At 54.3% G+C, this 57,671-nt stretch carries 48 protein-coding genes and 1 pseudogene (1 of these 49 running past the window's edge); 37 read left to right on the forward strand and 12 right to left on the reverse strand.

Going from position 1 to position 57,671, the window contains the following annotated elements:
* Both AC27KL_RS10550 and AC27KL_RS10555 read left to right on the forward strand, forming a co-directional pair.
* Window positions 1–629: the 3' portion of a HAMP domain-containing sensor histidine kinase gene (locus AC27KL_RS10550; protein ID WP_487169612.1), read on the forward strand. 481 nt of this gene lie to the left of the window's left edge; 629 of the gene's 1,110 nt are visible here — the last part of the coding sequence; its start codon lies off the left edge, out of view; its stop codon occupies window positions 627–629.
* 47 nt (window positions 630–676) lie between these two features.
* Window positions 677–2,155 (forward strand): serine hydrolase domain-containing protein, encoded by a 1,479-nt coding sequence (locus tag AC27KL_RS10555; protein ID WP_487169613.1) that lies wholly within the window; start codon window positions 677–679, stop codon window positions 2,153–2,155.
* Window positions 2,156–2,277: 122 nt separating this feature from the next.
* Here the strand turns inward: AC27KL_RS10555 and AC27KL_RS10560 are convergent, their stop codons facing one another.
* Window positions 2,278–3,612, reverse strand: coding sequence for a catalase (locus AC27KL_RS10560; protein WP_487169614.1), 1,335 nt, complete (start codon window positions 3,610–3,612; stop codon window positions 2,278–2,280).
* A 219-nt stretch (window positions 3,613–3,831) separates the two neighbouring features.
* Between AC27KL_RS10560 and AC27KL_RS10565 the strand changes: the two genes are divergently transcribed.
* Together AC27KL_RS10565 and AC27KL_RS10570 are read left to right on the forward strand one after the other, a co-directional pair.
* The gene (locus AC27KL_RS10565; protein WP_487169615.1) at window positions 3,832–4,338 is read left to right on the forward strand and encodes an SRPBCC domain-containing protein; all 507 of its coding nucleotides are present in this window, start codon (window positions 3,832–3,834) and stop codon (window positions 4,336–4,338) included.
* 171 nt (window positions 4,339–4,509) lie between these two features.
* Window positions 4,510–5,870: pseudogene (locus AC27KL_RS10570) on the forward strand (IS1182 family transposase).
* A gap of 147 nt (window positions 5,871–6,017) precedes the next feature.
* Here the strand turns inward: AC27KL_RS10570 and AC27KL_RS10575 are convergent.
* The 3 genes from AC27KL_RS10575 to AC27KL_RS10585 all read right to left on the reverse strand — a co-directional run bounded on the left by AC27KL_RS10575 (window position 6,018) and on the right by AC27KL_RS10585 (window position 9,032).
* Window positions 6,018–7,352 (reverse strand): MFS transporter, encoded by a 1,335-nt coding sequence (locus AC27KL_RS10575; protein ID WP_487169616.1) that lies wholly within the window; start codon window positions 7,350–7,352, stop codon window positions 6,018–6,020.
* 27 nt (window positions 7,353–7,379) lie between these two features.
* Complete coding sequence (gene deoD / locus AC27KL_RS10580) at window positions 7,380–8,099, reverse strand: purine-nucleoside phosphorylase (RefSeq protein WP_487169617.1); 720 nt, start codon at window positions 8,097–8,099, stop codon at window positions 7,380–7,382.
* Between the two features lie 192 nt (window positions 8,100–8,291).
* On the reverse strand, window positions 8,292–9,032 hold the full coding sequence (locus AC27KL_RS10585; RefSeq protein WP_036707922.1) for a GntR family transcriptional regulator: 741 nt from the start codon (window positions 9,030–9,032) through the stop codon (window positions 8,292–8,294).
* Window positions 9,033–9,297: 265 nt separating this feature from the next.
* Between AC27KL_RS10585 and AC27KL_RS10590 the strand changes: the two genes are divergently transcribed.
* A complete protein-coding gene (locus AC27KL_RS10590; protein ID WP_487169618.1) occupies window positions 9,298–10,719 on the forward strand; it encodes a PAS domain S-box protein in 1,422 nt (473 codons plus the stop codon).
* Window positions 10,720–10,997: 278 nt separating this feature from the next.
* Complete coding sequence (locus AC27KL_RS10595) at window positions 10,998–12,737, forward strand: glycoside hydrolase family 2 protein (protein ID WP_487169684.1); 1,740 nt, start codon at window positions 10,998–11,000, stop codon at window positions 12,735–12,737.
* A 33-nt stretch (window positions 12,738–12,770) separates the two neighbouring features.
* Here AC27KL_RS10595 and AC27KL_RS10600 read toward each other — a convergent pair whose 3' ends face one another.
* Window positions 12,771–13,340: a GNAT family N-acetyltransferase gene (locus AC27KL_RS10600; RefSeq protein ID WP_340997750.1), complete on the reverse strand. Its 570-nt coding sequence runs from the start codon at window positions 13,338–13,340 to the stop codon at window positions 12,771–12,773.
* 21 nt (window positions 13,341–13,361) lie between these two features.
* Window positions 13,362–14,966, reverse strand: a complete 1,605-nt coding sequence (locus AC27KL_RS10605) for an ATP-binding protein (RefSeq protein WP_487169619.1) — start codon at window positions 14,964–14,966, stop codon at window positions 13,362–13,364.
* Between the two features lie 166 nt (window positions 14,967–15,132).
* Here AC27KL_RS10605 and AC27KL_RS10610 point away from each other — a divergent pair, with 166 nt between their 5' ends.
* From AC27KL_RS10610 to AC27KL_RS10630, 5 genes are all read left to right on the forward strand, one after another.
* A complete protein-coding gene (locus AC27KL_RS10610) occupies window positions 15,133–16,830 on the forward strand; it encodes a PrpR N-terminal domain-containing protein (RefSeq protein ID WP_487169620.1) in 1,698 nt (565 codons plus the stop codon).
* Between the two features lie 172 nt (window positions 16,831–17,002).
* The gene (locus AC27KL_RS10615; protein ID WP_339321739.1) at window positions 17,003–17,965 is read left to right on the forward strand and encodes a 2-keto-3-deoxygluconate permease; all 963 of its coding nucleotides are present in this window, start codon (window positions 17,003–17,005) and stop codon (window positions 17,963–17,965) included.
* A gap of 15 nt (window positions 17,966–17,980) precedes the next feature.
* A complete protein-coding gene (locus AC27KL_RS10620) occupies window positions 17,981–19,285 on the forward strand; it encodes a four-carbon acid sugar kinase family protein (RefSeq protein ID WP_487169621.1) in 1,305 nt (434 codons plus the stop codon).
* A 1-nt stretch (window position 19,286) separates the two neighbouring features.
* Window positions 19,287–20,294: a 4-hydroxythreonine-4-phosphate dehydrogenase PdxA gene (pdxA, locus tag AC27KL_RS10625; RefSeq protein WP_339321737.1), complete on the forward strand. Its 1,008-nt coding sequence runs from the start codon at window positions 19,287–19,289 to the stop codon at window positions 20,292–20,294.
* Between the two features lie 295 nt (window positions 20,295–20,589).
* On the forward strand, window positions 20,590–21,099 hold the full coding sequence (locus AC27KL_RS10630) for a DinB family protein (RefSeq protein WP_487169622.1): 510 nt from the start codon (window positions 20,590–20,592) through the stop codon (window positions 21,097–21,099).
* 252 nt (window positions 21,100–21,351) lie between these two features.
* Here the strand turns inward: AC27KL_RS10630 and AC27KL_RS10635 are convergent, their stop codons facing one another.
* Window positions 21,352–21,759 (reverse strand): VOC family protein, encoded by a 408-nt coding sequence (locus AC27KL_RS10635; protein WP_487169623.1) that lies wholly within the window; start codon window positions 21,757–21,759, stop codon window positions 21,352–21,354.
* Between the two features lie 185 nt (window positions 21,760–21,944).
* On the opposite strand from AC27KL_RS10635, the gene AC27KL_RS10640 reads away from it, so the two are divergent.
* The 6 genes from AC27KL_RS10640 (at window position 21,945) to AC27KL_RS10665 (ending at window position 27,045) form a co-directional block, all read left to right on the forward strand.
* Window positions 21,945–22,754 carry an AraC family transcriptional regulator gene (locus AC27KL_RS10640; RefSeq protein ID WP_487169624.1) on the forward strand — a complete coding sequence of 270 codons (810 nt, stop codon included), beginning with the start codon at window positions 21,945–21,947 and terminating at the stop codon, window positions 22,752–22,754.
* Window positions 22,755–22,840: 86 nt separating this feature from the next.
* On the forward strand, window positions 22,841–23,263 hold the full coding sequence (locus tag AC27KL_RS10645) for a VOC family protein (RefSeq protein WP_487169625.1): 423 nt from the start codon (window positions 22,841–22,843) through the stop codon (window positions 23,261–23,263).
* 177 nt (window positions 23,264–23,440) lie between these two features.
* On the forward strand, window positions 23,441–24,025 hold the full coding sequence (locus tag AC27KL_RS10650; RefSeq protein WP_339321732.1) for an RNA polymerase sigma factor: 585 nt from the start codon (window positions 23,441–23,443) through the stop codon (window positions 24,023–24,025).
* On the forward strand, window positions 24,000–25,196 hold the full coding sequence (locus AC27KL_RS10655) for a DUF4179 domain-containing protein (protein ID WP_487169626.1): 1,197 nt from the start codon (window positions 24,000–24,002) through the stop codon (window positions 25,194–25,196). Before AC27KL_RS10650 ends, AC27KL_RS10655 begins: the two co-directional genes overlap by 26 nt.
* Before the next feature lie 245 nt (window positions 25,197–25,441).
* Window positions 25,442–25,963, forward strand: coding sequence for a TetR/AcrR family transcriptional regulator (locus tag AC27KL_RS10660; RefSeq protein WP_487169627.1), 522 nt, complete (start codon window positions 25,442–25,444; stop codon window positions 25,961–25,963).
* A gap of 125 nt (window positions 25,964–26,088) precedes the next feature.
* Window positions 26,089–27,045 (forward strand): NAD-dependent epimerase/dehydratase family protein, encoded by a 957-nt coding sequence (locus tag AC27KL_RS10665; protein ID WP_487169628.1) that lies wholly within the window; start codon window positions 26,089–26,091, stop codon window positions 27,043–27,045.
* Window positions 27,046–27,127: 82 nt separating this feature from the next.
* On the opposite strand, the gene AC27KL_RS10670 is transcribed toward AC27KL_RS10665, so the two are convergent.
* Together AC27KL_RS10670 and AC27KL_RS10675 are read right to left on the reverse strand one after the other, a co-directional pair.
* On the reverse strand, window positions 27,128–27,505 hold the full coding sequence (locus AC27KL_RS10670) for a hypothetical protein (RefSeq protein WP_487169629.1): 378 nt from the start codon (window positions 27,503–27,505) through the stop codon (window positions 27,128–27,130).
* A 356-nt stretch (window positions 27,506–27,861) separates the two neighbouring features.
* A complete protein-coding gene (locus AC27KL_RS10675; protein WP_487169630.1) occupies window positions 27,862–30,141 on the reverse strand; it encodes a glycoside hydrolase family 127 protein in 2,280 nt (759 codons plus the stop codon).
* A gap of 224 nt (window positions 30,142–30,365) precedes the next feature.
* Here AC27KL_RS10675 and AC27KL_RS10680 point away from each other — a divergent pair, with 224 nt between their 5' ends.
* Complete coding sequence (locus AC27KL_RS10680; RefSeq protein ID WP_339321720.1) at window positions 30,366–31,217, forward strand: AraC family transcriptional regulator; 852 nt, start codon at window positions 30,366–30,368, stop codon at window positions 31,215–31,217.
* A gap of 7 nt (window positions 31,218–31,224) precedes the next feature.
* Here the strand turns inward: AC27KL_RS10680 and AC27KL_RS10685 are convergent, their stop codons facing one another.
* Window positions 31,225–32,004 carry a helix-turn-helix domain-containing protein gene (locus AC27KL_RS10685; RefSeq protein WP_487169631.1) on the reverse strand — a complete coding sequence of 260 codons (780 nt, stop codon included), beginning with the start codon at window positions 32,002–32,004 and terminating at the stop codon, window positions 31,225–31,227.
* Window positions 32,005–32,131: 127 nt separating this feature from the next.
* Here AC27KL_RS10685 and AC27KL_RS10690 point away from each other — a divergent pair, with 127 nt between their 5' ends.
* Window positions 32,132–33,616, forward strand: coding sequence for an alpha-N-arabinofuranosidase (locus tag AC27KL_RS10690; protein WP_487169632.1), 1,485 nt, complete (start codon window positions 32,132–32,134; stop codon window positions 33,614–33,616).
* Between the two features lie 13 nt (window positions 33,617–33,629).
* A complete protein-coding gene (locus AC27KL_RS10695) occupies window positions 33,630–33,914 on the forward strand; it encodes a DUF6171 family protein (RefSeq protein ID WP_339321717.1) in 285 nt (94 codons plus the stop codon).
* A 36-nt stretch (window positions 33,915–33,950) separates the two neighbouring features.
* Here the strand turns inward: AC27KL_RS10695 and AC27KL_RS10700 are convergent, their stop codons facing one another.
* Window positions 33,951–34,073, reverse strand: a complete 123-nt coding sequence (locus AC27KL_RS10700) for a hypothetical protein (protein ID WP_487169633.1) — start codon at window positions 34,071–34,073, stop codon at window positions 33,951–33,953.
* 55 nt (window positions 34,074–34,128) lie between these two features.
* Here AC27KL_RS10700 and AC27KL_RS10705 point away from each other — a divergent pair, with 55 nt between their 5' ends.
* The 16 genes from AC27KL_RS10705 (at window position 34,129) to AC27KL_RS10780 (ending at window position 54,585) form a co-directional block, all read left to right on the forward strand.
* Window positions 34,129–35,214 carry a phytoene desaturase family protein gene (locus AC27KL_RS10705; RefSeq protein ID WP_487169634.1) on the forward strand — a complete coding sequence of 362 codons (1,086 nt, stop codon included), beginning with the start codon at window positions 34,129–34,131 and terminating at the stop codon, window positions 35,212–35,214.
* The gene (locus AC27KL_RS10710) at window positions 35,184–35,438 is read left to right on the forward strand and encodes a hypothetical protein (protein WP_487169635.1); all 255 of its coding nucleotides are present in this window, start codon (window positions 35,184–35,186) and stop codon (window positions 35,436–35,438) included. Before AC27KL_RS10705 ends, AC27KL_RS10710 begins: the two co-directional genes overlap by 31 nt.
* Window positions 35,407–36,270, forward strand: a complete 864-nt coding sequence (gene sigJ / locus AC27KL_RS10715; RefSeq protein WP_487169636.1) for an RNA polymerase sigma factor SigJ — start codon at window positions 35,407–35,409, stop codon at window positions 36,268–36,270. Before AC27KL_RS10710 ends, sigJ begins: the two co-directional genes overlap by 32 nt.
* Window positions 36,271–36,573: 303 nt before the next feature.
* Window positions 36,574–38,304: an ABC transporter ATP-binding protein gene (locus AC27KL_RS10720; RefSeq protein WP_487169637.1), complete on the forward strand. Its 1,731-nt coding sequence runs from the start codon at window positions 36,574–36,576 to the stop codon at window positions 38,302–38,304.
* Window positions 38,305–38,643: 339 nt separating this feature from the next.
* Window positions 38,644–40,191: a response regulator transcription factor gene (locus AC27KL_RS10725; RefSeq protein ID WP_487169638.1), complete on the forward strand. Its 1,548-nt coding sequence runs from the start codon at window positions 38,644–38,646 to the stop codon at window positions 40,189–40,191.
* A 15-nt stretch (window positions 40,192–40,206) separates the two neighbouring features.
* Window positions 40,207–42,054: a sensor histidine kinase gene (locus AC27KL_RS10730; protein ID WP_036707967.1), complete on the forward strand. Its 1,848-nt coding sequence runs from the start codon at window positions 40,207–40,209 to the stop codon at window positions 42,052–42,054.
* The gene (locus AC27KL_RS10735) at window positions 42,026–43,567 is read left to right on the forward strand and encodes a response regulator transcription factor (RefSeq protein WP_487169639.1); all 1,542 of its coding nucleotides are present in this window, start codon (window positions 42,026–42,028) and stop codon (window positions 43,565–43,567) included. Before AC27KL_RS10730 ends, AC27KL_RS10735 begins: the two co-directional genes overlap by 29 nt.
* A gap of 125 nt (window positions 43,568–43,692) precedes the next feature.
* On the forward strand, window positions 43,693–45,387 hold the full coding sequence (locus AC27KL_RS10740; RefSeq protein ID WP_487169640.1) for an ABC transporter substrate-binding protein: 1,695 nt from the start codon (window positions 43,693–43,695) through the stop codon (window positions 45,385–45,387).
* An 84-nt stretch (window positions 45,388–45,471) separates the two neighbouring features.
* Window positions 45,472–46,437, forward strand: coding sequence for an ABC transporter permease (locus tag AC27KL_RS10745; RefSeq protein WP_487169641.1), 966 nt, complete (start codon window positions 45,472–45,474; stop codon window positions 46,435–46,437).
* Between the two features lie 2 nt (window positions 46,438–46,439).
* The gene (locus tag AC27KL_RS10750; RefSeq protein WP_081992175.1) at window positions 46,440–47,399 is read left to right on the forward strand and encodes a carbohydrate ABC transporter permease; all 960 of its coding nucleotides are present in this window, start codon (window positions 46,440–46,442) and stop codon (window positions 47,397–47,399) included.
* Between the two features lie 94 nt (window positions 47,400–47,493).
* Complete coding sequence (locus tag AC27KL_RS10755) at window positions 47,494–48,507, forward strand: endo-1,4-beta-xylanase (RefSeq protein ID WP_487169642.1); 1,014 nt, start codon at window positions 47,494–47,496, stop codon at window positions 48,505–48,507.
* A gap of 281 nt (window positions 48,508–48,788) precedes the next feature.
* Window positions 48,789–50,486, forward strand: a complete 1,698-nt coding sequence (locus AC27KL_RS10760; protein WP_487169685.1) for a sensor histidine kinase — start codon at window positions 48,789–48,791, stop codon at window positions 50,484–50,486.
* Entirely contained in the window at window positions 50,483–51,271 is a 789-nt protein-coding gene (locus AC27KL_RS10765; protein WP_487169643.1) for a response regulator, read from the forward strand. The genes AC27KL_RS10760 and AC27KL_RS10765 overlap by 4 nt, the downstream gene beginning before the upstream one ends.
* A gap of 112 nt (window positions 51,272–51,383) precedes the next feature.
* Window positions 51,384–52,709, forward strand: a complete 1,326-nt coding sequence (locus AC27KL_RS10770; protein ID WP_036707970.1) for an extracellular solute-binding protein — start codon at window positions 51,384–51,386, stop codon at window positions 52,707–52,709.
* Window positions 52,710–52,808: 99 nt separating this feature from the next.
* Window positions 52,809–53,690, forward strand: coding sequence for a carbohydrate ABC transporter permease (locus AC27KL_RS10775; protein WP_036707971.1), 882 nt, complete (start codon window positions 52,809–52,811; stop codon window positions 53,688–53,690).
* Between the two features lie 49 nt (window positions 53,691–53,739).
* Window positions 53,740–54,585, forward strand: coding sequence for a carbohydrate ABC transporter permease (locus AC27KL_RS10780; protein WP_373316233.1), 846 nt, complete (start codon window positions 53,740–53,742; stop codon window positions 54,583–54,585).
* Between the two features lie 215 nt (window positions 54,586–54,800).
* Here the strand turns inward: AC27KL_RS10780 and AC27KL_RS10785 are convergent, their stop codons facing one another.
* A complete protein-coding gene (locus AC27KL_RS10785; RefSeq protein WP_487169644.1) occupies window positions 54,801–56,408 on the reverse strand; it encodes a glycoside hydrolase family 43 protein in 1,608 nt (535 codons plus the stop codon).
* Window positions 56,409–56,597: 189 nt separating this feature from the next.
* Here AC27KL_RS10785 and AC27KL_RS10790 point away from each other — a divergent pair, with 189 nt between their 5' ends.
* Complete coding sequence (locus tag AC27KL_RS10790) at window positions 56,598–57,479, forward strand: helix-turn-helix domain-containing protein (RefSeq protein ID WP_487169645.1); 882 nt, start codon at window positions 56,598–56,600, stop codon at window positions 57,477–57,479.
* Window positions 57,480–57,671 lie beyond the last annotated feature (192 nt).

Raw genomic sequence — 57,671 nt, forward strand, 5'->3', positions numbered from 1 at the left:
CCGTCATGAAAGGATATGTTGAATTCACTGCCGCCTATTTGCCGCAAAAAAAGATCTCCGAAGAAAAACTTCTGGAAACGATGCAAACGATGCAAACTCATATTTTGCGGATGGAGCGTTACGTAGAGGCCATGAACTCGATTCAGAAGCTGGAGGACATACCGGTTAACCGGCGGGAGACGGCGTTCGCGCTCCTGATCGGCCAGCTGGATGACACCGCCCGGCGGATCGCCGGCCATCACGGGAAAACGTTCGGCTCGCGCCAAGCCGCGGATTCGGCGAAGGTGTTGGTCGATACGGATCTTGCGATGCAGGTGTTCGAAAATATGATGGCCAATGCGGCGCGTTATGCCGCCGGCCGGATCGAAGCCGAGTACGTTGTCGCAAACGGCATGTTGACGATCACCGTCGCGGATGACGGCCCGGGGTTCTCCGGTGAAGCGCTGCAAAAGGCTTTGCTCCCTTTTTACCGGAGCGAGGGACCGGAAGCAAGCGGGCATCAAGGATTGGGATTATATATTTGCTCAGTGCTTTGCCGGAAACATCAGGGCGGCTTGCGGGCCGCAAACGGTCCCCTTGGCGGCGGCATGGTAACCGCAAGTTTTTATGCCGAGTTGATAAATCGTTGAAAATTGTAAGATAGCATAGCCTTATCCCAAGATAAGGAGTGCTTGATATGAATCGCCTCAACAAAACAATTTTTGCGTGCTTCATCTGCATGATGACCGTTTTAACCGCCGCATGGCCATCCGCCGCCGGCGCTGCCGGAACCCGGAGCCAAGCGGAGATGGTGTCCGAGATCGACGAATACGTTCAAAAAAATATGAAGCTGAACCATATTCCCGGCGCGTCCTTGGCGATCGCGAAGGGGGATGGCACGTTTTATGCGAAAGGTTACGGCACGGCTTCGGACGGCAAAGGCATCACCGCGACGACGCCATTGCCGATCGCCTCTTTAAGCAAATCGATGACGGCGCTGGCCGTGCTGCAGCTGGCCGACTTGGGGCGGATCGACCTGGATGCGCCGTTTGTCTCCTATGTTCCGGATATAAAGCCTGCGGATGAGCGCGTGAACCGCATCACGATCCGCCATCTGCTGAATCAGACCAGCGGCTTGAACGACAAAACGAACCCGGACATGACGAGGTCTACCCCCTTCCGCACGCTGGAGGAGGTCGCCTCCTCGCTGAACGGGGTAAAGCTGGCGGCCGATCCCGGAAAAACATACAGCTATCACAATCCGAACTATCAGCTGCTGGCGCTGCTGGTCGAGCGGGTCAGCGGACAGCGTTTTTCCGACTATCTTCATGATCACGTTTTTGGGCCGCTGGGGATGAAGGACACGTTCAACGTCAGCGCCACCGAACAAATCAACGCCAATCCGGCCATTCCGGAAGGGCATTACGTGCTGCTGGGCAAGCCGGTCGCCAAAGAAGAGCCCTCATGGTTTATCGACGGCCCTGCCGGCGTCATTTCCACGGCCGAGGATATGGCCAAATGGATGCGTGCGCAATACGATGCCAAGCTGCTCTCCCCCGGTCTCTTGAAGCAGTACCATGCCGCGGGGGAGCAGGGGCCATACGGCATGGGATGGCTCGCGTCCGATGAGCCGGACGTTGGCCGGACGATCTCCCATTCGGGCATCCTTTGGACGTATAAGTCGGAAGAAACGATTAATCTGGATCAGCGGTTGGGGATCGCGATGATGTTTGATGCCGGCCTCAACGCATTTATCGATTATTCCGCGTTTGTCAGAGGCGTCGCCGACATCATGGCCGGAGGGAAAGCGGAAGTTTCCGCGGTGAACGCCCGGAATGCGGAAACGGTGCTGATGGCGCTGATGGCAGCTACCGTTCTGTGGGGAGGGCTTTCGCTCTATAGGCAAATCAAGCATCGAAACCGGGCCGCGATGTCCCGCCGGAAGCTGATTTTTGCGGCGATTCGGGCTTTGCTGCCGATGTTGATACTGGCCTTATTATCGCCGATTGTGACTTTCATCGGCGGCGGAAGGGTGCTGCCTTGGCATGGCATATGGATGACGCTGCCGTCCGTCTTGTTATGGCTGGGGCTCCTGTCCCTGGCCGGCATCGCAAGCTTCGTCTGCCGCTGCGTGATGTATCGAAAAACGCGCCGCGGATCCGGAATATCCGCATAACCCAAAAAACACCGGGGATACCGGTGTTTTTTTGCGTTTCTCAAGCGACCGACCCAATGATGTTCACGAACGCGAATCTTAGAATCAGGGCATGTCGCTGTTCCGGAAGTTACGTCCCGAAGTTACGTTCCGATCTGCCGTGAAATCCGTTCTCCCAGCTCCGGATCAGCGCTGCTCAGATACCCCAATACGATGCGCCGCGTTTCCGGGGAGATGCCTGCCAGATCGGCCGCAAGATTATCCACCAGATGGTCCTGCTGCACCTGGGAAAGCGTGCGGTAAAACTCGCCGGCTTGCGCAAAATCATCCGGTTTGGTCAGGCCGGCACGCACCAGCTTTCCTTGCACGAATCTGCCGCCGCCGCTGGTGACGAGCGCTTCCGGGGACCAGTTTTCCTGATGATTGACCGGCAGCCTGCGGAAATCCGGACCGAGGCGCCGCCGCTGCGAATCCCAATAAATGTTGGCGCGGCCCTGCAGCATTTTGTCGTCGGACAGCTCGACGCCTTCCAGCAGGTTTGACGGCGAAAAGGCGATTTTTTCCACCTGCTCCTTATAGTCATCGGGATTTCGGTTGAGGATCAGCCGTCCGACGGGTTTCAAAGGATACTGCTTCTCGTCCCAAATCTTGGTATCGTCCAGCGGGTTGTAGGGAAGCCGGGCGGCGTCTTCGGGGTTCATCAGCTGCACGTAAAGCCCGTAATCGACCGTTTTTCCCGCCGCGATCGTATCGTGCAGATCTTTGCCCGCAATATCGGGATTTTCGCCGGCCAGCCGGACGGCCTCATGCCGATCGATGTACTGCTCTCCGCGGAAAGGGATCCAGTGGTACTTCACGTATGTGCGGACGCCCTGCGCATTCCGCCAAACGAAGGTATTGACGCTGTGCCCCTTCATGAAGCGGAAGCTTCTGACCGTGCCTACGTCGGAATAAAGCCAGACGAGAAAGTTCGTGGACTCCGGGGCCCTGGCGACGAAACTCCAGAAGCGTTCGGGGTCGATCAGATTGTTTTTCGGGGAAGGGAGGAAGGCGTTGATCGTTTCCGGAAAACGCATGGCGTCCCGGACGGAAAATACCGGGATGTGGTTGCAGAGCAGATCGAAAACGCCTTGCTCCGTATAAAATTTGGTGGAGAAGCCGCGCACGTTGCGGGAAGTGTCCGGGGTGCCCTTCGTGCTGACGGCAAGCGAGAACCTGACGGTGACCGGAACCTGCTGGCCGGGCTGCTGCAAAAAGCAGAGCTTGGTATATTCCGCCATGGGATGTATAGTATGAAAATATCCGAAAGCGCCGTAGCCTTTGACGTGCACGGGCCGTTCCGGAATTTTGCTATGTATGAAGGTTTCCAGCGTCTCATGCATGATATTGTCCTGTTCCAAGACGGGACCGTCTTCGCCAACCGTCTGCGAATGGAAAGCTGCCGGAATGTCTCCCGACCATTCATTTTTATCCTTCATATTTCGACCTCCCCAGTGGTTCTCTCGAAAAACCGAATGACGATAAGCTTCGGTGCCATGCTGGCTATATAGACAGTATATTGCGCGCGGAAGAAATAAATTTCTAAAATATATTCAAAATATTCCTTGACTGGAATATTCCTAAAGGGTTATATTATAACCATAGCAAGGCTAACGAGAAACATTCGGAGGAAACAATCCATTTGGGGAGGAAATAGAATGTTGAAACAATCGTTGAAAGCGGAAGGCAAAGAGTTATTCATTGAGCGTATTTTCAATGCGCCGCGCGAGCTGGTGTTCCAGGCATTTTCGGATGCCGAGCATTTGAAGCAGTGGTGGGGACCGCGCGGATGGACCGTCCCGGTTTGCCATGTCGACTTCCGCCCGGGCGGCATCTGGCATTATTGCATGAAATGCGTCGATCCGAACCAAGGCGATTTTTACGGTTTTGAATCCTGGGGCAAAGGGGTCTATCAGGATATCGTGAAAAACGAAAAAATCGTGTACGTCGATTATTTCTCCGATGCCGAAGGCAACGTTGCGGAAGGCATGCCGGCCCCTCTGATCACGTTGACGTTCGAAGAGCACGACGGCAAAACGAAATTCGTGAACCACGCGGTATACGAATCCGCCGAAGCGCTTCAGAAGGTGCTTGATATGGGAATGGAACAAGGATTTACGGAAACGATGGATCGGCTTGAGGAGCATTTGCAGGCGAATAAATAAGCGGCTTTTTACGCTGGTTTTTTATACAAAAAGAAAGGGTGAGGTTTCCAACCTCGCCCTCAGGCTGTCGAGAAAGTCTCGACAGCCTTCTTTATGTTCATTTGATTTATAACGACACCGCGTTAATGTTGTATAATATAAATAACTACTTATGAACGGACGGTGTTTTGGATGCTTAGATCTAACCGGGAAAAACAACAAAGCTATGAATTCGTTTCGATTGAAGAGTTGGTTCCGCAGGATCATTTGCTGCGGAAAGTGGACAAGTATATCGACTTCTCCTTTATTGACGATAAGGTTCGTCCTCTTTACTGCGCAGATAACGGGCGGCCAGCTATTGATCCGGTCGTTCTGTTTAAGATGATTTTTCTCGGTTATTTTTATGGCATTCGCTCCGAACGTCAGTTGGAGCGCGAGATTCAAACGAATTTGGCTTACCGCTGGTTTTTGGGTCTTGGTCTTACTGACAAAGTTCCAGATCACTCCACCATTAGCTGGAACCGGCGAACTCGGTTTAAAGGTACTGACATTTTTCAGGAGATCTTTGACGAAATCGTCCTCCAAGCGATCTCGCACAAAATGGTGGGCGGGCGTGTGCTCATTACGGATTCGACTCACGTAAAAGCCAATGCCAACAAACACCACTATACAAAGCAGGAAGTTCTACAAAACACCAAGGACTATATTGACGAACTCAATGACGCTGTGACAGAGGACCGCAAAGCGCACGGAAAAAAGCTCTGAAAGTACGAGAGGAAGTGAACGAAACCAAAGAAATTAAAGTAAGCACCACCGATCCGGAAAGCGGCTATATGATTCGCGACGGCAAACCGGAGGGATTCTTTTATCTCGACCACCGGACGGTGGATCTTAAATACAATCTCATTACCGATGTCCATGTTACGCCAGGAAATGTCCACGATTCGGTTCCGTATTTGTCCCGATTAGACCGCCAAAGAGAACGTTTTGGATTCAAGGTTGAAGCCGTAGCCCTGGATTCCGGTTATTTAACAACGCCCATTTGCCGAGGTTTACAGAAGCGAAAGATTTTTGCCGTTATTGCACACCGGAGATTTCATCCTAAGCAAGGTTTGTTTGCCAAATGAAAGTTTACTTACGACGCTGAAAGTAACACCTATATCTGCCCGCAAAAACACCAACTGACATACCGGACTACTGACCGGAAGGGTTACAGGCAGTATGCGTCAGACCCGGAACATTGCAAGACCTGCCCGATGCTTGCGCAATGCACTCATTCCCAGAACCACCGGAAGGTACTGACCCGACATGTCTGGGAAGACAGCAAAGATTGGGCGCGAAACAACCGGCTAAGCCGAGACGGCAAGCAGTTGTACCGTAAACGAAAAGAAACGATTGAGCGAAGCTTCGCGGATGCCAAAGAGCTCCATGGGTTTCGCTATTGCCGTTTGCGCGGACTCTCAAACGTCACGGAACAAGCGTTGATGACGGCCGCCGTGCAGAACATGAAGAAGATGGCGATCCACCTGGATCGCCTGGAAAAGAGGGGGTAACCCTTCTTTTTTAGGCTTTTTAGCAACTGCAAATGAAAAAAAGAGAAACCCAGCGTCTCAAAGACGTGGGTTTCTCGACAATCTGAGGGTGAGGTTTCCAACCTCGCCCTTTTTTTCGTAATCTATCTAGTGGAAGGCGGCAGAACGTTATGCGTGTTCTTTCGTTTTTCCGATGAGAAGCCCATACACGCACAAAGCCAAAAGCGTAATCAAGGAAAGAGCGGACAAGATCGTTTTAAACGATACCGATTCAATCATGGCTGCCGTGTAGGTGATGCCGATCGATGTCGCGACGTTTAGCGTCAAATTGTAAAATCCGATCACGGTTCCCGATTGGCTGGAAGGTAGAGCGCTTACGCACGAATCGAGCAAAGGCGCGTACATAAAAGCAAAGGAGCCTGAAAAAAGCATCATGGAAATCACGTACACGATGACAGGTCCTCCGTAAAGCAGCACCGGCAAAATCAGACTTGCCGCAATCATGATCATCGCGATCGAAACCGCTTGTTTATTGGACAGGTACTTGGAGATCGTGCCGGACGACGCCCCGACGACCACCGCCGTTATGTATCCCGGAATGAGCAGCAGCGAGATCGTATCCAGGTGGAGGCCGTAAACCTTTTCCAATAAGAACGGAAACAGGAAGATATAACCTAATTGCACCGAATAAATAATGAAAGCAACGGCCAATACGGATACGAACCTTTTGTTTTTGAAAAAGGCAATGTCGATAAAAGAGTGTTTGCTTTTGCTGATATACAAAAGGAACAACACGACCGAAGCGGCCAAAACCAGAATGTAAATCCAGTTGAAGTCCGTAATGTACAGCATGACCGACGTCGCGATCGCAGCGATCAGAAGCAGCCCGACGATATCGACGCGGCTTTTTTTCGATTCTTCCTTCGGCATATATTTCAGGATTAGCGGCAGCAAGGCGATCGACAACAACGGAATTAAAAACAGCGCCGCCCAATTCAAATAGGTCGAGACGAAACCGCCCGTAAGCGATCCGATGACCAGCGAGAGCGAATAGCTGCTGGTGCTGTAACCGAGAAATCTTTTTTGTTCGTTTTTGGGCAAATGTTTGGCGACATAAATGACATAAAGCGTCTCCGCGGAGGCCAGGCCCGCCGTTTGTATGATTCTGGAGAGGAGCACCAGCGGAAACGAATGCTGGAAGACGAAACCCAGGACGGATCCGGCGGTGATAAAGCCGATGCCTGCGACAAGCAGCGAGCGGATGCTGATCGAATCGGCCAACGACGCGTAGACGACCGCCCCGATGCCGATCACGAGGCCGGCTAACGTTGCCTGCCAGCTGACCGTCGTCGTCGAGATCCCCAAATCTTTGGCAATGGCGACGGAAACCAACTTAAACGAGTTATCGATGATCAACGAAAAAACAAAAAATATCAACAAAACGGGAACCGCTTTTTTCGCAAGAGAAGCCTGAGCGTCAGGTACGTGATGAGTCGGGTTCATGCCATAAAATCTCCTTTGCCGATCTGTTTATGCGAGTTCGAGGGCAATTTCCATCATGTTCGTAAAAGATGTCTGTCTTTCTTCGGCGGACAGGAACTCATGTCTGAAGATATGGTCGCTTACGGTCAATATGCAAAGCGCGTTGACGCCGGCGTAGGCGGCATTCAGGTACAGGCCTGCCGATTCCATCTCGGCGCACAAGATGCCCATTTTGCTCCATCTTTCGAGCGCAGTCGGATCGACGTTGTAGAAAATATCGCTTGAAAGGACATTGCCGACATGGACCTTCTGGCCTTTTTCGTCGGCGATCTTTTTGGCTTTTTCAAGCAAATCGAACGACGCCGTAATGGAATAATGCCCAGGAACGTTAAATTGATGCATGTAATTGGAATCGGTCGAGGAACCCATCGCCAAGACGATGTCGTTCAGATGCAAATGATCCTGGATGGCCCCGGCGGACCCGATGCGGATCAGGTTTTTGACGCCGAACACGTGAATCAGTTCCCAGGAATACAGGCTCATGCTCGGCGTGCCCATGCCCGTTCCCATCACGGATAAGCGCTTTCCTTTGTAGGTACCCGTGTAGCCAAGCATGCCGCGAACCTCGTTGAACTGGACGACATCCTCCAGGTAACTCTCGGCGATGAATTTTGCTCTCAGCGGGTCGCCGGGGAGCAGGATCGTTTCGGCGATTTCCGCCCCGTTGGGTTTAATGTGAGGGGTTTCCTTCGGTGCTTGCGTTTTCATGTTCTCAGTCTCCTTATTACAACTATGTTTGTTGTATGGTAAGTTGTCTAATTTGTACTACGTAAAAATACCACATAAAGCGCTTGTTGTTCAACTCAAAATTTGACGGCGTTCAGCATTGATTTTGACGGAAACAAACGCAAAAACAGTATCCCCCTCTTTCAAAGGAAGATACTGTTTTTTTATCCTTGGCTATTTGACGGCGTTGATTTTCATCACGCTGGATTCCTCGGGGATATAAAATTTGTTGTAGACGATCGGATGCTCCTCGTTGGCGTACAGGCTCTCCAGAATTAAGTCGCATTGATCGGCTCCCCCGGCGATGATGTATTTTTGCGACGGGGAATTGATCGCGCTCGAACGTTTGATTTCAATGGATGCGGAATGAGCCATTTCGTATACCCGGTTTTCGAGCAGGTCCATCAGCTGGCTCGTATCCTGCAGATCCAGGTTCAATTCCGACACGGTTTCGATCGCCATAAACGTAAACGCAAACGCGACGGCAACCCCCTTGCTTTTATACCACCGTTCGATCGCCACGACCGCGGCGGCCCTTCTGTTCAAAATCTCCTGGGTATATTCGCTTTCCAAATCCAGTCTGAAGTCGAGTTCGATCTGGTCGATGGGTTCGGTGAGGCATTTGTAAATCGGGTTCCCGATTTTCTCCAAACCTGCGGTTTTGTTTGCCTGCCGATGTCTGGTGACGAAACTGCCTTTGCCGTGCACGCTTCTGACCAGCCCGTCATCCTGCAGAAGCGCCAGCGCCTGCCTGAGCGTCATCCGGCTGACCTTGAACGTTTTGGCAAGTTCCGTTTCCGTAGGCAATTGGCTGTCGCAAGGATAGGTACCGTTCATGATTTGTTTGTACAGTTCGTCGTACACCTTGATGTACAGCGGTTTTTTTTCTTTGAATCCTGCCTGATTGACTTCCATGTTTTCACACCCATAATGATGAATTCGGCTGCTCTGAATCTGGCGGTATCATGCCTTGCCGATTGCAGCACCGTTTTTCAAGCTCCATGTAACCTGCGATTATTATAACATGGCCGGGCGGAATTAAAATCGGTTCGATCCCAGCCGCGGCCGGAATGCAGCTTTCGAAACCGGATTTTTTAAATGTCTCCCGGGAAGGAGGCGGGTGTCCGTTCGTCGAATGAAATGTTAAAAATTTAATTATCGACCGAGGGAGTGGATGCCGATGGGGAAACCGCCGCGTGAGTTTTTGGAGTATTCTTCTTCTGAATTGATCGAAATGTTGTCCGAGCAGCAGGGAATGACGTTTAAGGTCAAAAAGATCGACGGGCAGTTCATACATACGTTTTGCAGCGGGCGGCTGCTATCCAAAATAGGTCTGACTCCTCAGGAGGTCACGGGAAAACGGCTGGGAGACTTCTATCCCGCCGAATTGGCGGCTTATAAGGAATCGTTTTACAGGGATGCATGGCAGGGGAAGGAAGGGATCATTTACGAAAGCGAGTTTCATGGGGTGTTTTATCTGGTTTCCCTGCAGCCGATGAGAAGACTCGGGGAGGTCGTGGAATTGATCGCCTCCTGCGTCGACATTTCGGAACTGAAAACCCGCGAACAAGAGCTGAGGGAAACGAAGGAATTGCTGGAATCGTTGTACGAAAGCTCCGTCGACGGCATTTGCATCATGGACGTTGGCGGCAAAGTCATCCGCATCAACCATGCCTTCGAGAAAATTTACGGCTGGCCGGAGAGCGAGCTGATCGGGAGGCAGGCGCCGATGATCCCGGCCCATCTGGAAAACCGTTTTGATGAAATTTGCAAACATCTGCATACCCAAAAAGCGATCCATTTCGAAACGGTGAGGCCGCGGAAGGACGGCAAAACCATTCACGTTTTTCTGACGCTGTCCCCGATCAAAGACGAAAATGACGCCATCATCGCCTTGACCGGCATTACCCGGGACATATCCGAACGGAAAAAATCGGAGGATTTTTACCGCAAAGCCGATAAATTGAACGCCGTTGGCCAACTGGCCGCCGGATTGGCGCATGAGATCCGGAACCCGCTCACCTCGCTGCGCGGATTTTTGCAAATCATGCAGTCCGGGCGGGTCAACAAAAAAGAATACTTTGACATCATGTTGTCCGAAATCGATCGGATCAACAGCATCGTCAACGAATTTTTGGTGATCGCCAAACCGGTTCGCACGAAATTCCAAAAGCAAGACCTCGTCCAAATTTTGCACAGCGTCATCACCCTGCTGGAGGCCCAGGCCGCCCTGAACAATATAGAAATCCGCACCAAAGTGGAAGACGGGTTTCCTTTGGTCGAATGCTCGGAAATGGAAATCAAGCAGGTATTCGTAAACATTTTGAAAAATGCCATCGAAGCGATGCCGTGCGGCGGGGTGATCCGCATCCATGCCCGCGTGCAGGAAGGCAGCGTCATGATTCGCATTGCCGACGAAGGCGTCGGCATCAGCGAAAGCGAGTTTCCCCGGTTGGGCGAGCCTTTTTTTACGACGAAGGAAAAGGGGACGGGGCTTGGCCTCATGATGTGCTACAAAATCATCGGCGACCATAAAGGGGGCATCAACATCAACAGCGTCGTCAATGAAGGAACCACGATCGACGTCATATTGCCCGCCTGAAACGTTCATGCCGGACCGCGGGGGTTTTTCTCCATTTGAAAACGAATGCGCTTCATGAACCGCCATCGTTCCGTTTAAAGGAACGGTGGCTTTTTGCGTGAGCAGGTTGAAAATGGCATTCATTAGTTAATGTATAAATTAATCAAAAAGAAAAATGTTGACTAAAATGCCCGATTATTTTATGATCTATTCGAGAATTGATAGATTAATGATTAACTTATATATTAACCAAATGAATCATCCGATTTTATTGCAAAGGAGTTTTGCAAGTGGAACAGATGCCTTCGATTCCCCGTCCCGAATACCCCCGCCCCCAATGGGTGCGCAGCAGCTGGCTCAATTTAAACGGGCCCTGGCAATTTGAGATCGATCACGGCAAAAGCGGAAAAGAACGCGGATATGCGGAGCCCGCGCATCGGCTGTCGGGAACGATTACCGTCCCGTTTTGCCCCGAGAGCAAGCTGTCCGGCGTGGAATACAAAGATTTCATGGCGGCGGTATGGTATAAACGGGAATTTTCGGTGCCCGAAACGTGGAAGGACGGCAGGACTTTGCTGCACTTTGGCGCCGTCGATTACGAAACCGAGGTATGGGTCAACGGAGCTTCCGTGGGCAAACATCGCGGAGGATACGCCTCTTTCGCTTTTGACGTCACCTCGCACGTCCTGCCGGGGACGAACGTCGTGACCGTGTATGCCGAAGACGATGTCCGTTCGGGGCGCCAGCCGCGCGGGAAGCAAAGCGGAAGGTACCATTCGCACGGCTGCGACTATACGCGCACGACGGGGATTTGGCAAACCGTGTGGCTGGAGCACGTGCCTGAATCCTATCTGGCGGACATGAAGCTGGTGGCCGATCCGGGCAACGCCTGCGTCCATCTGGAAGTGAAGATCGCCGGCAATGCGGCCGGAGACAACCTCGAAGCCGCCGCGTTTTACGGCGGTAAACCCGTCGGCCGTGCCAGCGCGCTGATCCAAGGGCCTGCGGTCAAACTTACGATTCCGTTATCGGAAATCCACTTGTGGGAGCCGGGCAACGGCAGGCTGTACGATCTGCGGCTGTCCCTTAACAAGCAGGATCGGATCGGCGATACGGTCGAATCGTATTTCGGCTTGCGGACGGTAAGGCTCGACGGCATGGCGTTCCGGATCAACGACAAATCCGTATTCCAGCGGCTTGTGCTGGATCAAGGCTTTTATCCGGACGGCATCTACACCGCTCCAAGCGACGAAGATCTCCGCAAGGATATCGAAATATCGATGGGACTGGGTTTCAACGGCGCCAGGCTGCACGAAAAAATGTTCGAGCCGCGTTTCCTGTATTGGGCGGACCGGCTGGGTTACCTGGTATGGGGCGAACATGCCAACTGGGGATTGGATATTACCGGCGCCGAAGGCCTTGCGCGGTTTTTGCCCGAGTGGGTCGAAGGCGTGGAGCGCGATTTCAATCATCCTGCCCTGATCGGCTGGTGCCCGTTTAACGAGACTTGGGATCAGGACGGCGTCAAGCAAAACGACGACGTGCTGCGCATCGTGTACGAGATGACGAAACGGATCGACCCGACGCGCCCGGTGATCGATACCAGCGGCAACTTCCATGTCGTCACCGATATTTTCGACATCCATGACTATGACCAAAATCCGGAGACGTTCCGGGCCAAGCTGGAACCGATGAAAAGCGGCGGGGAGGCGTACAACACCTTCCCGGACCGGCAGACGTACGAGGGGCAGCCTTATTTCGTCAGCGAGTACGGCGGCATTTGGTGGAATCCCGATCAAAAGGACGACAGGGCATGGGGATACGGGGACAGACCCGATTCCGAAGAAGCGTTTATGAAGCGTTACGAGGGTTTGACAAGCGCTTTATTGGAACATCCGATGATCTTCGGATTTTGTTATACCCAGCTGTACGACGTGGAGCAGGAAGTGAACGGGCTGTATACCTACGACAGGCGCGCCAAGTTTGACCCTGAAACCATCCGGCGCATCAATTCCCGCAAGGCTGCGATCGAAGATTGACGGACGTTACGGTGAACAAAAACAACCCGACTCTTATGAGCCGGGTTGTTTTTGTTCCTCCCAATCCTCCCGCGTCATGGCGAACAGCTCGTGATCCTCCCACACGCCATGGATCTGCAGATATCGTTTGGCAAGTCCTTCGCGCCGGAATCCGACCTTTTCCAGCACGCGCAGCGAAGGCCGATTTCTCGGCATCACGCCGGCCTGAACGCGATGAAGGCCCATTTCCTCAAAGGCATACTCTACGCAAAGCCGCACCGCTTCGGTCATGAGTCCTTTTCCGCGATGCTCTTGCCCGATAAAATACCCCAGGTTTGCGTTTTGAAACGGGCCGCGCGCGATTCCGGTGAGCGCTACCCTGCCCGCCAGCTCGTCCGTTTCCTTCAGGAAAATGCCGAATAACACCGACGTCGCCTGATCCTTATCGCCCATTCCGGTCAAAATATCCTTTTCCTGGCCTTCCGCCGTAAAATAAGACGCGTCGCGGATCGGCTCGAACGGCTGCAAATATTGGCGGTTGCGGATCCGAAGTTCGAGCAGCTCCTGCGCATGTTCCGGCAGGAGGCGCTTTAACATGATGTTTCCCGGGCTGTCCATCAACATCGTTTTTCACTCCCCGTATTCCTACAGATTCAGCGCGGCTCCCGAAGAAGGAGGGAGCAATTCCCGGTCTTGCCGGCCGCCCAGCTTCGAATGGGTCAGATAGTCTGCCAGCGCTTGCTGCAAGGTTCCTTTCGTCACGGCCTTGGACTCGAAGGACAACCCGTTTCGGATCATCATTTTGACGATTTCCGGCCGGAGTCCCGTAATGATCGTCTTGCAGCCCATCATTTTGATCCCGTCGATCAGGTTGATCAGCCGGTGCACCGCTTCGGCTTCGATGCCGACGACTCCCGACAAATCGATGACGAGCGTTTGGATGTTCTCTTTGCCGATTTGATCCAGAATCTTCTCTTCCATGATATCGTAGCGGACGTTATCGATCGAGCCGATCAGGGGCAGGATCGAAATCGACTGGCTGAGCGGGATGAACGGGACGGACAACTCCATGACCATTTCCTTCTGAGTCCGGATCAGATCATCTTTGAATTGGGAATAATTCATGAAAAAATGGCTTAAAAAAAGATCCATCAGTTCGTTGATCTGCTTCTCCAGCCCGTAAAACTGTTCTTTGTTCGTCGTATGGCCGTTTATCCTGTCGTAGTTGTAGAGAAACTCCCACATGACGCGCCGTACCGCCTGGATCCATTCCAATTTGAAGGCCAGGGTCAGCGAATGTTTCGCCCACGTGATGCCCTCCGCCTTGGCGAAGGAGACGACCTCGTATTCTTTTCCTTGAACGATGTACAGCACGAGCTTATGGGCATTATCCAGCAGGTTGATGTTTCCGATGTCCAAAATCTCGTTGATTTTATCCCTCACGGTAACCGCCTCGGACAAAAGCCTTTGTTCGAACATGTCGCGGTTGTAAATGAAAAACTCGGATAAATTGCCCCCTTTGAACGTCTCCAGGTCCAAACGATTCACCTCTTTTATTCTGTTGCTGCCGGCGCCTTTCGGAAAAACGATCGTAAACCTCGTTCCTTCGCCTTCTTCGCTTTTGACCGAGATTTCCCCTTTATGCTGGTAGGCGACGGAAAAAACAAGCGTAAGTCCCATGCCGGTGCCGTTTTCTTTCGTCGAAAAAAAAGGAGTGCCTAACTGGCTGAGCTTATCTTTCGGAATTCCGCTGCCGGTGTCTTCTATGTAAACGGTGATATGATTGTCGGAGGCCTGGTGGCCGATCGTGACGGTGCCCTTGTCCGGAATCGCTTCGAACGCGTTTTTGATCAAGTTGAAAAACATTTTTTTCAATTGATTGCGCCTGCCGTAAATAAAATTGCCCGAGTCCCGGAGCTCCCGTTGCAAATGCACCCGATAAAATTGATCTTGAAATAGCTGAATGATCGACTCCAGTTCGACGGTCAAATCAATCGGTTCGGTGGGCTCGTTATCCAGATCGGGTTTGGAAACTTGCAGCAAATTTTGCAGGATGTCAATGGCATTCTCCAGTTCGGACTGGGCAATGTCGATATAGTTCGCATCATTTTTTTCTTTCAAGAGCTGGAGAAATCCTTTGACGGCCGTTAGAGGATTTTTGACCTCATGGGCAATGCCTGCTGCGATTTGCCCGACTGAAGCCAACTGGGTCAAGTGCATATCGTTTTGCATATGGTTGCGTCGTTCCACCGTTTATCAGCCCTTTCTCGCTGAGTGCTCGTTTCTTGATATCATCTTAATATATATTTTCCGACAAAGGTATAGCGCAATTGGACTGCGTCAGGCGTTCGTTGCATCGGTCCGGCCGATATGTTATGACTGAAATACAAAAGTAAAGGATATAGGTGTGGTTAACATGAAGATCAAAGCTCTGTTCGTAGCCCCGTATGCGGCGATGGAGAACTTAATAGAAGAGTGCAGGAAGCAGGAGAGCGAGCTCGATCTGACGATCCGGACAGGCAATCTGCAGGAAGGGGTTGCGCTGGCCAAGCAGGCGGAAGCCGAAGGCTTCGATTGCATCATCAGCCGGGGCGGAACGGCCAAGCTGATCAGCGAAGCGGTCGACATCCCGGTGATCGACGTGCGCGTGTCCGGTTACGACATGCTGCGGGTGCTTACGCTGGCGAACGATTTTCCGAGGAAAAAGGCGATCGTCGGGTTTCCGGCCATTACGGCCGGCGCGAAAGCGATTATCGACCTGCTCGACATTCCGATCGATATGTTCACAATCCGGGACGAGAGCGAAACGGAAGCGTTATTGCGGCAGTTAAAAGAGGATGGATACCAGCTGATCATGGGCGACGTGGTGACGTTCGAAACGGCGTCGCGGCTCGGCTTGCTCGGGATCTTGATCCAGTCCGGCCGGGAATCCATTTTCGATGCGTTCAAGGAAGCGGCGACCGTTTCGCGCTGGCTTGCGAAAAGCAGGCAGGAAATCGAGCGGCTGAAGGGGATTTTACGTGCCGCGGCGTCCGACTTGATGGTGTTAGCGGATAACGGGAGCATGGTATATGAGCAGTGGAAAACGTTCGGCGCACGGCCTGAACTGGACATTCCGGTCGCCGAGGGCGCATCCGAACCCGGCGGGCCAAGCCGGGAGATGCTTCATGCAACGGATCCTGATGGACAATCGGTCAAAGTGGTCAAAACCCGAATCGCAATCGGCGAATCGGCGTATTGGCTTTGCGAATTTTTTAAGGAGCCGGCCCGCAGGGAGTCCGAAGACAAACTCCGGATTCATATGGAGCCCGCCCCGCTGATCATCCATCAGAGCCAAGCCATGAACACATGCCTGACGATGATCGGCCGCAGCGTGACATATGACCAGTTTATCTTCATTGGCGGAAAGGGAACGGGAAAAAGATTGCTGGCCAGACATTTGCATGACCTCAAAACGAAAGGGCACGGATATTTCGCTTCGGTGAAGGCGGCGGATTTGCGGGAGCTGAGCCCGGAGGAGATCCCCGAGGAGGTCCGGACGGTGTATGTCCATGCCTTTGACCGTTTGCCGGGCGGCCGGGAGGAAATCCAGTGGCAAAAAATCGAGGCGTTAAAAAGGCGCGGGCTCACGCTTATTTTTGCCATGACTGAGGAGGAGGCTTCCGGGGAACATAGGATATATGAAGACGGAACCATTCACGTGCATGTTCCGGCGCTGGCCGAACGGAAAGAGGACCTGAAGGAACTGGTCACGACGTTTCTGCTACATTTCAGCCAGACGCTCGGCACCTCGGCGATCCGGATGACGGAGAAAGGCATGAAGCTGCTGGCGGACTATGATTGGCCCGGCAACGTTTCCGAATTAAAGGTGTTGCTGCAAGAGGCGGTCGTTTTGGAAAAAGGCTACGTCATCGAACATTCGCTGATCGGGCAGCTGCTGCGCCGCAAAGGAAACGAATCCGGCGCGTCCTCTGAACTGCTGAAGGGAACGCTGGATCAGATCGAGAGAAAAATCATCGAAAAGGTGCTGGAAGAAGAGGGGTTCAACCAGACGAAGGCCGCAAAACGGCTGCAAATTAACCGTTCCACGCTTTGGCGCAAGTTAAAAGACTGATTTTTCCAAACGACTCCTACGGACCTGCTTAAAAATGCAACGTTTTTGGCATGTAATATAATAACATGTCGAAAACTGTTGCATTTTATTTTGTAAGCGATTAATATAATAAACGAAAACGCAATCATTTCACATTACTGTTGCAAAATAAAACACAGGAGATGAGACAGTCATGAAAATCAAGGCAGCCATTGACAAGATTCCCGGCGGGATGATGCTGATTCCGCTCTTGATCGGGGCCATTATCCGTACGTTTTTTCCCGGAATCTTCGACTTGCCTGAATTTAAAAGCTCTTTCACGGGCGGGCTCCTGACCGGAACTTCCGCACTGCTGGCAGCTTTTTATATCTGTTTGGGTTCGACGATTCGCTTTCAAGCAACCGGTTACATTTTGAAAAAAGGGGTCAGCTTGTGGATCGGCAAAATCGGCACCACCTTCATTATCGCGCTGCTGATTAAAGCCATCTTCCCGGATCAGAACAACCTGTTCCTCGGACTGTCCGCTTTGGCCATCATCGCCGCTTTTTCCGATACGAACGGCGGATTGTACATGGCGCTGATGGGGCAGCTCGGTAAAAAAGCCGAAGACGTCGCCGCTTATTCCATCATGTCGCTGGAGTCCGGCCCGTTTTTCACGATGCTGATTCTGGGCGTTGCAGGTCTGGCAAGCTTCCCGATCATGGCGTTTGTCTTTGCGATTTTGCCGCTGTTGATCGGCATGATTCTGGGTAATCTGGACGAAAAAATGCGCGAATTTTTGAGCAAAGGCCAGGATGTCATGATCCCGTTGTTCTCGCTGGCGATCGGCGCGAGCATCAACCTTGCCAACGTGGTGAAAGCCGGCGCTTCCGGCATCATTTTGGGTCTTGGCGTCGTCGTCATTACCGGCGGCATGTTGTTTTTGATCGACCGTTTGACGGGCGGAGACGGCGTTGCCGGGATTGCCGCATCGTCGACGGCAGGCAACGCGGCAGCCGTGCCGATGGCGGTAGCGGCCGTGTATACCGGATACAGCGGCATTGCGGCAACGGCAACGCTGCAGGTAACGGCAGCCGTCATCGTCACCGCCATTTTGACGCCGCTCCTGACGACCTGGTTCGCCAAACGGGCGCAGCGCCGGAAAGCACAAGCTTAAGGGAGTCGTTTGGATATGCAGCATTTTTACATCATTGCAGATGATTTGACGGGGGCTAACGATGCCGGCGTGCAGCTGTCGAAAATCGGGATCGCCTCTACCGTCTACCTGGATTTGAAAGAAGGAACGTGGACGGGAGACGGCGGCGACGTGGCGATACTCGACACGGACAGCCGCGCTGCCGACGAACAAGAAGCCTATGACCGGATTCGAAAAGCAAGTGCAATTTTCCGGGCCCGGGGATACGGGCATGCTTATAAAAAAATGGACTCCACCCTCCGGGGGAACGTGGCCGCCGAGCTGGCGGCCGTCGTTTCGGTCCACCAGCCGGAAATCGTCGTCGTGGCCCCGGCCTATCCGAAAATGAACCGGCAGACGATCGGGGGACATCAATTCGTGAACGGCCGGCCGGTTTCTGAAACCGAGTTTGGCAGGGACCCGAAGACGCCGGTAACGGACAGCTACATTCCGAATTTGCTCGGGAAGTACGCGGATGCGGAACGCATCCGTCTTGTCGGAGAAGAACTGATAAACGGACCGGAGGATGTTTTCCTGGAATTTATTTTGCGGCATGCGGCGCAAGGCACGACCTGGTTTGTTTGCGACGCGGCCACCGATCAGGATTTGAAGGTTATTGCGGATATGTTCGCCAAGGCGAAAAAAACGATCGTTTGGGCCGGGTCGGCCGGACTGATCGAATATTTGCCCGAGGCGCTGGAGCTGCAAAAGAATGCCGTAACGTCGCAAGAGCGGCCCCAGGTGCCGCGGACGCTGACGGTATCGGCAAGCTTGTCCCGCGTGACCAAAGAGCAGCTTGAGCAGGTGCGGACGATGGCGGATGCCTCCTTCGTGGAGGTTGATCCGGTCGAACTCGTCCGGCAAACCTACGCGCTGCGCGAGGTGCTGGAGGCGCTCGGCGGCGCCCGGGAAAAAAAGCATTTTGTATTATTCGTCGATTCGTCGGAGAAAAATAGAGAGGCGACGAAACGGCTGGGAGAAGAACTCTCCTTAAACAAGACGGAAATCAGCGAGGCGATTTCGCGGGAGCTCGCAAACATCGCTTCCGAAATCGTAACCTCGTTCCCCGAAATTCAGGGGTTGGTCCTGACGGGAGGCGACACGGCCAAGGCGGTTTGCAGCCGGTTGAACATGAACCGGATGCAGCTGCATACCGAGGTCGAAACCGGGCTTCCGCTGGGAATATTGAGGGATGCGGCAGATACGGGTAAAAAGTATTGGACCGTGACGAAAGCCGGGGGATTCGGCGGCCGGCATTCTTTGGCGAACGTGCTGAAATATATGAGTGGAGAGGATGAGTAACATGAATCAAAAGAAACCAGTGATTGGCATTACGATGGGCGACGGAGCCGGGGTCGGACCGGAAATTATTTTGAAAAGCCTGAAAAACCGCGAAATTTATGATCTTTGCGACCCGCTGGTCATCGGCGACAGCAAAATTTTGGACCGCGCCAAATCCTACGTGAACAGCGACCTGAAGGTTCAGACCGTAACGGAGGACCAGCTAGGCCAGATCGCGTACGAATTCGGGACCGTCTACTGCCTGGATCTCGATCTGCTCAGCGCCGACCTGCCGCTTGGACAAGTATCCGCCGAAGCCGGACATGCGGCGTTCGAATATTTGGCCAAGGCGATCGATCTGGCCAAAAAACAGCAAATCGACGCGATCTGCACCGCTCCGCTGAATAAAGAAGCGCTGCATAAGGGCGGCCACCAGTATCCGGGGCATACCGAAATTTTGGCCGACCTGACGGATACGAGCGAATTTTCGATGATGCTGTCCGCGCCTAACCTGAAAGTCATCCACGTCACCACGCATGTCGGCTTGATCGACGCCGTAAAAATGATCAATCCGGAGCGGGTGTACCGCGTCATTCAGCTGGCGCATGAAACGTTGACCAAATCGGGCATCGAAAATCCGCGCATCGCCGTCTGCGGCATCAATCCGCATGCGGGCGAAAACGGCCTGTTCGGATACGGCGAAGAAGAGGAGAAGGTCGTTCCCGGCGTGAAAAAGGCGCAGGAGGAAGGCATCAACGCCGTCGGGCCGCTGCCTGCCGATACGTTGTTTTTCCGCACCGTGCGCGGCGATTTCGATATCGTCGTGGCGATGTATCATGATCAGGGGCACGGGCCGGTGAAGGTGCTTGGCCTCGATGCGGGCGTCAACATTACCGTGGGCCTTCCGATCATCCGTACGAGCGTCGATCACGGCACCGCGTTCGACATCGCCGGCAAAGGCATCGTCGAAGAGAAAAGCATGATGGAAGCGATCCGTCAGGCCGTGGAGCTGGCTCCTAAGAGAAAATAAAGCGAACGGACAAACATATATGGCACAGGTTTCCCGTCCCTGGAGGCGGCGACCGGTGCTCAAATGACCAGATGCAGCAAAAAAAGCGCCGAAGCATGTTTTCGGCGCTTTTTCCATGCGTACCGGCAAGAGGATGGCCTCGGCCCCCCCGGTAAAATCGCAAGTTTCCGGAAACGGCGCTTTCGCAAATTTCAAGAACTCATGGGATAGGCGGTGTGATAAGATTAAATGGATCAGGCATAACATCATTTGGCAGATAGCCGGCAGGAAGCAGATTGGAAAAGGAGTGTTTATTATGAACGGTGCCATGCTGATTGAAACGTACAAAAGCGGTTTGCAGCGCTATTCGATGGCTGAACTGAGGCATAAATCCGCGCCGGAGGTTTGGTCTCTTGGGCAAATGCTCGACCACTTGATCCTGGCCTCCTTGGATTATTTTGAAAAAGTGGAGATTTGCGCGGGCGACGGCGAGGAACAAACGCTTGGAAAAACGGAAGCGGGCGAGCGGCTGTTCGAGCTTGGCGGATTCCCGCACGTGAAAATCAAATTGCCGGACGGCCCGAAAAACAATCCCAGCAATACGCAAAGCAAAGAAGAATTATTGCGCGGGCTGGATCAAGTGCTGCAAAAAATGAAGGAGTGGGAAGGCCGAATCGACTCGGTCCATCCCTGCCGCAAAGTAAAACACGACGGCTTTGGCTGGTTGAACGCGCGGGAATGGTTTGAGCTGAATGATATGCATTTGCGCCATCACCTGCGTCAAAAGGAAGAATTGGAGCAAAAAGCGGGGGTGCTCTCGCGGTAACCGAAACAAGGCGGCGGATTCGGTCCGAACCCCGTTTGCAATCGCTCCTATCCGGGGCACGCGAAAGTTCGCCCGGAAGCGCCGAAAGAAACGGAGCCGGCGCTGCATGATGCGTTTTATGCAAGATTCCCCTAAAGGATCGAGACCTCCTTTAATCCCCAAAACGCGGGAAAGGAGGTCTTTTAAGATTGGTGTCATGGCTTGTTCAAGTCGCGGAAGCGGCCGCTTAAACGGCTACCTTCGCTTAAACGGTTACCCTTCCGAAGGATCGTCCGAGGTGATCATCCAGGTCACGCCGTATCGATCCACGAGTTTCCCGTAATGCAGGCCGTAAGGCTGGCGGGCGAAAGGATGCTTCACTGTGCCGCCGGACGATAGTCTGGCGAATGCTTCCGCGGCTTCGGATGGCGTCGGGAACGATACATCCAGCATCATGCCTGCGCCTTGCGTGAAAGGTTCGAGCGCGTCCGCCATAAAAATCGCGTTTTCCCCCGCCACCATCACGCACAGATGCATCACTTTGTCCCGATGCTCGCCTTCGGCGCCCGCGGCTTGTCCATGCGTAAACACGGACTTGATCTCCCCGCCGAGCGATTCCGCGTAGAACCGGGCCTGGCTTCTGGCATCTTCCGATAAAATAAATGGTCTAAGCGTTCCCAATATGCATACATCCTTTCGGGTCATTTTGGTGTTCCGTTACGGGTTTTATTATAACCCCCGCCGGCTTGCCGCGTTTCTTATGGATTGCTGGCTTGTGGATTGCTGGCTTGCAGCCCCGGGATTTATTTTGGCGGGACGGCGGAAGTGTAGTAGAATGGGCTTAATTCGGATGGGAGGGACCGAACATGAGAACCTATCTGCCGTTGCAGCCGCCGATGCTGGAGCCCGTGCAGGATTCGTCTTACCGATACCGGGAATTTCCGCCGGGCCAGGCGCTGGAGCCTTACGTGGCTTGTTATTGGACCGTCGAATTCGACGCTTCTTGCGACCGCAAGCTGCACCGCATCATACCGGATGGGTGCGCGGACATCATTTTCGACCTCCATGCCCCGTCGTTTGCCCAAAGCGCCATGCTCGCGGGTTTAATGTCATCCTTCGAGACGATGGATTTAACCGGTCGCTGTTATTTCTTCGGCATTCGCTTTTTTGCGGATCAGGCCAGCCGGTTTGTCGGCTATTCCGTTTCGGAGCTTTCCGGGGGTGACGTTTTTCTGGAAGACGTCTGGGGAACGGAAGCAAGTTTGGTCGCAGAACGGGTTCAAGAAGCCGCGGGCAGCGTGCAGGCGATGATCGGGTTGGTGGAATCGCTGCTCTTGGCGAAGCTCCAGCGTTCGGCATGCCCTGACCCTCAGCCGATCCGAACCGCGATGCAGCATCTGTATGCCGGCCGGGGAATGGTTTCCGTGCGTGCTTTGGCCGAGGAGTTATGCTACAGTGAACGGACCGTGAGGAGGATGTTCCGGAAGGAATTCGGAATGGCTCCCAAGGAGCTCGCAAGCATCATTCGATTCCAGTGCCTGTTGCAGGAGCTGCATAAGGGGCCTTCGTTCCGCTTTTCGGATACGGCCGTTCAACACGGTTATTACGATCAGCCCCATCTCATCCATATGTTCAAACGATTTTACGGATTGACGCCCCATCAGGTGTTCAGGTAATATGTCCGTTTTTTACAATCCAAAACTGAGAACATTTTGCGATCCTATAAACAGGCTTGAAACCGTACAAAGGAGGATCAATTTCGATGAAACCGCGCATTTCCGTACTTACGCTTGGCGTTGAAGACTTGGAAAGGTCGCTTGCATTTTACCGGGACGGGCTTGGCCTGCCGACGGAAGGGATCGTGGGCTTAGAATTCGAGCACGGAGCGGTGGCGTTTTTCGATTTACAGGCAGGGGTCAAGCTTGCTCTTTGGAGCCGGAAGGACCTCTCCCACGAAGCGAAAGTCCCGCTCGCCCCGCCAAGTTCGACCGAAATGACGATCGGGCACAACGTGGCCAGCAAGGAAGAAGTGGATCAAGTGATGGAACAAGCCCGGAAGGCGGGCGCCACAATTACGGACCCGGCGCATGAGACCTTCTGGGGAGGTTATTCCGGCCATTTCATGGATCCGGACGGGCATCTCTGGGAGGTCGTCTGGAACCCGGCATGGGAGCTTGAGGCGTAAGCGGCGTTTTATGCAGCGGTCTTGAACAAGCTTCGCGCCACCCATGAGAGCGACAGAAAATCCCTTCAGGCAAACCTGGTTTGCCGAAGGGATTTTTCGTTTTTATCCGGGCTTATGTCACATTCGGCTGTTCGGCAGACGTTATACAGGTGAAGACGGACAAGAGGAGGTGATTCCATGGAACGGTTCAGCCCCGGGGCCGGTGAGCCGGACGAAATCGAAGCCGTCGTGGAAAAAGTCAAAAACGGAGACAGGCAAGCTTACGCCGTTATCATACGCGCCTTCGAGCATCAAATCTACACGTATTGCTATTACATCCTGAAAAACCGCGAGGAAGCGGAGGATGCGCTGCAGGACATTTTTATTAAAGTGTATCAATCGATCGACAAATATAACCCGCAGGTGTCCTTTTCCTCCTGGCTGTACAAAGTGGCGTATCATCATTGCCTGGATCAGCTTCGCAAGAAAAGCCGCCGCAAAAAGCTGATCGATGGCCAAAAGGAGCTGCAGCAGCTTGACGATTACCGTCATGCGGGCAGCGAACGCGCGGTGGAGGAGCTGTTGATGAACCTGAAGCCGGAGGAGCGGAATTTGGTGCTGCTGAAGGTCGTGGAACAGTACAGCTTCGAGGAAATCGGAGAGATCATGGACTGCAAACCTGCAACCCTGCGCAAGAAATACGAACGCGTAAGGAAAAAACTCATTCAGCAAAAAAGAAAAGAAGGAGGGCTAACCCATGAGCGCATGGTTAGATCAAACTGAGGAAGAGCAAATGATGCAGATCCGGCGGGCGGTCAAACAAACGAAAATGCCCGAGGTTAGCTATACAAATCATATTATGGAGAGGGTGGAAAACATGGACAGACGAAGCAGAAAGTCAATCCATCGCAAAGGAGGCTGGGTCAAAAAAACGGCGATCAGCGTATCGGCGGCGGCCGTTCTCGGAGGCGTCGTGTTAGGCAGCGGGTTCGTATCCCCGGCCATGGCGGACGCGCTGAAAAACGTACCTTTGATCGGCAGCGTGTTCCAATACAATTTTGACCCTACCCTGAAGCAAGCCAGCATTTCGGGGCTGACGACGGAGCCGAACCTGAGCGTGACCCGGGACGGGCTGACGCTGAACATCAAGGAAGTCATGTATGACGGAACGCGGCTCGCGTTTATGATCGAACGCCAGGGCATGGACGACGATACCGTTCTGTCTCCATACCTCCCGGAAGGCGCAACCAACGTATCCGGGGAGACGCATAAGAAAGTGCCCGTGGAACAGCAGAAAAAAGGGTACCTGTTCATGCCGGAGGTGACGATCCAAGGGAAATCGGGATTTTTCGGTTCCTTCACGGACGCGGTCGGCCAAACCGAAGACGGCAAATTCATCCGCAATATGGCCATGTATGAAATCACGAGCGGATTGTCGGATAAACAACTTCCAAACGAGTTCAACATGACGGTTAAAATGAATGTCAGCGGTTTTAAAGAGCCGTTCGTGTTCCAAGTGCCGGTCAAAAACCTGGCCAAAGGAAACGTGGTGCTTCATCCGAACCAAACCCAGAGCAGCGGCGCGTTCAGCTACACCGTAAAAACGATCGAGATCACGCCGGTGACAACCCGCCTCGTTTTGGACAGCCAAGGCAGCGTGCCGTCCACGCCGGAGCAATCGGGCGAGTTCAGCGCCACCAAAATGTACTACGATATCGTGGATCAGGACGGAAAGCCGCTGGATCAAAAAATGATCGGATACTTCCATCAAAATCCGAAGACTGAATACCACGAGGACGAAACTTACAGCCCGTTTGCGAAGAAACCGACCTCTATTACGATCAAGCCGTATACGATGACGGTTAAAAAGGACTGGTCCGTCGTGGAAGATGCAAACGGCAAGCCGGTCAAAACATACCACAAGGATCTCGAAATGACGATTCCGGTGCAATAAACGCGCTGAAAACCGTACCCGAAAAGCCTTTGCGGCTGGTGCGCGGAATAACGGCCCAAAAACGTCTCTCTTCAGGCGTCGGGCCGTTATTTTTGACTCCGGTACATTTGTTGTCAATTATAACGGAGGCTGAAACCGCCAGGTTCAAAAGGAAGGGTTGCATTGCGATGCCTGGAGGGTTTCAGTATAATGGACGTTAATTGATTCATCACTCATTTTTTGACAAGCGGAAAGGCGGAAACAGGATGTCTAAGAAAGAAGCTCCTTCGGTCAACCGGAAGGACGAGATCATTTCGGCGGCGATCGAAACGTTCGCGGAGATCGGATATTATCGCGCCACGACGGCGCAGGTAGCGGAAAGAGCCAACATTTCGCAGCCGTATATTTTCAAGTTTTTCCCGACCAAGGAGGCTTTGCTGGCGGCGGCCCTGGAAGCGTCCTGGGAGCGGATCATCGCATCGTTCCGGCGGGTCGTGGAGACCGCTCAGCCCGAGCAGTTGGAGTCTGAGCTCATTGAAGCTTACGAACGCATTTTGGCGGACCGTTCCAATGAAATGCTTCTTCAAATGCAGGCCCAGACCATTCCGTCGGAGGTCATCCGCGAGGAAATGCGGAAAGGCTTCCGGAACGTTCGGAACATCGTTTTGGACGCTTTCCGGCATGCTTCGATCCCGCATCCGGAAGAGCGGACGCTTTTGTTTTTGGCAAGAGGGATGTTGTGCAACATTTCCATGGCGCTGGATATGCCGGAACTGATGGAAAAATAGCCGTCGGCGCGGATCAGGCGCCCCGTTGAAAATTAGTTATTGACTAATCACTAATTCGATAATATGATGTTCACAAATAGTGATTGATCAATCACTAATCAAAATGGAAATGGAGATAACTTATCATGAAGAAAGCAATCGTATTAGGAGCTACCGGCGGCACGGGCGCGGCCATTACGGCAGAATTGGTCCAGAGGGGGGTGGAAACGATCGCATTCGGGCGATCCCGGGCCAAATTGGAGCGGCTCGCCGCACAGCTCGGGAAGCCGGCGGGCTTGACGCTGCATACCGGCGATGCGTTTCGGCCCGGAGACATTGCGGCGGCAGCTGCTGGAGCGGATGTTCTGTACCATTGCGCGAACGTGCCCTACCATGAAATGGTTCATAAACTGATTCCGCTCGGGGAGGCGGTCATGGAGGCGGCAAGGGAGCAAAACTTAAAAGTCGTCGCGGTCGACGGCATCTATCCTTACGGAAGGAGGCAAGCCGAGAAAGTCACCGAAGAACATCCGAAGCGCCCGCATACCCGAAAAGGAAAAACACGGCTGGCATTCGAGCAAATGATGTTTGACGAACGATGGGGCGGCGTGCAGAGAATGATTGTCCGGCTGCCGGATTATTACGGGCCAACGGCCAATGACGCTTCGTATTTGGGTTCGACGCTGGCGGCGATCGCGGCGGGAAAAACCGCCTTTTTTATCGGCAACATGAAGGTTCCGCGGGAGTATGTGTATTTGCCTGACGCGGCCAAGATGATCGTTGAACTTGCGGGCCGGGACGACGCTTACGGGGAAAATTGGAACATCCCGGGCGCAGGGATCATATCGGGCCGGGACATCGTTCGTTTTGCGCAAAAAGCAAGCGGTGTCGCGAAGCCCGTCATTCCGCTTGGCCGGGCAGGGTTATCCCTTCTGGGGCTGTTTCAACCGGTGATGAAGGAAATCGTCGAAATGCTGTATTTGACGGAGGAGCCTTTGACGCTGAGCGGCGAGAAATACAGAAGGCGGATCGGCCCCATTCCGGCTACCGGTTTCGAGCAGGGAATTACCGAGACGATCCGCGCTTTGATGAAGCTTAAGTAAAAAGAATTTGGACTTTTCATTAGTTATTGATTAATCACTAAAAATTTGCGGAGAGCGAAGCGCCGATAGCCGCAAACCTGCCTTACGGCCAGGCTTCATCGACCCCCTCAAGTTCGGGAAGCCCGGCCTTGCGCCGCTGCTCAATGATATATTGGACGTACCACTCGGGGTTCTCGGTATTTTTTCGGATCGATCGGATCGTACCCAGCCAGCGGTCGTTCCAGCTCACGCTGTCGGAGTTCACGTGTCCCCGCTTCTCCATCTCGATCGTCTGGTCGTACGCGGAGGCGGCACCAATGCGCATGCTGGGCGTATCGAGCAGGATCGGGTTGCCGTTCTCGTCCCGCCTGGTGTTCAATTCGTTGGCTTTTCCCTTCAGCACCGCGTAAGTTCCCGCCGCCGCCACGAAAATGATTGCGACCGCGGCGATCGAACTGAGTATCCACAGAATGAAGTTCATCTTCCGACCTCCCGAACGTTAATTGTTTTCGACGTTTGCTGCTTCCCTCGAGGCCGATATAGAATTCAACGAAGGAGGTGTTATAATCTATCTGCGAATGGTGTAACTAGGAAGCACTTTGAGAGGAAAGTATCACCAACTATATAAATGATAACAAAGGAACCGGCTTTCGGGCAGATACAAATAACGTCGATTTCCTGATTAATGGCCATATATCGATCCTAACGACGGCGATGGCATCGGGCAATGAGACGAATAGCAAACGTGAAAAAGCGGCTCACTCCTTAGGAGCAAGCCGCTTTTATGTGTTTGCCAATCCCCGCTTCGATGGAATTAAACTTCCAGCCCCGTGAAAATCAAGCCTTAATCGTCCGGAGCACGCCGTAAATGCCGTTCATCGCGCCTTGAGGGACAAACTTGACGTTCACGGTGTCCCGGTCCGACGTCAGCTCGGCCGGCAGATCGAAGGTTTTTTCATAAAAAGCCCGCTGCGGCCGCCCCTCAAACGGCTCGGTAAACAGCAGCCGACCATCCGCCCAGATTTCCATGCTTCCGCCGCGGTGAAGCTTGCAGAACGTCACATGCAGCGCGTTTGGTTGGCCCCGCAGCACGCCCATGTCATAGCTGAACCAGCCGCCGGCCTCAGCCCTTCTTCCGTTTAACCCTTCCCAGGTTCCGGCATGCGTCCGTTCACCCCGGATGCCGTGCTGGAGCTCATACTGGTCGTTTCCAACCTGCACGCCGTCGACGGTGGCCTCTTTGATCAGCTGCTCCCGCCGGCTGCGCTCCAGATGGTCCCGCAGTTCCTCCGAATCGGCTTCGAGGATGCTCCAGTAGATCCCGTACCGCTCCCGGTGCTGCTTGTAGTGGGGGGTGAAAAGCAAGCGTCCGTCTTCGTCCGTGTTATGGAGCGCAAAAGCGAGCTCATCCCCTTGGCGGATCAAATGTTCGTCCAGCCGTTCAAGCCACTCCTTGGCGCTCATGCCCTGCGGAATCAAATAATCCTTGACCGGCATCCGTTTGGTCGGGATGCTGACGATGACGCCGGTCCGGGACTCGGTCATGTCCTCGGTGCCGAGAGCGGCGCTGAGCACGACGGGGCCATATTGGAAGGCGACGACATGCGGCGCGTCGGGCAGGCCGGCATAAGCGACCTGCATCGGAATCCGCACCCGGATCGTATCGTGGTCGTTCCACTCCCGGGCAATGATCGCATAACGTCCTTTGACTTCGGCCGCCGCGGTTTCCCCGTTAACGGAAATGTCCAAGCCGCCGGCGGCCCAATAAGGCACGCGGAAAGCAATGGCCGCATGGGTGTGCTTGCCTCCGGTGTTTACCCGCAGCTCGACCCGGTCGGTCTTCGGCAGCCCGGACGTTTGGGTGATCCGGATTCCCTGCTCTGCCCATTCCAGCTCGGAGCTGACATATTGATTGACGAATAGGTGATTGCCGCGGTGAAAATAGATGCTGTCGTTCAATTTCGTGAAATTTTCCATGCCGGTCCCCGTGCAGCACCAAAAATGCTCGAACGGGGAGCCGTACACCTTGAAATAACCGGTCGCCATCGGCTGGAAATACATCGTCATGCCCGTCTCAGGGTGTTGGGACGAAAGGATGGAGTTAAGATGGTTTCTCTCGTAAAAATCGGCATATTTGACGTCCCCGGTCAGTTTGAACAGTTCGCGGGTCAATTTGAGCATATTGTAGCTGTTGCATGTTTCGCACGTAATGTCGGAGCGTTTGCCGTTCAGCACGTCCGGCTGCCCGAAATGCTCGGATTCGCTGTTGCCGCCCGTCACATAGCTGTGGTGATGCACCACGACGTCCCAAAATTTGACGGCGGCTTCGAGATAAGCGGCTTCGCTTTCGCCCAGCGTCAGATACCGTTTCAGCGCCCCAATGAATTTCGGGATCGTCGTATTGGCATGTTTGCCCTGAAGAACGTCTTTGCCCTCGCGGATGGCCTCGAACAGCCCGATTTCGTCAAAGCTGTGGGCCGCCTCCAGATGCCTCGGGTTTCCGGTCAAGCGGTACAGGTCATACAGGCAGTCGTTCATGCCGCCGTATTCGACCTGGAGCACGGTGGCTTGCATTTCGGGCGTCCATTTTGAAGTCCGGTCCGCAACCCAGCCGCCCAGTTTGTTCACAACGTCATAAGCCTTTTGCAGGCGGGTGGCTTCATATACCGCAATCAGCCCGGCGATGATTTTGTGCATCGTATACCAGGGAACCCAGGCGGGTTTCCTGTTCTCCACGTTGTCGAACAACACGTCGGGAAAAGCCGAGACATACCCGTCCTGACGCTGGCATTCCGCCATCTCCGACACGATATATTCAAGCCGGTCGCGCAGCTCCCGGTCTTTGTTGCAAGCATAGGCTTGGGCGCATGCGGTCAAATAGTGGCCCATCGTATGGCCGCGGATCTCCGTGTCCTCCCAACCGGGATATTTGGCCGCTTTCGGCGCAAGCCCGGCGGTTTCGCGGAAGCCTGCAAGCAGGCGGTCCGCTTCGAATCTTTTCAAATAACCGATTTCTTTTTCGAACGCGTTTACGTAATCGTCGTTTGTCAAGACCACTTGGTCGAGGGAAAAATCCAGCAAAGCCTCGTTTCGGGGCAGCGTATTCGTAGTCGCCATGTTTTGCGCAGCCATCCTTTCATATTAGACTACGACAAGCTTAGTCCAAGCGCGAATTCGCCGTAAATGGCGGAAGGTTCGAATTGGTGTCAAAAGGTTCGTTCTTGGATGCGATGTTAGAGGAGCGAGGAGATTTTTTCGCGGCAATCCATAGTTTATAAGGGATGAATCTGCTATCCTGTTTTTAATGAAGTGTTAAAAAGTTTGAAAGGTTCGGGATGGATATGGACTATTATCGGTTTAAGGTGGATATGCCGCTGACGCTGAACATGGCGGGCAAATTCGTCGCGCCGTCATCGGAATGGATGCATATGGACCGGACGTTGATGGATTTCGAGCTGTTTGTCCAAACCCGGGGAAGCTTGTACATCGCCGCCGATGGGGAGCGTTACGAGCTGAAGGAAGGGGATTTCCTGCTGATGCCTCCGGGGACGCGCCAATACGGGTACCAAAAGTCGGACTGCAGCTTTTATTGGCTTCACTTTACGGCGGCGGGCGGCCATGAGCGATTGAAGGATCTTGAGGAGTACGGCTACGAGCAGGGCATGATCGTCGTGCCGGCTACGGGCGCGCTGCGCAGTCCCGACAAGCTGATCGTGCTGATGAAGCAGCTGCAGGACTCGATGCGGACATACAGGGAACAAACGCTTGGCAGCTACATGGCTACGACGATCCTCTGCGAGTTGTTCAACCAGCTGTTTTACGTCCGGAACCAGGCCGGGCATCGGCTGAAGCAGCGGCAGCTTTACAATGACATCGTCGATTACATCAAATGGCATCGGCACGGAAACCTGAAAGTCGCCCGGCTTGCGGAGGACTTCGGATACAATGCGAAATACTTGTCCACGCTGTTCTCCGGCATCGCCGGGATATCGCTGAAGCAATATATGCTACAGGAAAAAATGGAGGCGGCCAAATCGCTGTTGACCGACACGAACCGAAACATTAGCGAAATTGCGGCCCAGCTCGGATATCCGGACAGCCAGCAGTTTATGAAAAGCTTCAAGAAAATCACGGGGCTGACGCCGACCGATTACCGCAACGCGTATGCCAACCGCCTGCTTTTTTACGAATAAGGAAGCGTCATGAGCGTTTTTTATAGCCGCTGGGCGTTTCTCCTACGAACTTTTTGAACTGCCGCATAAAATGGGTGTCGTTTTCGTAGCCGCACATTTTGGCAATGGCCGCGATCGAAAGGGAGCTGTTATCGAGCAAATATTTGGCATGCTCCAGCCGTCCGTTGATCATGTCGGCGGAAACCGAGCATCCGAACAGCTCTTTATAGACATGCTGGAAATAGGATTTGCTGAGGTTGACTCTGGCGGCCAGCTGGCCGACCGAATACGCCGTTTGCGGGGAGCTGTACAGTTCGTTGCGGATTTCCAGGAGCTGACGATAATGCCTTTCGGTTTTTTCGGGCAAGGGCGGCAGCTGCTGCCAATTGCTCAGCTTCAGGAGCAGGCTGCGGAGATCCAGGTCCACGATGCCGTCCCGGAGCGGGCCGCCAAGCCGGTTCACGTGCTGCAGCTCCATGATGCTCCTGGTGAGGGAAGCCGGAAATGCCGCTTTCACCGGTTCGTCGCAGGCGAATCCGAGCTCTTCTAAAAGCGCTTCCATTTCTGCGCCCTCGCAATGGAACCAATCGTTGACGAACGGCTTTTCGACGTGGCGGTACGCATGAGGGGTGGACGGCCGGAACAGCACATAAGAGTTTTTGGCCGCGGACAGGCGCCTGCCCCCGACGATGACCTCCGCATGGCTCCGGAAAAAAACGAAAGCGTAATTGCCCGCCCCGGCAGGACGGTCGATCCTAACCCCATCCCGATGGATGTAATTGTAACCGCAATTGATGACGCGAATCATGTCCTTTCCTCCTCACGATCAAGCACGATAGGTCAGTTAATGGGCAGTTTAATTCATTGTCCGGGGGAAATCAAGCTCCTATACTTTGAATACATCCAATTTATTGAAAAAACGGAGGAGAACTAGAATGGCCCAAAACGGCGTACTGAACGCGGACATTGCCAAAGGACAGATCAACAAAAATATTTACGGTCATTTTTCCGAGCATCTGGGCAGATGCATCTATGAAGGAATCTGGGTAGGCGAAGATTCGCCGATTCCGAACACGAACGGCATTCGAAACGACGTGGTCGAAGCGTTGAAACGGATCCGAATCCCCGTGCTTCGCTGGCCGGGCGGATGTTTTGCGGACGAATACCATTGGAAGGACGGCATCGGGAAGCGGGAAAACCGCAAGCGGATGATCAATACCCATTGGGGCGGCGTCGTGGAAAACAACCATTTCGGCACCCATGAGTTTATGGAATTATGCGCCCAGTTGGGCTGCGAGCCTTATATCAACGGAAACGTTGGAAGCGGTACCGTCCAGGAAATGGCGGAATGGGTGGAATACCTGACCTTCGGCGGGGAATCCCCGATGTCGGCGCTGCGGGCCGAAAACGGGCGCCAAGAGCCTTGGTCGGTCGCTTATTTCGGCGTCGGCAACGAAAATTGGGGCTGCGGCGGCAATATGCGTCCGGAATATTATGCGGATTTGTACCGCCGTTACCAGACGTACGTCCGGAACTACGGGGACAACCGGATTCACCGGATCGCCTGCGGCCCGAATGCTGGCGACTACAATTGGATGGACGTCTTGATGCGCGAGGCGTCCCGCTTCATGGACTCGATCACGCTGCATTATTACACGGTTCCCGGGGATTGGGCGCAAAAAGGGGCGGCTACCGGCTTTAACGAGCAGGAATGGTTCGTCACGATGGAAAAGGCGCTGCACATGGAAGAGCTGGTCACGAGACACAGCGCCATCATGGACAAATACGATCCCGAAAAACGCGTCGGGTTGATCGTGGACGAATGGGGCACCTGGTTCGACGTGGAGCCCGGCACGAATCCCGGGTTTTTGTACCAGCAAAACTCGCTGCGGGATGCGCTAGTCGCCGGGCTGACGCTGAACATTTTCAACAGGCATAGCGACCGGGTCCGCATGGCCAACATCGCCCAGACCGTCAACGTGCTGCAAGCCGTCATTTTGACGGAAGGCGAAAAAATGGTGCTGACGCCTACCTACCATGTCTTCGATATGTACAAGGTGCATCAGGATGCGGAGCTGCTGGACTTGAATCTGTCGTCCGGTACATATAGCGCCTTCGGCCGGGAAATTCCGGAGGTGTCGGCGTCGGCCTCCCGGGATGCGAACGGGCGCATCCATATCAGCTTGTGCAACCTGAACCATGCGTCGTCGTCGTCCGTCAGCATAGACCTGCGCGGCTTGCAGACGTCTACGCCCGCGATTTCGGGCTCTACGCTCACCTCGGACGTTCTCGATGCGCATAACACGTTCGATCAGCCGGAGCGGATCGCGCCTCAGCCGTTCCATGCCTTTAAGCTCGAAGGTTCTCGTCTTGAGCTGGAGCTGCCGTCGAAATCCGTGACGGTCATCGAGCTCGCGTAGGGGCAAACGGGCGATGCAAACCGCCAATCGCGGCGCATGCAAAGGATGCGGCCCCGAATATCAGGTGAATGACGAGTATATCCAACGCGTGTTGTCCCATCCGATGTTTTCGTCCGAGCATTGCGTGCCGGAGGAGGTTTATCAACAGAGACTCGCCATCTGCCGCTCCTGCCCGAAACTTCAGGACGGCATCAGCTGCTCCGTCTGCGGCTGCATCATTCCCGTGGCGGCCAAGCTGAAGGCCCGCAGCTGCCCTTTGCCGGGCGGGGGATTGTGGGGGACGGCGGACGCGGAGTAAAGGCCTGCATGATACATGGAGCGGGGAAAACGGGATTCAATCTTGAATCCCGTTTTTTGCGGCATGCGGCCGGCCGGTCGGAGCCCCGATTCCCGGAAGGCTGCGGCGATCCGCAGCGATTTCAAATCCTGCCGGCGAAAAAATATTTATTTTTGTCACGTTTCGCTCCCCTTCCCCGTCATACGGGTAACCAAACGGAAGGAGAGGATTTGGAATGAAAAAAGCGGACGTGGCGATTGTAGGCGGTGGGGTCGCGGGTTTGACGGCGGCCGTCTATGCGGCAAAAGCAGGCAAACAAACGGTGCTCATCGAAAAGCAGGAGCGGTTGGGCGGCCGGGCGATCACCAACAAGAAAAACGGAGCGTACTTCAATTTGGGAGGGCATGCTTTGTACCATGGGGACGCTTGGGAGACGTTTCGGGAGCTGGGATTACGACTGCAAGGAAATCAGCCGTCGGTTGACGCCTACGGGATTTGGAAAGGGACGCTGAAGATGCTTCCGACGAACGCCCCATCGTTGTTGGCCACCCCGCTGGTTTCCTGGAAAGGGAAAATGGAGCTCGCCGCGTGGCTCGCGAAATTCGGCAAGCTGGATGTCCGCCTTTATGACGGGATCAGCCTCCGCGAATGGATCGAAGGCCAGATCAAAGACCCGATGGTCCGGCACATTTTTTATTCCCTGCTGCGCACGGCAAGTTATGTGGCCGCACCCGATCTGCAAGCCGCGGGTCCGGCGCTCAGGCAGCTCAAAAACGCTTTGAAAGGCGTGCTCTATCTGGATCGGGGTTGGGGAGAAACCGTGGAGGAATTAAGACAATTGGCCTCCCGCTTGGGCGTTGCTTGCCTGACGGGCAGCAAAGCGGTTGCGATCGGCCATGATCAAGGCGCCGTCCAGCATGTCCTGTGCGACAACGGGACGAAAATCGTCGCCGGCAGCATCATCATCGCGGCTCCGCCCGAAGAGGCGTATCGCCTGGTCCCGCAGGCCGAACGAACCGCGCTCCGTACGTGGAAGGAACAAGCGATTCCGGTTACGGCCGCCTGTCTGGACGTGGCTTTGCGGCGCCTGCCCAAACCGAAGCAGCAATTCGTGTACGGCATCGATCAAACCGTCTTTTTAAGCAACCAATCGCGCGCGGCCTGCTTAAGCGATGACGGAGCCCAAGTGATTTCGCTGATGAAATACCAAGGAACGGACACGGATGCCAAGCGGGATTTGCTTGAGCTTGAACAGACGCTCGACTGGTGCAGCCGGGCTGGCGGAACGAGTTGGCGGCCAAACAATATCTTCCGAAAATGACGGTGTGCCATGATTTTATGCATATCAAGCGCAAGGAGAACCCGGGTCCGGTCGTGCCCGAAATCGCGGGGTTGTACGTGGCAGGAGATTGGGCGTCGCATGGCGAACAGTTGGTCGATGCCGCGACGGCAAGCGCCAAACGGGCCGTGCGGCATATTTTGGCCCGGACGGGAACGGAGGGAATGCCTGAAGATGAGTACCGAAACGCTGTATCGATTGTATAAAAACGAGCTGTTTTCGTTGGCTTACCGGATGCTGGGCAGCGTCATGGATGCGGAGGACATCGTGCAGGAAGCGTTTCTGGCGTACGACCAGCTGCCGGATCCCGGCGCCATCCGCAATGAGAGGGCCTTTTTGTACAAAATCGCAACCAATCGCTGCCTGGACCTGCTGCGTTCGTCGGCCAGAAAGCGGGAGCTTTACGTGGGGCCTTGGCTACCGGAACCGTTGGTCGGCCGTGCGGCCGCCGAAGAAGAGCCCTCTGCCGTCTACATGCAAAAGGAGACGATTTCCATGGCGTATCTTTTGCTTTTGCAGCAGTTGAACGCGGTTGAACGGGCCGTCTTCCTGCTGCGGGAAATTTTCCATTATTCGTATGAGGAAATCGCGGATATGGTCGGAAAAAGCGGCGCGAACTGCCGCCAGATTTACCGCCGGGCCAAAGCCGGAATCCATTTCGATCCCGATTCGGTTCCTGCGGTGCACGTAGCGGAGGAGCGGATCAAATCGTTCATAAGCTCCCTGATGCAGGGGAATACCGGCAAACTGCTGGAGCTTCTCAGCGAAAACGTCGTTTTTTATTCCGACGGCGGCGGCAAAGCAAGGGCGGCGCGCATTCCGGTCGTTGGAATGGAGCGGGTTATCTTGTTTATCCAAAATCTGCTTGCGATGTACGAAGGGAAATCCGAGTTTTCCTTTCTTTTCGTCAATGGCATGCCGGGGATCCGGGTCCGGGTAACGGACGTGGGGCAATACGTTTTTTCGTTCGCGTATCGCGAAAATCGGATCGAAACGATCTACAGCATCGGCAATCCGGATAAATTAAGGCATGTGTAGCAGATCAACCGGCCGTTAAGACCGAAGGCGCCGCCGGCATCTTTCCGAAGATGTCCGCAGCGCCTTTTGCATTTTCGCCCGTGCGCATCGCTAGGCGGTAAAAAACGAATTTAACCATCTGCTACCGGATGCCTGAGCCTTGATTTCGAATATAATGAAACCAACCACAACGTAGGGAGGAGATCGGCATGAAAAAAACGACGGTTGCAACGCTCCAGGCATATAAGGGTGGAACTGTCGCTTAACTGGTAAACGGCAACCCCCTTGCATGCGCGTCCAAAAAACCGTATAAAGGGGTACCCTATGCGTTTTCCGATCAAAAAGTTTTTTTCTTATTACAAGCCTTATCGAAGGCTGTTCCTGTCCGTGCTGGCCTGCGCCTTGTTCGTCTCCGCCGTCACGCTGGCGTTTCCGCTGCTCGTGCGTTATATCACGAAACATGTGCTGGAGGAGGATTTGTCCCAAGCGCTGGAAAAAGTCTACTGGATCGGCGGGCTGATGCTTGTTTTGGCGGCGGTTCAGAACCTTGGAAGCTACTTCGTGGATTACAAGGGGCACGAGGTAGGGGCGCGCATGGAAAGCGACATGCGCAGCGAGCTGTTTGCCCACATGCAGAAGCTTTCTTTCGATTTTTACGACAAAGAAAAAACGGGAAGGCTGATGTCGCGCCTCACGAACGACCTGCTGTTGCTTTCCGAGCTTTATCATCACGGGCCCGAGGATTACGTCCGCTCGCTCTCCCGCTTTTTCGGAGCGCTTGCCATTTTGTTTTTTATTGACGCGCCTTTAACGCTGGCGGTGTTGTGCTTTTTCCCGATCCTCGTTTTTTTCGCCCTTTATTTCAACAAAAAGCTGAACAAGGCGTTGGCCGGAAACAAGGAGCGGATCGCGGACGTCAACGCCCAAGCGGAAGATAGTTTATCGGGCATCCGCGTCGTCCAGTCGTTTGCAGGCGAGCGGATGGAAATCGAAAAATTCGAGCGCGAGAATTCCCGGTTTCTCGAGAGCCGGAAACAAACGTACCGGGCCGAAGCGCTTTTTTACAACAGCTTCGAGATGCTGCTGCAGCTGATCACGATAACGGTCGTCATTTTCGGAAGCGCCCAAATCGTTCGCCATAAGCTGGATTTGGCGGATTTGATCACGTTTTTGCTCTATATCGGCTACATGATCGAACCCATTCAACGGATGACGCATATGAGCACGCAGCTTCAGGAAGGAGTCACCGGATTTCAGCGTTTCATGGAAATCATGAAGTTGAAGCCAAGCATCGCCAGCAAGCCGGATGCGGCCGTGCTTGCACGCGTGAACGGGGACATCGAATTCAGGCGGGTGTCGTTCCATTACGAAGACCGCAAGACGCATGTGCTCAACGACTTGTCGCTGCGGATCCGTCCGGGGGAGTACGTTGCGCTGGTCGGTCCTTCCGGGGCGGGAAAAACGACGTTATGCTCGCTGATCCCGCGTTTTTACGACGCCACCGCAGGCGAAGTGCGGCTGGATGGAACCGACGTCCGCGATCTCGAACTGGAATCGCTCAGGAAAAACATCGGCATCGTGCAGCAGGACGTCTATTTGTTTGCCGGTACGGTCATGGAGAACCTCCGGTACGGAAATCCGGCGGCCACGGACGAGGAGATCATCGCGGCAGCCGTAAAGGCCAATGCGCATGAGTTTATCATGGGCCTGCCGCAGGGATACCGCTCGGAGATCGGGCAGCGCGGCGTCAAGCTGTCGGGCGGACAAAAACAGCGGCTAAGCATCGCCCGCGTGTTTGTGAAAAATCCGCCGATCGTCATCATGGACGAGGCGACGAGCGCGCTCGACAACGAAAGCGAAGACATCGTCAAACGGTCGCTGGAATCGCTGGCCGAAGGCCGGACGACGATCGTGATCGCCCACCGTCTTTCCACCATCCGGGGAGCCCAGCGGTTTTTGGTCCTGACGGAGGATGGCCTCGCGGAAGAGGGGACCCATGACGAACTGATCGCCCGGGGCGGCGTGTATGCCCAGTTGTACGCCAAACAATTTTGAATGATGCTGTCCTGCACCCGCCTGGTCACCAAGGCATGCAGGACAGCTTTTTTTGCATGAAAACCTAAAATATTTAAGGTAACACCTTTAGTTTTGATCGGCGTTTCGATGAAAGGTTTTTTATAATTGGAAATGGAAGCGTTTTTTATTCGAAATCGGCACCTGCGGCAGCTCCGGAAGATCGGGGCTGCCTGCGCTGCTTCGATTGGTATTTTCAGGACCCAAGCAAGTTTGGTAGCATAAGGACTAAGCGCTTTAAAGTCATGAAGGATTTGGCGAGGCCGCATCCGGATATGGAGGCTGCCCGTAAATCCGCAAAACACGGGGGAGGGAATGCGAATGATGAACGTGCTGTTGGTCGACGACGAGCCGTTGGTTCTGGAAGGGCTGCGCACGATGGTCCATTGGGGGAAGTTCGGATTTCAGGTATGCGGAGAGGCGCTGAGCGGAGCCGAAGCGTTGAACCTGATCCATCGGCTTCGCCCCGAACTCGTCGTGACGGATATTCATATGCCGGCGTTAAACGGGCTGGAGCTTGTGGAGCAATCCAAGAAGACCATGGAGCGGCCTCCGAAATTCGTCATCTTGAGCGGTTACGACGATTTTGGCTATGCCCTTTCCGCCATGAAACAAAAGGTGGCCGAATATGTGCTGAAGCCGATCGACGAGGAGGAGTTCGAAGCGATTTTGCAGCGGGTCGGGGCATCGATCCAAGCCGAGTCCGCCGCGCAGCGCACGGAAAACCGCATGCATTCATTGTTTCTGAACAATCTTCTGAACAGGCTGATCCAGGGCGAAGCGGATGAAGGTCTGGAGCAGCAGGCCGCGCGGGCGTTGCATGTGAAATCCGATGCGGAACTGCGGTGTTTGCTGGTGGAGACGGACATCGGATCGGCGGATTTGCGGGAGCGGCTGCAGCTCCTTTTTCCCGGCGCGGTTGACCGGTCTTTTCAGGACAATGCGGGGAGGGTCGGCGTTATCGTGCCGACGGAAGAATGTTCTGCGGATCGTCTTGAGGAGATCGGGCTTGCGTTATATCGGGATTTGACCGGGAGCTTGATCCGGCCGGTCATTATCTCGTTCAGCGATCCGCTGTCCGGCGTACGCTCCATCCGCTCCCTGTATTTGCAGGCGCTGGAGGTCAGCAAATCCAAACGCTGCCAGGGCAAGGAAGGGCTGTTTTTTTACGGCTGCTGCAGAAAAACGCCGGAACAGCGCGCAGATCATGATGAAAAAATCAAGCGGCTGGCCGAATCCGTCTGCGCGGGCCTTTCGGAAGCGGTGGAGGGCCAGGTCCACGATCTGGTAGCGTCGTTTGCATCGGGATTTTCGGACATCGAATGGGCCAAAACCCGCATCGCCGATCTGGAGCTGACGCTCTGCAGGCGGATTTCGGAGATGAACGGAACCCCCGGCCCGCTGATGGCCCGGATCCGCGAGCAGCATGGCAGCCTTGGCGACATCAAGGATTACCCGGCCCTGAAAGCGTATGTAGGATGCCTTTGCGCGGAAGCCGGCGCCCTTCTTTTGCTTCTTGCCAAACAAAACGAAAACAATACGATTTTCCATGTCATCCAATACGTGGACCGGGAATTTCACGCCAAGCTGCAGCTGCAGGATTTATCCCGGCAGTTCCACATGAACGCGACGTATTTGGGGCAATTGTTCAAAAAAACGACGGGCAAAACCTTTAACGAATACGTGAACGAAAAAAGGATCGAAGAGGCGAAAAAACTGCTGAAACGGACGCAGGCCAAAATTTCCGACGTGGCGTTGAAGGTCGGGTATCCGAACACGGATTATTTTATCAGCAAGTTTAAAAGCTACACGGGAATGCTGCCTTCGGTTTACAAGGGACAATGGAAAAACCGCCAGGCGGATCAATAGCGGGATGGTGCAGGCATGTTAGGGAAAAAAATCAGGTTCCGAAAAATCGTGAACGATATTCCGATCAACCTCAAGTTTATTTTGATCTATTTGCTCGGCGTTTTGCTGCCGATCGCCGTCATTCATCTCGTTTTTATGGACCGGATGTCCGAGCTGATCAAGCAGCGGGAGGAGCAGAACCTCGAGGTGTCGCTCGAGCGGGCCCGGAAGGACATCCACGATTTCGTGGACGGGGGCGTGGCCGTCAGCCATGCCTTGAACACGGACAAAGCGCTTTACGAGATACTGGACCGGACATACGCCAATCCGCTCGATTTTTACGAAACGTTCGACGAGCAGCTTCGCAACCGGGTCAGCAGCTACATTCCGGTCAACAACCAAATCCTGCGGATCGGCATATACACGGATAATCCGACGATCGTGCAGGGAGGAAATTATCAAATCATCGATCAGCAGGTCAAAAACAGCGAATGGTACAAGCTGTGGGAGCGTTCGAAGGATTCGGTCCTGGTTGCGGCCTACCGGGAAGCCGAGGCGAGCAACTCCTCCGTGATCGCCCCTTATCTGAGCGTGATCGAGCGGATGGACTATTACGACTATTACGACCGGTTCGAAAAGCTGTTGCGCATCGATATCGACCTGCGGAAAATTTATGACGTGATCATCCGCGAACGGGATTATTTGAACCTGTATCTGGTCAACGAAAACGACGAAATCATCATGTCGGCGGACAGCGGCTACCAAAATGCGGTCAGCGGCGCTTACCCCGTCTTCGACCTGTCGGACAGCGAAAAAAACAAGGACGTCCATGTCGTTTCGATCGGCACGGCCAAATACGTCAAGGGCTGGAAGCTGATCGGCATTACGCGGGGAACGCGGGTGAGCCAGGCGATGCGCGACATGCAGTGGTCCGTCGGGCTTCTGGCGGCCGTCATTACGCTGTTTACGTCCGTCTTCATCTACATCATGCTGCGCTCTTACAATTACCGCGTCAAAAGGTTGTCCCGGCATATGCATAAAGTGACGAACGAAAAGTTCGAGCTGATCCGCATGGACGAAGGCCAGGACGAGATCGGGGAACTGATCCGCAATTTCAACATGATGACGTCGCGCATCAATTCGTTGATCAACAACGTGTACAAGCTTGAAATTCAAAAGAAAAGCCTGGAGATGGAACAGGTGAGGGCCGAGCTGAATGTTCTCCAAAGCCAGATGAATCCCCATTTCCTGTTCAACACGCTGAACGCCATTCTTGTCGTATGCACCAAACACGAATATTCCGAGGTGACGGACATCATCAAAAGCTTGTCCAAGCTGCTGCGCAGGCTGCTCAGCTGGAAGGAGGATCTGGTGACGCTGGAGGAAGAAATCCGGTTCACGGAAATGTACCTCAAAATCGAAAAGTTTAGATTTAGGGATAAATTCGAATACCGCTTTGATGTCGACGAACGGGTTTTGAACTACAAAATTCCCAAAATGAGCATCCAGCCGCTGGTGGAAAACGCCTGCAAGCACGGCATTCAGGCCGTGGACGGGCAGGGGCTGATCACGGTCGGGGCCGCGATAGAAGGGGACCGGCTGCACGTATCCGTGTCCGACAACGGCAAAGGCATGTCCGCGGAAAAGCGGAACGACATCATGAAAGCCATCCAAATCGAAAACGTTTCAGGCAACAGCATCGGCATCCGCAACGTTTACCGGCGGCTGGAGCTGTATTACGACGATTTGGTTCGCTTCGATATTCAAAGCCGGTTGGACGAAGGAACGGAGGTTTTATTCGATATTCCCATGAAACTGTTGAATCAACGAGACGAACTTGCCGGGGGGAACGAACATGCGTTACAAAGTGCTGTTGATCGATGACGAGCCCGGAGCTTTGGAGGGCATGATGCTGTGGATCGATTGGGAGCGGCTTGGCTTCGAGATTTGCGGAACCTCCGGCAACGGGGCCGACGGTTTGAGCAAAATCAAAGAGCTGAAGCCCGATTTGGTCGTGACCGACATCCATATGCCGCTCATGGACGGACTGGAGATGATCGGCGCATGGCAAAAGGACGGGGACCGCAGCGTGATGTTCGTAATCGTCAGCGGGTACAGCGAGTTCGAATATGCCCGCCGGGCGATGCGGTACGGGATCAACCATTTTTTGCTGAAGCCGATCGAAGAGGAGGTGGCCGAAAAGGAACTGGAGGCCGTATACCGCGAACTTTGCAGGGAACATGAAAAACGGAGCATCAACCTCATTGCCGCACATGAAAAAACGGTGTGCCTGCTTAAAAAAGCGGCGATGGACGAACCGCTGTCCGAAGGCGATCTGGATGCGCTCCAACGTCTGTCCGCCGCGAAGGCCGCGTGGAATTTCTGCCTGGTGCAATGCGACCCGCCGGCTTATGCCCGGATGCGGGAAACCGCTGCGGCCCTGCTGCGGGAGCGGGAAGCGATGTACCTGATCGACATCGATACGCACAGCTTCGGGATCGTGTACGGTTATGCGCCGTTCCGGGGGTCGGAGGATGAAGCGTTCCGGATTCTCGAACGCCTGTCGGAGGCCTGCGCTTCATCCCGGGTGTTTATGGCGACAGGCATGGAGACAGGTACGCTGATGGAGCTGGGTCGGTGCTGCAAGACGGCCAAGGAGGCCGTTCTTTTCAATTTCTACGATACCGCTTACGGACGGATCCGCGCGTACGATTCGGTGAAGGACCAAACCTTCCGGTACCATTACGACCAGGTGCGCCTCATCGACCGGATGACGGGGGCCCTGAACGTTCTGGATGCGCCCGGTTTCGCCGAAGCGGTGGCGTCGGCCGGGCAAAGTTTCCGCAACGAGTGGGTCGAACCCGAAATCGTCAAAAAGTTCGTCATTCATCTGATGTATCAAATGATGGACTATTGGAAGGAGCTTGGAACGGAGCAGTCCGAAAGTCTCCTGGAAGCCTGCCGTCCGCTGCCGTTCGGAATGTCGGACGCCGTCATTCACCTCGACGATTTGATGGACAGCCTGCTTGCTTGCGGCCGCGGCACGATCGAACTTCTCGCCCGCGAACAGGCGCAGAAGTCGCAGGGCATTATCCAGGAGATCAATGAATACATCCGCGCCCATTTTCGCGAGCCTTTGACGATCCGCAAGCTGTCCGAAGTATTTTTTCTGCATCCGGTGTATTTGGGGCAGCTTTTGATTCGGAAGAACGGAATCGGCTTCAACGAGCTGATCCATGATTTGCGGATCGAAGAAGCCGCGGCGCTCCTGAAGCAGGGCAAGCTGAAAAACAGCGAAATCGCCGAAAGCGTCGGTTATGCCAACTACGGGCAATTTTTGAAGCACTTCGAAAAAAGAATGGGCATGAGCCCCAACGAATTCAAAACCAAAACCTAAACTTTTTGGGGGTAATGCTTTAATTGCGATATAGTTCGGTTTTGAAAGCGATTTTACAATAAGAGTAAGTTACTTGTAAGGGCTTCCAATCCCTGAAGTAACAAATTTTAGCGGAGGTGCTATACATGGGGGGCAAGTCAAAATCAGTGATCCGGCTCGGCATGATTATGCTGCTGTCGTTCAGCTTCATTCTGGCGGGATGCGGAGGAAGCGACAAGACGGCGACATCCGGAGACGCCAAGGCCGGAAACGAGGCATCGGGAGGCAGCGGCGAGGGGAAACCCGAACCGTTTGAAATTACGGCGTTCATCGGCGAAGCCGGCCAGCAGCCGACGCCGGACAACAAAATTTACAAAAAGATTAAGGACGAGCTGGGCGTAACCTTCAAATTCGAATTTCTGGCCGGCGACCTGAATCAGAAGCTTGGCGTCATGATCGCCGGCTCCGACTATCCGGACATCATGACGGGCAATACGAAATTGACGGCGGCAGGCGCATACATTCCGCTGGAAGACCTCATCGAAGAACATGCTCCGAATTTGAAAAAACATTACGAGAAGTACTGGAACATGATGAAGGATCCGAACGACGGGCACATTTACATTTTGCCCAACTACGGGGCCTACAACGGGGAAGTGAGCTCGACATGGTATTCCGGGCCGGCGTTCTGGATTCAGAAGGCGGTGCTTGAGGAAGCCGGATATCCGAAGGTCAAAACGCTGGACGAATATTTCGACCTGATCGCCAAGTATAAGGAAAAACATCCGAACATCGACGGCAAGCCGACGATCGGATTCGAAATTTTGAACTACGACTGGAAAAACTGGGGCTTGTTCAACCCGCCGCAGCATTTGATCGGCCATCCGAACGACGGCAGCGTGGTCGTCAACGACGGCAAGGCGGAAATTTTCGCCGACAAGGACTATGCGAAACGTTACTATCAAAAGCTGAACGAAATTAACGCCAAAGGGCTGATCGACAAAGAAACGTTCACGCAGAACTTCGATCAGTACCTCGCCAAAATTTCCAGCGGAACGGTACTGGGCATGTTCGACCAGCATTGGAATTTCCAAAACGCCGAAAACGCCCTGATCACGCAGAAAAAACATGAAAGAACGTACGTAGGGCTTCCGCTCGTGTATGACGAAGGCACCAGGGATTATTATTTGGACCGCCCGGCGCTGAACCTGAACAACGGCTTCGGCATCAGCGTGAACGCCAAGGATCCGGTGAAAATAATCAAGCTGTGGGACCGCCTGATCCAGGAAGATTGGCAGAAGATCCTCTCCTGGGGAATCGAAGGCGAGGACTACATCGTGAACGAAAAAGGCCGTTTCATGAAAACGCAGGAGCAGCGCGACAAATTTACGGACGCCACTTGGAAGCTGGCGAACAAAGCGGACACGCTGTACAGCTTCAGCCCGAAAATGCAAGGTTTCTTCAGCGACGGCAACGCGACGGATGGCGCGGCGCAGCCGGAAGAGTACCAGGCAGGCCTCGAAGAATACGACAAAAAGTTCCTGAAGGCCTACGGCTTCAACAGCTATGTCGATTTCTTCAGCCCGGCGCCGGAGAATCCGATCTATTATCCGGCATGGAGCGTCGATCTGGTGGAAGGTTCCGAAGCCAAAATCGTCAATACGAAGCTAAACGACTTGTCGACCAAATTTTTGCCGAAAGCGATCTTGGCAAACCCGTCCGATTTTGACAGCGTATGGACGGAATATACGAACGAGATCCACAAGCTGAACATTAAAGCTTACGAGGATCGGATCAACGAAGTTCTTCAATGGCGGATCGAGAACTGGTCGGTGAAGTAAGGCATCAGAAGCTAGCTGGAGGCGGGAGGCGCCAATGCGGCCTTCCGCTTTCTTAAATCCAAGGCTCGGTGGGGAGAAAAAATGATGGAAGAGACCTTAACGAAAAAGCCCGTCGTCCGCAAACCGAAAAAAGGGAAAAGGCAGCCGATAACCTGGTCCTTGATCAAAAACCAGCGGCAGTTGATCTGGATGTCGGTCCCTTTGCTGGCGTATATCATCTTGTTTTCTTACGTGCCGATCTGGGGCTGGACGATGGCATTCCAGGATTACAAGCCGGCCCTCGATTTTGCGGATCAAAAATGGGTAGGATTCAAGCATTTCAAGTTTTTGTTTCTGGATGACAATTTTTTGCGCGTACTTCGCAATACGCTCGCCATGAGCGTCATCAATCTGGTATTGGGGTTTGTGACGGCGATTGTTTTGGCGCTTTTGCTGAACGAAATTAAAAAAGTATTCTGGAAACGGACGGTACAGACCATTTCCTATTTGCCGCATTTCCTGTCCTGGGTCATCGTTACCGGCATCGTGGCGACAACCTTGGCTTCGGACGGCATCGTCAACGACGTTTTGATGAAGCTGCATTTGATTAAGGAGCCGATCCTGTGGCTCAGCGAAGGCCATTATTTTTGGGGCGTCGTCGGCGCTTCCCACGTCTGGAAGGAAGTCGGCTGGAACACGATCATTTATTTGGCCGCCATGTCTTCCATCGATCCGGCGCTGTACGAAGCCGCCGAAATCGACGGGGCCAGCCGTTACAAGAAAATGTTCCACGTCACGCTTCCGGGCATCAAGCCGACCATCGTCATTTTGTTGATCATGTCGATCGGCCACATCTTGGAAGCGGGATTTGAGGTGCAGTATCTGCTCGGCAACGGGCTTGTCGTGGATTGGGCGGAAACGATCGACATCTTTGTGCTGAAGTACGGGATAGCGCAAGGCAACTATTCGTTAGCGACGGCCGGCGGCATATTCAAAACCGTCGTCAGCGTCACGATGCTGCTGATCGCCAACTGGATTGCCAAACGACTAGGGGAAGAGAGGCTGTTATAGACATGGGAAACCAAACCATCACCCCGGGGCCGGTGCCGGCTGCTGCGACGTATAAACGGAGCGGGAAAAGCCGGATCGAGCCGACTCTTTTTCATACGTTCAACACAGTGTTCATGGTCTTGCTGGTCGTGGTCACGCTGTATCCCTTCCTGAACACGATCGTCGTGTCGTTTAATGCCGGCAACGATACGATTCGGGGCGGACTTTACTTGTGGCCGCGGCAGTTTACGCTGCAAAACTACAAGGCCGTGTTTGCGTCGGGAACGATCTACGACGCTTTCCTGATTTCCGTGGCGAGGACGGTGCTTTCCACCGTGCTGAACATCTTTTTGACGACGATGCTCGCCTACACGCTCAGCCGGCGGGAGTACGTATTCCGCAAGCCGATCACGCTTATATTCGTGCTGACGATGTATTTTAACGCCGGTTTGATTCCGGGATACTTCCTGATGAAAGATTTGCATCTGATCAATACGTTTTGGGTCTACGTCCTTCCGTCGATGATCAGCGCGTTTAATATGATCGTGATCCGCACGTATATCGGCACGATCCCCGAAAGCCTGGTGGAGTCGGCAAAAATCGACGGAGCGGGGGAGTTCAAAATTTTTTGGCGGATCATTTTTCCGCTGTGCAAACCCGTGCTCGCCACCATCGCGCTGTTTGTCGCCGTAGGGGCGTGGAACTCCTGGTTTGACGCCTTCCTGTTCACCTCGTCGCGGCAGGAGCTCAGCACGCTGCAATACGAGCTGATGAAGCTGCTGTCATCCAGCATGAACGCCAACAGCAACCCGGCCGTGGCCAACGGGGCCGGCATGACGCAGGATGCGGCCGTTTCGATGGTAACCCCGTTGTCGATCCGGGCAGCGGTTACGATCGTGGCTTCCGTGCCGATCTTGCTCGTCTATCCGTTTATGCAAAAATATTTTGTCGTCGGCCTGAACGTGGGAAGCGTAAAAGAATAAGCGGTATGCGAAAGGTGTACCTTAGCCCGGGAGGACGGTGCTTCCCGAAGATCCGAATCCATCGTTTTACGGAAAGCAGAAGGGGGAGAGGTTCATGAATCAATCAAAGACGGCCGAGGCAGCGTTAAAAGACGTGTTTGCGGACGATTTCAAGATCGGGGCGGCGGTCAGCTCCGGGACAATTCAAACGCAAGAGGAACTTTTGAAGCGGCATTTTAACAGCGTGACGGCGGAAAACGAGATGAAGTTCGAGAATATTCATCCGGCGGAGGACGTCTACGCGTTTGACGAGTCCGACACAATCGTCGATTTTGCGCGCCGGCACGGCATGGCTGTGCGGGGACATACGCTGGTGTGGCATAACCAAACCGGAGACTGGCTGTTTCAGGACGGGGACGGACGCCCCGCCGGCAAGGAGGTTCTGCTGGAGCGGCTTCGCTCCCATATCGAAACCGTTGTCGGACGGTACAAAGGCGAGATTTATGCCTGGGACGTCGTCAATGAAGCGGTCGCCGACGAGGGCGGCGAACTGCTCCGGCCGTCGAAATGGCTGGATATCGCAGGTCCAGGCTTTATCTCCAAAGCGTTTGAATTCGCGCATGAAGCAGATCCAAACGCCCGGTTGTTCTACAACGACTATAATGAATCCCATCCGCATAAACGCGACAAAATCTACGTCTTGGTCAAGTCGCTGCTCGAACAGGGCGTTCCGATCCACGGCATCGGCCTGCAGGCGCACTGGAACATTTTCGATCCGTCGCTTGACGATATCCGCGCGGCAATCGAAAAATACGCCTCCCTGGGGCTGGAGCTTCAGCTGACGGAGCTGGACGTGTCGGTTTTCAGGTTTGACGACCGGCGGACGGATCTGGCGGAGCCCGAGCCCGGCATGCTGGAACGGCAGGCCGAGGTGTACGAAGCGGTGTTCCGGCTGCTGAAGGAATACCGCGGGACGGTCAGCGCCGTCACGTTCTGGGGAGCCGCGGACGATTATACGTGGCTGGACGATTTTCCGGTGCGCGGCCGTAAAAACTGGCCGTTCCTGTTCGACGAGCGGCACCGGCCGAAACCGGCCTATGACCGCGTGGCCCGGCTTGCGGGAAAATAAATTTCCGGGAGTTCGAACGAAAGAACGGGTCTGAGGCCAAGGCGGAAAGAGGAAAAAGCCCGATAGAATGGAAAAAACGGTTGGCTGAAGCGCTCTGAAGAAGGGCGCTTTTTCCGTTGCTTCCGGATGCCGTGCCATGCGGAAGGCGCGACGCTCTCGTCAGCCGGCGCGTTTTTGGTGTACAATGCAGGCAGACATGGGGAGCTTCAAGGGGGAGAAGTGAGTTGTTGATACATTTGGGAAAAAGGAACACGCTGCGCAACCAAATCTTTCTTGGATTCATGCTGGTCATGTGTATCATTTTGGCGCTTGTCGGCTTTTTTATGTTCGACCGGGTGTCGGTGCTGCTCCGCAACAACGCCCAGAAGCATATTCAGCAGACGGCGGTGCAGGCTGCCGGACAGCTGGACGCGCTGCTGCAGCAGATCGACATGCTGTCGACGCAGGTGGCGACGGATGCGACGATTCAATCGCTGCTGGGCCGGGAGGTGCGGGGGGAGCGGGTCAGCTTCGCCATGCGCCAGTCGCTGCAACAAGAGGTGCGAAAATACGAAGCTTACACGACCGGAATCCGTTCGCTGGAGCTGTATACGACCGATTACCGGAGCCTGGTGCCCCTGTACGACCTCGAGCTTACCGACCGAGTGTCCGCCGCCTGGATCCAAAGGGTGGACCAAAACGGGGGCAAGCTGGTCTGGCTCGGCCTGGATCCGCTCGATCCGGACACGGTCGTCGCGATCCGGCAGGTCAGGCTGATGGACGAATCTTTTGCCCACGGCGGTTACGTGCTCGTCCGGATCGACAAAAGCTATTTTGCGCTCTCCGACATCCATTCCGCGACCGAAACGCAGGAGACGATGGGGTTGTTCGATGAAGCGGGCAGAAAAATATTTTCCAGCTTCGGGCCGGCGATCCTTTCCCGGCAGGTGCTTCACCGCGACGGGGAGACGATCGGGCTGGGCGGCGAAGCGTACATCGCCGTCGAACGCCAGTCCAAAAAAACCGGCTGGGATCTTGTCATTTTGACGCCGGTGAATTATACGACCGAGGGCATTTCGGTGCTGCGGACGGTCATTATCGTGTCCGGCCTCGCCGGGGCGCTGCTTTTCCTGGTCTTGAGCTTCATGCTGTCCACGATGATCACCCGGCCGATCTTGAACCTGATCAAAGCGATGCGCGGCTCCAGGTTCGGCAATTTGAAGCGCAATACGATCGACTCCTCCACGATGGAACTCCAGGAGCTGAACAACACGTACAACCAGATGGTGGATTCGCTCAACGAGCTGATCGAGGTCGTATACCAGAAGGAGATCATCCAGAGCCGGACGGAATTGAAAGCGCTGCAGGCGCAAATCAACCCCCATTTTCTGTTCAACACGTTGGAAGCGTTCTATTGGGCGTTGGAGGATCAGGGGGAGGAAGAGCTGGCGCAAATCGTCGTGGCCATGTCCGGCCTGTTCCGGTACGTCATTAACCGGTCCGACGACGAAGAGTGGGTAACGATCGGGGACGAGCTGGATCATGCGGCCAGGTATTTGACGATCATGAAAATGCGCATGCTGGACCGGCTGGCCTGGCGGATCGACGCCGATGAAGCTTGCCGCATGGTTCCGCTGCCGAAGCTGCTCATCCAGCCGCTCGTCGAAAACGCCATTTTGCACGGCGTCGAGCAGCGTACCGGTCCGGGCATGGTCGTGCTGGAGGTACGGCCTTCCGAACGCGAGGGGTATACGCGCATTACGGTGACGGACGACGGCCCGGGAATGTCCGCCGACAAAATATCCTCGATCCACGAAGCGATGCGGGAAGGTTACATGAGCTCCTCCAAAGGGAAGGGCGTCGGCATCGTCAACGTGGAGCGGCGGCTTCGGCTGTATTACATGGACAAAGCGGAAGGGCTTTCGATTCGCAGCGAGGAAGGGAAAGGCACGACGGTTTCTTTGGAAATACCTGATGACGGAAAGGGGAGATCCCAATGAAAAATATTCTTGTCGTGGACGACGAACCGCGGACGAGGGAAGGCATCCGCAAAACGTTGGAGATGTGGTCCTCGGGACGTTACCGGATCGAAATCGCCTCAAGCGGCGGGGAAGCGCTGACTTGGCTGGAGAACCATGACGCGAGCCTGCTCGTGACCGATATCCGCATGCCGGAAATCAACGGGCTTGAACTCGTGGAGCGGATCGCCGGCATGCCTCATCCTCCGGTCGTCATTATCATTTCGGGCCATTCCGATTTCGAATACGCGCGCACCGCGCTGAAATTCGGGGTCGTCGATTATTTGCTGAAGCCGCTGGACAAAACCAAGCTCGTCCAGGCGGTGGAAACGGCGTTGCAGCGGGAGCAGTGGAACGGCCGGATCGAACGGATGCGGAAGCTGGTGGACCCCAAGCTGCTCGAAACGGTTCAGGAAGAAAAGGTCTACAGCCCCCAGGTCCAAAAGGCGCTCCAGTACATCGACGAGCATCTGGGGGAATCGGTCTCGCTGCGCGAAACCGCCGAACATCTGCATATGAATGCGAGCTATTTCAGCGTTCACTTCAAGGAGCAGACGGGGCTTACGTTCAGCGATTACGTCACCAGGCGGAGAGTACAGCGGGCGAAGGAACTGCTGACCGGCACAAGGCTGTCCATCGCAGAAATCGCGGAGCAGGCCGGTTACCAGACGCCCAAATATTTCGTGAAGGTGTTCCGTTCCCTGGAAGGGGTAAGTCCGGGGCAGTACAGGCAGCAGTGGCTGGACGAGGATGCGAAGATCCAATAAAAGTGGTATGAGTCCCAATCTCTCTGACCTTACGGCCCGGGCGGCGCGCTGATACACTTTAGGTAAGCGGTTGCAACCTGTCTACAGATAACGAAAAAAGGGGCTGTGAAAGATGTTCGGTAAAAAATGGGGCGTTTTGCTATTGACGCTGTGCGTCGCGTTGTTTGCGGCCGGCTGCGGCCAAAAGGACGAAGGTTCGAATGCATCCTCCTCCGCAGGCGGCGACAAGGCCGGCGAAAAAGTAACGATCAAGTTTATGCATTTATGGCCTGAAGGCGTATCCGCCGGGCAGAACAAAATCGTCAACCAGATCATAAACGACTATCAAAAAGAGCACCCGAACGTCACGATCAAGCAGGAAGTGCTCGACAACGAGCAGTACAAAAACAAACTGAAAGTGTTGTCCGCTTCCAACGAGCTGCCGGACGTCGGCGTGACCTGGGCGGCCGGATTCCTGAAGCCTTACGTCGAAGGTAACCTGTTTGCGCCGGTCGATGACCTGCTGAGCGGCGAGCTGAAGGACAAGTTCGTGGCCGGCACGACCGAAGCTTACGCGATCGACGGCAAAACGTATGCGCTTCCGCTTGAATTCAACATTGCGCCGATCTATTACAATAAAGCGATTTTCAAGAAATACAATCTCGAAGTTCCGCAAACCTACGAGCAATTTAAGGCGGTATCAAAAACGCTTTCCGACAACGGCGTCGCGCCGATCGCGCTCGGCAACAAGGACCGCTGGACCGGATCGCTTTGGTACATGTACCTCGCCGACCGCATTGCCGGGCAAAAAGCGCTTGCGGACGCGATCGCCGGCTCCGGTTCGTTCAAGGACCCGGGTCTCGTGCAGGCGGCCAAGGAAGTGCAGTCGCTGGTAGACAGCAATGCGTTTATCAAGGGCTTTAACGGATTGTCCAACGAGGAAGGCAAATCCGAGTTTTTGAACGGCAAAGCGGCCATGTACCTGATGGGCACGTGGGAACTGCCGAACTATACGACCAATGAAGAGATTCCGAAGGAATTCCGCGACAACGTCGGCTTTTTCAAATTCCCGACGGTGGAAGGCGGCAAAGGCAATATCGACAGCTGGGTGGGCGGCCCGGGCGTAGGCCTGTTCGTATCCCAAAATTCCGAAGTGAAAGAAGAAGCCAAAGCTTTTGTGGAGTATTTCGTGACCAAATGGGGCGAGCAATCGGTCACCGGCGCGGGCGTCATTCCGGCGACCAAAGTGGATACGTCTTCCCTTGATTTGCCTCAATTGTACATCGATCTGTTCAACGAAATGAATAAAGCGAGCAGCATTACCCTGTTTGCGGACGTACAAATGCCGGCCAACGCGGCCGAGACGCATCTGAACAACATTCAGGCGCTGTTCGGCAAAGCCGTCTCCCCTGAGCAATTTTCGGAAGAACATGACAAGGCGATTGCGAAGGGCAACTAACGAGAAGAAGGGTACGGGAGAAGCAAACACGCACTGAATCCGGCCGTCAGGCCGGATCAGTTTTTCCCGGCATCCTCATCCAGAAAGGAGACGGAAGCGATGGACAAGGTCATGTCCAACAAAAAAATGATTGCGCTGTACGTGCTGCCCGCGCTGCTGCTGATATTGGCCATAGTTTATATTCCGATCGTTTTGACCGCTTATTACGGGCTGAACGAGTGGAACGGCATCGGCCGCATGAAGTTCGTCGGGCTGGACAATTACGCGGAGCTGCTTGGGGACCGCACCTTCTGGAACAGCGCCTGGCATTCCCTGCTGCTTGCCGTTTTTTCGTGCGCGAGCTTGCTTGTTTACCTGGCGATCGCGATGGTGCTGGCCGCCCGGATCAAAGGCGCCAACCTGTTCCGGAAAATATATTTGATCCCGATGCTGCTGTCTTCGGTGGCCATTGCGCAGCTGTGGCTGCGGATTTACCATCCGTCGAACGGCATCGTCAACAGCGTGCTGGAGTCGCTTGGTTTTGCCAATCCCCCTGCATGGCTGTCGGAGCCGAAGCTGGTGCTGTTTGCCCTGTTCGTTCCGATTTTGTGGCAGTATGCGGGTTTCTATATTTTGATCTATTACGCCGCCCTCAAAAACATCCCATCCTCGCTGGAGGAGGCGGCAAAAATTGACGGGGCGAACTCCTGGCAGATCGCCTGGAAAATCAAGCTGCCCCTGGCCATGGAAGTGATCAAGGTGACGATCGTGCTGGCTGCGGTCGGTTCCTTGAAGTATTTCGATTTGATCTACGTCATGACCGACGGCGGACCCAACGGCTCGAGCGAAGTGATGGCGTCCTACATGTATCATACGGCGTTCCGTGCTTATGATTTCGGCTACGGCAGCGCGATCGGCTTTTTCCTGCTGGTCATCTGTCTCGTCGTGACCTGGATCATCCGCAAGCTGACCGCCACGAAAGATACGATTCAATATTCCTAAGGAGGGCCGCTTTATGACGTCCGAAGCTTTGTTGCCGCCTGCCCGGCAGATGTCGCCGAAGTCCAAGACGGGCAAAAAAATCGGTTACGGCGTCTTGTACATCGTATTGACGGCCGTTGCCGCCCTGCAGCTGCTGCCGCTCGTCTGGCTGTTCTTTTTCTCTTTGAAAAACAATCAGGAAGTGTTCAACCTCCCGCCGCTTTCGCTCCCGACCCATTTCCGCTGGGAAAACTACGAAAAGGTATGGAGCGCGGGCAATATCAGCGTTTATTTTCTGAACAGCGTATGGATCACGATCGCCGCGTCGGCCCTGACGATTATGCTGGGAAGCCTCGCGACGTTCGCCATGACGCGGATGAAATGGAAGGGAAGCTCGCTTGTGCTCGGCCTGTTTATGGTGGCGATGATGATTCCCGTCCATTCCACGCTGATTCCGTTGTTCAGCATGTTCAACAAAGCCGGGCTGAACGACAATCCGCTGTCGCTGATTTTGTCCTACGTGGCGTTTAACATGCCGATCACGATCATGATCATGCTCGGTTTTTATTACGCGCTGCCGCGGGAAGTGGAGGAGGCGGGAGTGATGGACGGCTGCTCCGTCAACCGCTTGTTTTTCCGGATCGTGCTGCCGATGACCAGCTCGGTCATTGCCACGACGGGCATCATCAACATGATTTATAACTGGAACGAATTCATTTTCGTCAACACGTTCATCAGCTCGGATTCGTACAAGACGCTGACGGTCGGGGTGCAAAACTTTATCGGCCAGTACACGACCGATTGGGGTTCGATCGGGGCGACGCTGATGATCAGCATTTTGCCGATCCTCGTCATGTTCCTGTTCCTGAGCGACCGGATCGTGGAAGGAATCGCCGCCGGCTCGGTGAAAGGTTAAAAAGAAACAAAAGCTTGCCGCGAAGATTGGTTATAGTCTTCGGGCAAGCTTTTATGCTGCCGGCAGGCGGCTTGCATAAAAAGTCCCTTCCAATAACACGTGGAAGGGACTTCATTGTATATAACGGAGGACTGGCGGTAAAGGGGGACCGAGGATCTGCCAAGCAAAAACGATCTGCCTGGGCAGACCGTCTTCGATGAACCAGTTGGCGCTTCTTACCGCGCGATATAGCTGAAATAATCAAAGTCCGCGTGTTGGCGGCGTCCGGACGTATCCTGGCACTGCATGCCGACGAACGCTCCCGTGAAGAACCCGCCGCCCTGGATGTAGTCGTCCGACAGCTTGGAGGAATCGAGCGTCACCGGAAGCGTCGTCCAATCCTTGCCGTCGAACGAATAGGAGTAACGATAAACGTCATCATCGACGTCGACGCGCAAGTACACGTATTCCGCCTCGTCCGGAATCGCAATTTCCCGGCCTTTCAGAGGCTGGTCGAAGACGAAGTTGTCGCAGGTGACGAGCTCCAAAATGCGGCCTTTCTCCTCGTTCCACGTGATCTGGCAGGACGTCCAGTTTTGCGTATTGTAGTAATTGACGAGCCCTGCGGATTGCTGGAAGGTGTCCGGCCTGAAGGCCACCTTGGTTTCCGCCGTAAACCGGAAGTGCTGCCAGCGCCGCGCCACGTAGGCCTGGGTGAACTTGGACGTCAGCGATTCCCGGCCGTACAGGCGAAGATGTCCGGGCCGGTCGGTCAGCGATAACGTCTCCGGTCCTAACGGAATGCGCAGATTTTGAAAATGCAGGTTCAGCACGCTGCCGTCGAAGTCGTCTTTTTCGGGAACATCCGGCTCCCAAGGCATTTCCGGCATGTCCGGTCCTTCGATCTCCAGGGCGGGGGAGTTGCCGCCAACGACGTAAGGCCAGTCGTTCCGCCATTCCAAACGCTGGATCGCCGTCTCCCTGCCAAGCGGGCAATACCCGCGCGGATCCAGGAGCGGTTGGCCTTCCCGCGGCAGCGGCCTGCCCGTCAGATGGACGAGGAACCATTCATCGGTATGAGTCTGCACGATCGAGGCATGTCCGGCTTTTTGCAGCGGATTCCGCGGCGTAGACCATGAAGAGATGAGCGGATTGTCCGGATGCACTTCGTACGGCCCGCGGAGATGTTTGGATCGGGCGATCGTCGCCTGATGGTCGTAACGGGTGCCGCCTTCGGCCGTCAGCAGGTAGTAGTACCCGTTGATTTTATAAAGATGGGGCGCTTCCGTCAGCTTGATGTCGGTACCCTTGAAAATGACTTCCGGTTTGCCGACGAGCGATTGCCGCTCGGCGTCGTATTCCTGCAGCACGATGCCGTAGAAAGGATGATGGCCGACGCGCTGGTCCCACATCATGTTGACGAGGTATTTTTTTCCGTCTTCGTCATGGAACAGCGACGGGTCGAACCCCGAGCTGTTCAAATGGACCGGATCGGACCATTCCCCGTCGATCGTCTCGCACGTGACGAGGTAGTTATGGCAATCTTTCCACTGCCCCTCCGTCACCTTGACGTCGGTGTAAATGAGCCAAAAACGTTCGTCTGCATAAGACAATTGGGGGGCCCAAATGCCGCCCGAATCCGGATTGCCCGTCATGTTAAGCTGGCTGAGCCGGTTAAGCGGTCTGGAAACCAGGCGCCAATGCTTCAAGTCTTTCGAATGGTAAATCCCGACGCCCGGGAACCATTCGAAGGTGGATACAGCAATGTAATAGTCTTCGCCTGCCCGGCAAATGCAAGGATCGGGATTAAAACCGGTAAGGATCGGATTTTGGATGATGGCCATCGTAACACTCCTCTTTCGAAGTCATTACCCATTCCTGTACTTCGGGAACGGGCTTCAATTTATGCTATAATATCTACATCTTATCAATGATATCGGGACGTTCACATATCCATTGCTGGCCGATATTTACCCATTTCGCCCAATCATTTCGAAACAACTGTCAACCTCAATCCCAAGGAGCTGATCGCGATGGAATTCGCCCCCCATCTGATGCGCAAGGAATATATGCTTCCGGATATCGATTCGACCTTCCGCGTGTTTGCCGCCCACTGGCGGACGGTCACCGGCGGATGGAGTTACCCGCTCCACCGGCATCCGCTGTTCGAAGTAAACCTTGTTCTTTCGGGGACCCAGGAAATGTGCGTAAACGGAAGGCAATACACGCAGCAGCCGGGCGACCTCATGCTGCTCAACCCCGGGGACCGGCATGAAAGCCGGGTCGTCGGCGGCGGGGAAATGACGTATTATTGCCTTCACTTCGACGTGGACGAACGGGCCTTTCGCGAGCTGTTATGCCAAAACCGCACCTGCTTTCACGAAGCGGGCAGTCCGCTCGCGGCCGCGATTCGCCCCGCCCTGGACCGGCTGCTGGCGTTAACCTCGGATGAAACGGCGGCTCGCGTGGACTCGCGGATGAGGATCCTGTCCGCTTTGTTCGAGCTGTTTGCGGGCATTAGCGGAACCCTTTCGGAGCAGGAGAGCGGCGCAGCCCACACCCGACACGCCCTGACGGCCTCGCAGATCGCGGCTTTGCTCGAACGGGAGGTCGAGCGGACGCTTGACGACGGCGGGCCCGTTCATATGGCGGGCATCGCGTCGATCGCTGCCAAGGTCGGCTACAGCACGTCGGCGATAAACCGGATTTTTACGCAGGCGTACGGCCTTTCGCCGCGGCAGTACATGTCGGCCTTGATGCTGAAGAAGTCCAAGCTGCTTTTGATGGACCCGGAGTTGTCCATCGAGGCCATTTCTGCAAGGCTCGGCTATCACAATATCGCGCATTTCAGCCGGCAGTTTAAACGCTGGACGGGGGAATCCCCGAGCCGGTTTCGGAGCAGGTATTATAAATAGGGCGCTGCCTGGCCAAGCTAAGGGTATGGTTGACATCAACATGCGATTTCACTATACTGACTGTAATCTTATATGCGATATGCGTTGAAAGAGCCCAGTAGCAAGCTTGGTCCCTGTTCCAGAAAGCCGGGGGTGGTGGAACCCGGCACACACCAAACGCCTGCGAATTACACTCTGGAGCATCCCGGGTAA

The organism is Paenibacillus sp. YAE3, assembly GCF_057546105.1.

What these genes read in the sequence shown, in the direction of transcription:
- AC27KL_RS10555 (WP_487169613.1), top strand. Translation starts at nt 677, where the DNA reads ATGAATCGCCTCAACAAAACAATTTTTGCGTGCTTCATCTGCATGATG.
- AC27KL_RS10560 (WP_487169614.1), bottom strand. Translation starts at nt 3,612, where the DNA reads ATGAAGGATAAAAATGAATGGTCGGGAGACATTCCGGCAGCTTTCCAT.
- AC27KL_RS10565 (WP_487169615.1), top strand. Translation starts at nt 3,832, where the DNA reads ATGTTGAAACAATCGTTGAAAGCGGAAGGCAAAGAGTTATTCATTGAG.
- AC27KL_RS10575 (WP_487169616.1), bottom strand. Translation starts at nt 7,352, where the DNA reads ATGAACCCGACTCATCACGTACCTGACGCTCAGGCTTCTCTTGCGAAA.
- deoD (WP_487169617.1), bottom strand. Translation starts at nt 8,099, where the DNA reads ATGAAAACGCAAGCACCGAAGGAAACCCCTCACATTAAACCCAACGGG.
- AC27KL_RS10585 (WP_036707922.1), bottom strand. Translation starts at nt 9,032, where the DNA reads ATGGAAGTCAATCAGGCAGGATTCAAAGAAAAAAAACCGCTGTACATC.
- AC27KL_RS10590 (WP_487169618.1), top strand. Translation starts at nt 9,298, where the DNA reads ATGGGGAAACCGCCGCGTGAGTTTTTGGAGTATTCTTCTTCTGAATTG.
- AC27KL_RS10595 (WP_487169684.1), top strand. Translation starts at nt 10,998, where the DNA reads ATGCCTTCGATTCCCCGTCCCGAATACCCCCGCCCCCAATGGGTGCGC.
- AC27KL_RS10600 (WP_340997750.1), bottom strand. Translation starts at nt 13,340, where the DNA reads ATGTTGATGGACAGCCCGGGAAACATCATGTTAAAGCGCCTCCTGCCG.
- AC27KL_RS10610 (WP_487169620.1), top strand. Translation starts at nt 15,133, where the DNA reads ATGAAGATCAAAGCTCTGTTCGTAGCCCCGTATGCGGCGATGGAGAAC.
- AC27KL_RS10615 (WP_339321739.1), top strand. Translation starts at nt 17,003, where the DNA reads ATGAAAATCAAGGCAGCCATTGACAAGATTCCCGGCGGGATGATGCTG.
- AC27KL_RS10620 (WP_487169621.1), top strand. Translation starts at nt 17,981, where the DNA reads ATGCAGCATTTTTACATCATTGCAGATGATTTGACGGGGGCTAACGAT.
- pdxA (WP_339321737.1), top strand. Translation starts at nt 19,287, where the DNA reads ATGAATCAAAAGAAACCAGTGATTGGCATTACGATGGGCGACGGAGCC.
- AC27KL_RS10630 (WP_487169622.1), top strand. Translation starts at nt 20,590, where the DNA reads ATGAACGGTGCCATGCTGATTGAAACGTACAAAAGCGGTTTGCAGCGC.
- AC27KL_RS10640 (WP_487169624.1), top strand. Translation starts at nt 21,945, where the DNA reads ATGAGAACCTATCTGCCGTTGCAGCCGCCGATGCTGGAGCCCGTGCAG.
- AC27KL_RS10645 (WP_487169625.1), top strand. Translation starts at nt 22,841, where the DNA reads ATGAAACCGCGCATTTCCGTACTTACGCTTGGCGTTGAAGACTTGGAA.
- AC27KL_RS10650 (WP_339321732.1), top strand. Translation starts at nt 23,441, where the DNA reads ATGGAACGGTTCAGCCCCGGGGCCGGTGAGCCGGACGAAATCGAAGCC.
- AC27KL_RS10655 (WP_487169626.1), top strand. Translation starts at nt 24,000, where the DNA reads ATGAGCGCATGGTTAGATCAAACTGAGGAAGAGCAAATGATGCAGATC.
- AC27KL_RS10660 (WP_487169627.1), top strand. Translation starts at nt 25,442, where the DNA reads ATGTCTAAGAAAGAAGCTCCTTCGGTCAACCGGAAGGACGAGATCATT.
- AC27KL_RS10665 (WP_487169628.1), top strand. Translation starts at nt 26,089, where the DNA reads ATGAAGAAAGCAATCGTATTAGGAGCTACCGGCGGCACGGGCGCGGCC.
- AC27KL_RS10670 (WP_487169629.1), bottom strand. Translation starts at nt 27,505, where the DNA reads ATGAACTTCATTCTGTGGATACTCAGTTCGATCGCCGCGGTCGCAATC.
- AC27KL_RS10675 (WP_487169630.1), bottom strand. Translation starts at nt 30,141, where the DNA reads ATGGCGACTACGAATACGCTGCCCCGAAACGAGGCTTTGCTGGATTTT.
- AC27KL_RS10680 (WP_339321720.1), top strand. Translation starts at nt 30,366, where the DNA reads ATGGACTATTATCGGTTTAAGGTGGATATGCCGCTGACGCTGAACATG.
- AC27KL_RS10685 (WP_487169631.1), bottom strand. Translation starts at nt 32,004, where the DNA reads ATGATTCGCGTCATCAATTGCGGTTACAATTACATCCATCGGGATGGG.
- AC27KL_RS10690 (WP_487169632.1), top strand. Translation starts at nt 32,132, where the DNA reads ATGGCCCAAAACGGCGTACTGAACGCGGACATTGCCAAAGGACAGATC.
- AC27KL_RS10695 (WP_339321717.1), top strand. Translation starts at nt 33,630, where the DNA reads ATGCAAACCGCCAATCGCGGCGCATGCAAAGGATGCGGCCCCGAATAT.
- AC27KL_RS10705 (WP_487169634.1), top strand. Translation starts at nt 34,129, where the DNA reads ATGAAAAAAGCGGACGTGGCGATTGTAGGCGGTGGGGTCGCGGGTTTG.
- sigJ (WP_487169636.1), top strand. Translation starts at nt 35,407, where the DNA reads ATGAGTACCGAAACGCTGTATCGATTGTATAAAAACGAGCTGTTTTCG.
- AC27KL_RS10720 (WP_487169637.1), top strand. Translation starts at nt 36,574, where the DNA reads ATGCGTTTTCCGATCAAAAAGTTTTTTTCTTATTACAAGCCTTATCGA.
- AC27KL_RS10725 (WP_487169638.1), top strand. Translation starts at nt 38,644, where the DNA reads ATGATGAACGTGCTGTTGGTCGACGACGAGCCGTTGGTTCTGGAAGGG.
- AC27KL_RS10730 (WP_036707967.1), top strand. Translation starts at nt 40,207, where the DNA reads ATGTTAGGGAAAAAAATCAGGTTCCGAAAAATCGTGAACGATATTCCG.
- AC27KL_RS10735 (WP_487169639.1), top strand. Translation starts at nt 42,026, where the DNA reads ATGCGTTACAAAGTGCTGTTGATCGATGACGAGCCCGGAGCTTTGGAG.
- AC27KL_RS10740 (WP_487169640.1), top strand. Translation starts at nt 43,693, where the DNA reads ATGGGGGGCAAGTCAAAATCAGTGATCCGGCTCGGCATGATTATGCTG.
- AC27KL_RS10745 (WP_487169641.1), top strand. Translation starts at nt 45,472, where the DNA reads ATGGAAGAGACCTTAACGAAAAAGCCCGTCGTCCGCAAACCGAAAAAA.
- AC27KL_RS10750 (WP_081992175.1), top strand. Translation starts at nt 46,440, where the DNA reads ATGGGAAACCAAACCATCACCCCGGGGCCGGTGCCGGCTGCTGCGACG.
- AC27KL_RS10755 (WP_487169642.1), top strand. Translation starts at nt 47,494, where the DNA reads ATGAATCAATCAAAGACGGCCGAGGCAGCGTTAAAAGACGTGTTTGCG.
- AC27KL_RS10760 (WP_487169685.1), top strand. Translation starts at nt 48,789, where the DNA reads ATGCTGGTCATGTGTATCATTTTGGCGCTTGTCGGCTTTTTTATGTTC.
- AC27KL_RS10765 (WP_487169643.1), top strand. Translation starts at nt 50,483, where the DNA reads ATGAAAAATATTCTTGTCGTGGACGACGAACCGCGGACGAGGGAAGGC.
- AC27KL_RS10770 (WP_036707970.1), top strand. Translation starts at nt 51,384, where the DNA reads ATGTTCGGTAAAAAATGGGGCGTTTTGCTATTGACGCTGTGCGTCGCG.
- AC27KL_RS10775 (WP_036707971.1), top strand. Translation starts at nt 52,809, where the DNA reads ATGGACAAGGTCATGTCCAACAAAAAAATGATTGCGCTGTACGTGCTG.
- AC27KL_RS10780 (WP_373316233.1), top strand. Translation starts at nt 53,740, where the DNA reads ATGTCGCCGAAGTCCAAGACGGGCAAAAAAATCGGTTACGGCGTCTTG.
- AC27KL_RS10785 (WP_487169644.1), bottom strand. Translation starts at nt 56,408, where the DNA reads ATGGCCATCATCCAAAATCCGATCCTTACCGGTTTTAATCCCGATCCT.
- AC27KL_RS10790 (WP_487169645.1), top strand. Translation starts at nt 56,598, where the DNA reads ATGGAATTCGCCCCCCATCTGATGCGCAAGGAATATATGCTTCCGGAT.